Annotated in this window: 54 protein-coding genes and 1 pseudogene (2 of these 55 cut by a window edge); 43 read left to right on the top strand and 12 right to left on the bottom strand. The window is 46.4% G+C overall.

All coding sequences use genetic code 11. The features are described from left to right. On the bottom strand, positions 1-473 hold the 5' portion of the coding sequence (gene hisJ / locus RUW00_RS17970) for a histidinol-phosphatase HisJ (protein ID WP_129091445.1). It extends 340 nt beyond the left edge of the window; only the first 473 of its 813 coding nucleotides appear in the window; the start codon lies at positions 471-473; its stop codon lies beyond the left edge, outside the window. Between the two features lie 195 nt (positions 474-668). Here hisJ and ezrA point away from each other — a divergent pair, with 195 nt between their 5' ends. Then, entirely contained in the window at positions 669-2,360 is a 1,692-nt protein-coding gene (gene ezrA, locus RUW00_RS17965) for a septation ring formation regulator EzrA (protein ID WP_280145383.1), read from the top strand. Between the two features lie 110 nt (positions 2,361-2,470). Here ezrA and brnQ read toward each other — a convergent pair whose 3' ends face one another. Next, positions 2,471-3,811: a branched-chain amino acid transport system II carrier protein gene (gene brnQ / locus RUW00_RS17960; RefSeq protein WP_007613107.1), complete on the bottom strand. Its 1,341-nt coding sequence runs from the start codon at positions 3,809-3,811 to the stop codon at positions 2,471-2,473. A 193-nt stretch (positions 3,812-4,004) separates the two neighbouring features. Between brnQ and RUW00_RS17955 the strand changes: the two genes are divergently transcribed. The 5 genes from RUW00_RS17955 to RUW00_RS17935 all read left to right on the top strand — a co-directional run bounded on the left by RUW00_RS17955 (position 4,005) and on the right by RUW00_RS17935 (position 10,015). Next, entirely contained in the window at positions 4,005-5,150 is a 1,146-nt protein-coding gene (locus RUW00_RS17955; RefSeq protein ID WP_022552830.1) for a cysteine desulfurase family protein, read from the top strand. 3 nt (positions 5,151-5,153) lie between these two features. Then, on the top strand, positions 5,154-6,359 hold the full coding sequence (gene thiI / locus RUW00_RS17950) for a tRNA uracil 4-sulfurtransferase ThiI (protein ID WP_007408042.1): 1,206 nt from the start codon (positions 5,154-5,156) through the stop codon (positions 6,357-6,359). An 80-nt stretch (positions 6,360-6,439) separates the two neighbouring features. Further along, complete coding sequence (locus tag RUW00_RS17945; protein ID WP_007408043.1) at positions 6,440-6,661, top strand: alpha/beta-type small acid-soluble spore protein; 222 nt, start codon at positions 6,440-6,442, stop codon at positions 6,659-6,661. A 148-nt stretch (positions 6,662-6,809) separates the two neighbouring features. After that, the gene (gene mbcS / locus RUW00_RS17940) at positions 6,810-8,396 is read left to right on the top strand and encodes an acyl-CoA synthetase MbcS (protein ID WP_014418632.1); all 1,587 of its coding nucleotides are present in this window, start codon (positions 6,810-6,812) and stop codon (positions 8,394-8,396) included. A gap of 23 nt (positions 8,397-8,419) precedes the next feature. After that, positions 8,420-10,015 (top strand): amidohydrolase, encoded by a 1,596-nt coding sequence (locus RUW00_RS17935; RefSeq protein ID WP_233662353.1) that lies wholly within the window; start codon positions 8,420-8,422, stop codon positions 10,013-10,015. Between the two features lie 16 nt (positions 10,016-10,031). Here the strand turns inward: RUW00_RS17935 and RUW00_RS17930 are convergent, their stop codons facing one another. Beyond that, positions 10,032-10,838, bottom strand: a complete 807-nt coding sequence (locus tag RUW00_RS17930; protein WP_017418362.1) for an NAD kinase — start codon at positions 10,836-10,838, stop codon at positions 10,032-10,034. 181 nt (positions 10,839-11,019) lie between these two features. On the opposite strand from RUW00_RS17930, the gene sppA reads away from it, so the two are divergent. The 14 genes from sppA (at position 11,020) to RUW00_RS17860 (ending at position 23,574) form a co-directional block, all read left to right on the top strand. Then, complete coding sequence (gene sppA, locus RUW00_RS17925) at positions 11,020-12,027, top strand: signal peptide peptidase SppA (protein ID WP_003152419.1); 1,008 nt, start codon at positions 11,020-11,022, stop codon at positions 12,025-12,027. Between the two features lie 13 nt (positions 12,028-12,040). Further along, positions 12,041-12,532 carry an RDD family protein gene (locus RUW00_RS17920; RefSeq protein ID WP_021494443.1) on the top strand — a complete coding sequence of 164 codons (492 nt, stop codon included), beginning with the start codon at positions 12,041-12,043 and terminating at the stop codon, positions 12,530-12,532. Between the two features lie 77 nt (positions 12,533-12,609). Continuing rightward, positions 12,610-13,299 (top strand): DUF2953 domain-containing protein, encoded by a 690-nt coding sequence (locus RUW00_RS17915; RefSeq protein WP_160216548.1) that lies wholly within the window; start codon positions 12,610-12,612, stop codon positions 13,297-13,299. Between the two features lie 12 nt (positions 13,300-13,311). Continuing rightward, the gene (gene ytfJ, locus RUW00_RS17910) at positions 13,312-13,752 is read left to right on the top strand and encodes a GerW family sporulation protein (RefSeq protein ID WP_003152423.1); all 441 of its coding nucleotides are present in this window, start codon (positions 13,312-13,314) and stop codon (positions 13,750-13,752) included. 115 nt (positions 13,753-13,867) lie between these two features. Continuing rightward, positions 13,868-14,371 carry a thiol peroxidase gene (gene tpx / locus RUW00_RS17905; protein WP_007613091.1) on the top strand — a complete coding sequence of 168 codons (504 nt, stop codon included), beginning with the start codon at positions 13,868-13,870 and terminating at the stop codon, positions 14,369-14,371. Positions 14,372-14,432: 61 nt separating this feature from the next. Continuing rightward, on the top strand, positions 14,433-15,419 hold the full coding sequence (locus RUW00_RS17900; RefSeq protein ID WP_014418629.1) for a class I SAM-dependent methyltransferase: 987 nt from the start codon (positions 14,433-14,435) through the stop codon (positions 15,417-15,419). A 310-nt stretch (positions 15,420-15,729) separates the two neighbouring features. After that, positions 15,730-16,917 carry an acetate kinase gene (locus RUW00_RS17895; RefSeq protein ID WP_007408053.1) on the top strand — a complete coding sequence of 396 codons (1,188 nt, stop codon included), beginning with the start codon at positions 15,730-15,732 and terminating at the stop codon, positions 16,915-16,917. A gap of 99 nt (positions 16,918-17,016) precedes the next feature. Next, on the top strand, positions 17,017-17,529 hold the full coding sequence (locus RUW00_RS17890; RefSeq protein ID WP_095272595.1) for a MogA/MoaB family molybdenum cofactor biosynthesis protein: 513 nt from the start codon (positions 17,017-17,019) through the stop codon (positions 17,527-17,529). 151 nt (positions 17,530-17,680) lie between these two features. Further along, positions 17,681-18,892: an argininosuccinate synthase gene (locus RUW00_RS17885; RefSeq protein WP_003152428.1), complete on the top strand. Its 1,212-nt coding sequence runs from the start codon at positions 17,681-17,683 to the stop codon at positions 18,890-18,892. Next, positions 18,889-20,265: an argininosuccinate lyase gene (gene argH, locus RUW00_RS17880; protein WP_280145382.1), complete on the top strand. Its 1,377-nt coding sequence runs from the start codon at positions 18,889-18,891 to the stop codon at positions 20,263-20,265. Before RUW00_RS17885 ends, argH begins: the two co-directional genes overlap by 4 nt. Before the next feature lie 73 nt (positions 20,266-20,338). Beyond that, a complete protein-coding gene (locus RUW00_RS17875; protein WP_007408056.1) occupies positions 20,339-20,467 on the top strand; it encodes a hypothetical protein in 129 nt (42 codons plus the stop codon). A gap of 137 nt (positions 20,468-20,604) precedes the next feature. Next, positions 20,605-21,372 carry an SDR family oxidoreductase gene (locus tag RUW00_RS17870; RefSeq protein WP_017418355.1) on the top strand — a complete coding sequence of 256 codons (768 nt, stop codon included), beginning with the start codon at positions 20,605-20,607 and terminating at the stop codon, positions 21,370-21,372. A 60-nt stretch (positions 21,373-21,432) separates the two neighbouring features. Further along, the gene (locus RUW00_RS17865) at positions 21,433-22,119 is read left to right on the top strand and encodes a metal-dependent hydrolase (RefSeq protein ID WP_007613083.1); all 687 of its coding nucleotides are present in this window, start codon (positions 21,433-21,435) and stop codon (positions 22,117-22,119) included. A gap of 138 nt (positions 22,120-22,257) precedes the next feature. Further along, on the top strand, positions 22,258-23,574 hold the full coding sequence (locus RUW00_RS17860; RefSeq protein WP_007408058.1) for a CBS domain-containing protein: 1,317 nt from the start codon (positions 22,258-22,260) through the stop codon (positions 23,572-23,574). Positions 23,575-23,602: 28 nt separating this feature from the next. Here RUW00_RS17860 and RUW00_RS17855 read toward each other — a convergent pair whose 3' ends face one another. Next, a complete protein-coding gene (locus RUW00_RS17855; RefSeq protein WP_014418625.1) occupies positions 23,603-23,905 on the bottom strand; it encodes a YtpI family protein in 303 nt (100 codons plus the stop codon). A 116-nt stretch (positions 23,906-24,021) separates the two neighbouring features. On the opposite strand from RUW00_RS17855, the gene RUW00_RS17850 reads away from it, so the two are divergent. Next, positions 24,022-24,963: a DHH family phosphoesterase gene (locus RUW00_RS17850; RefSeq protein WP_014418624.1), complete on the top strand. Its 942-nt coding sequence runs from the start codon at positions 24,022-24,024 to the stop codon at positions 24,961-24,963. Between the two features lie 17 nt (positions 24,964-24,980). Here the strand turns inward: RUW00_RS17850 and RUW00_RS17845 are convergent, their stop codons facing one another. The 3 genes from RUW00_RS17845 to ytrH all read right to left on the bottom strand — a co-directional run bounded on the left by RUW00_RS17845 (position 24,981) and on the right by ytrH (position 26,119). Continuing rightward, positions 24,981-25,172, bottom strand: coding sequence for a YtzJ family protein (locus RUW00_RS17845; protein WP_003152436.1), 192 nt, complete (start codon positions 25,170-25,172; stop codon positions 24,981-24,983). 105 nt (positions 25,173-25,277) lie between these two features. Continuing rightward, positions 25,278-25,781 carry a sporulation membrane protein YtrI gene (ytrI, locus tag RUW00_RS17840; RefSeq protein WP_007408062.1) on the bottom strand — a complete coding sequence of 168 codons (504 nt, stop codon included), beginning with the start codon at positions 25,779-25,781 and terminating at the stop codon, positions 25,278-25,280. Further along, positions 25,778-26,119: a sporulation membrane protein YtrH gene (gene ytrH, locus RUW00_RS17835; RefSeq protein ID WP_017418353.1), complete on the bottom strand. Its 342-nt coding sequence runs from the start codon at positions 26,117-26,119 to the stop codon at positions 25,778-25,780. The genes ytrI and ytrH overlap by 4 nt, the downstream gene beginning before the upstream one ends. Before the next feature lie 142 nt (positions 26,120-26,261). On the opposite strand from ytrH, the gene dnaE reads away from it, so the two are divergent. From dnaE to RUW00_RS17800, 7 genes are all read left to right on the top strand, one after another. Continuing rightward, positions 26,262-29,600: a DNA polymerase III subunit alpha gene (dnaE, locus tag RUW00_RS17830; RefSeq protein WP_280145381.1), complete on the top strand. Its 3,339-nt coding sequence runs from the start codon at positions 26,262-26,264 to the stop codon at positions 29,598-29,600. Between the two features lie 139 nt (positions 29,601-29,739). Further along, the gene (ystJ, locus tag RUW00_RS17825; RefSeq protein ID WP_007613079.1) at positions 29,740-30,972 is read left to right on the top strand and encodes an NADP-dependent malic enzyme; all 1,233 of its coding nucleotides are present in this window, start codon (positions 29,740-29,742) and stop codon (positions 30,970-30,972) included. A 329-nt stretch (positions 30,973-31,301) separates the two neighbouring features. Further along, positions 31,302-32,174 (top strand): acetyl-CoA carboxylase, carboxyltransferase subunit beta, encoded by an 873-nt coding sequence (accD, locus tag RUW00_RS17820; RefSeq protein WP_017418350.1) that lies wholly within the window; start codon positions 31,302-31,304, stop codon positions 32,172-32,174. Further along, positions 32,159-33,136: an acetyl-CoA carboxylase carboxyl transferase subunit alpha gene (gene accA / locus RUW00_RS17815; RefSeq protein ID WP_014418621.1), complete on the top strand. Its 978-nt coding sequence runs from the start codon at positions 32,159-32,161 to the stop codon at positions 33,134-33,136. The genes accD and accA overlap by 16 nt, the downstream gene beginning before the upstream one ends. Before the next feature lie 191 nt (positions 33,137-33,327). Beyond that, positions 33,328-34,287, top strand: a complete 960-nt coding sequence (pfkA, locus tag RUW00_RS17810) for a 6-phosphofructokinase (protein WP_007408068.1) — start codon at positions 33,328-33,330, stop codon at positions 34,285-34,287. 39 nt (positions 34,288-34,326) lie between these two features. Further along, positions 34,327-36,084: a pyruvate kinase gene (gene pyk, locus RUW00_RS17805; RefSeq protein ID WP_007408069.1), complete on the top strand. Its 1,758-nt coding sequence runs from the start codon at positions 34,327-34,329 to the stop codon at positions 36,082-36,084. A 110-nt stretch (positions 36,085-36,194) separates the two neighbouring features. Beyond that, positions 36,195-36,578: an FxsA family protein gene (locus RUW00_RS17800; RefSeq protein WP_012118168.1), complete on the top strand. Its 384-nt coding sequence runs from the start codon at positions 36,195-36,197 to the stop codon at positions 36,576-36,578. 31 nt (positions 36,579-36,609) lie between these two features. Here the strand turns inward: RUW00_RS17800 and ytvI are convergent, their stop codons facing one another. After that, a complete protein-coding gene (ytvI, locus tag RUW00_RS17795) occupies positions 36,610-37,725 on the bottom strand; it encodes a sporulation integral membrane protein YtvI (RefSeq protein WP_280145380.1) in 1,116 nt (371 codons plus the stop codon). Between the two features lie 97 nt (positions 37,726-37,822). Here ytvI and RUW00_RS17790 point away from each other — a divergent pair, with 97 nt between their 5' ends. The 3 genes from RUW00_RS17790 (at position 37,823) to RUW00_RS17780 (ending at position 39,427) form a co-directional block, all read left to right on the top strand. Then, positions 37,823-38,287, top strand: a complete 465-nt coding sequence (locus RUW00_RS17790; RefSeq protein WP_025649717.1) for a DUF441 domain-containing protein — start codon at positions 37,823-37,825, stop codon at positions 38,285-38,287. A 421-nt stretch (positions 38,288-38,708) separates the two neighbouring features. Further along, complete coding sequence (locus RUW00_RS17785; protein ID WP_280145379.1) at positions 38,709-39,119, top strand: YjdF family protein; 411 nt, start codon at positions 38,709-38,711, stop codon at positions 39,117-39,119. An 83-nt stretch (positions 39,120-39,202) separates the two neighbouring features. After that, a complete protein-coding gene (locus RUW00_RS17780; RefSeq protein WP_315956720.1) occupies positions 39,203-39,427 on the top strand; it encodes a peptidoglycan-binding domain-containing protein in 225 nt (74 codons plus the stop codon). 53 nt (positions 39,428-39,480) lie between these two features. Here RUW00_RS17780 and RUW00_RS17775 read toward each other — a convergent pair whose 3' ends face one another. Continuing rightward, entirely contained in the window at positions 39,481-39,870 is a 390-nt protein-coding gene (locus RUW00_RS17775; RefSeq protein ID WP_280145378.1) for an Imm50 family immunity protein, read from the bottom strand. A 14-nt stretch (positions 39,871-39,884) separates the two neighbouring features. Next, positions 39,885-41,460 (bottom strand): annotated as a pseudogene (locus RUW00_RS17770) (T7SS effector LXG polymorphic toxin). 300 nt (positions 41,461-41,760) lie between these two features. Here RUW00_RS17770 and RUW00_RS17765 point away from each other — a divergent pair. From RUW00_RS17765 to coaE, 11 genes are all read left to right on the top strand, one after another. After that, complete coding sequence (locus RUW00_RS17765) at positions 41,761-42,873, top strand: Rap family tetratricopeptide repeat protein (protein WP_280145377.1); 1,113 nt, start codon at positions 41,761-41,763, stop codon at positions 42,871-42,873. Further along, complete coding sequence (locus tag RUW00_RS17760; RefSeq protein WP_164906834.1) at positions 42,873-43,019, top strand: hypothetical protein; 147 nt, start codon at positions 42,873-42,875, stop codon at positions 43,017-43,019. The genes RUW00_RS17765 and RUW00_RS17760 overlap by 1 nt, the downstream gene beginning before the upstream one ends. 674 nt (positions 43,020-43,693) lie before the next feature. Beyond that, on the top strand, positions 43,694-44,812 hold the full coding sequence (gene citZ, locus RUW00_RS17755; protein WP_003152453.1) for a citrate synthase: 1,119 nt from the start codon (positions 43,694-43,696) through the stop codon (positions 44,810-44,812). A 160-nt stretch (positions 44,813-44,972) separates the two neighbouring features. Then, the gene (icd, locus tag RUW00_RS17750; RefSeq protein WP_007408075.1) at positions 44,973-46,244 is read left to right on the top strand and encodes an NADP-dependent isocitrate dehydrogenase; all 1,272 of its coding nucleotides are present in this window, start codon (positions 44,973-44,975) and stop codon (positions 46,242-46,244) included. Between the two features lie 45 nt (positions 46,245-46,289). After that, positions 46,290-47,228, top strand: coding sequence for a malate dehydrogenase (gene mdh / locus RUW00_RS17745; RefSeq protein WP_003152455.1), 939 nt, complete (start codon positions 46,290-46,292; stop codon positions 47,226-47,228). Between the two features lie 215 nt (positions 47,229-47,443). After that, the gene (locus RUW00_RS17740; protein WP_061581277.1) at positions 47,444-48,163 is read left to right on the top strand and encodes a response regulator transcription factor; all 720 of its coding nucleotides are present in this window, start codon (positions 47,444-47,446) and stop codon (positions 48,161-48,163) included. Then, positions 48,156-49,895, top strand: a complete 1,740-nt coding sequence (pnpS, locus tag RUW00_RS17735) for a two-component system histidine kinase PnpS (RefSeq protein ID WP_021494433.1) — start codon at positions 48,156-48,158, stop codon at positions 49,893-49,895. Before RUW00_RS17740 ends, pnpS begins: the two co-directional genes overlap by 8 nt. 246 nt (positions 49,896-50,141) lie before the next feature. Next, a complete protein-coding gene (gene polA / locus RUW00_RS17730) occupies positions 50,142-52,781 on the top strand; it encodes a DNA polymerase I (protein ID WP_128496763.1) in 2,640 nt (879 codons plus the stop codon). Between the two features lie 24 nt (positions 52,782-52,805). Beyond that, positions 52,806-53,636 carry a DNA-formamidopyrimidine glycosylase gene (gene mutM / locus RUW00_RS17725; RefSeq protein ID WP_025285093.1) on the top strand — a complete coding sequence of 277 codons (831 nt, stop codon included), beginning with the start codon at positions 52,806-52,808 and terminating at the stop codon, positions 53,634-53,636. Positions 53,637-53,772: 136 nt separating this feature from the next. Continuing rightward, positions 53,773-54,405 (top strand): sporulation membrane protein YtaF, encoded by a 633-nt coding sequence (gene ytaF, locus RUW00_RS17720; RefSeq protein ID WP_003152461.1) that lies wholly within the window; start codon positions 53,773-53,775, stop codon positions 54,403-54,405. A gap of 15 nt (positions 54,406-54,420) precedes the next feature. Further along, positions 54,421-55,014, top strand: coding sequence for a dephospho-CoA kinase (coaE, locus tag RUW00_RS17715; protein ID WP_280145376.1), 594 nt, complete (start codon positions 54,421-54,423; stop codon positions 55,012-55,014). 38 nt (positions 55,015-55,052) lie between these two features. On the opposite strand, the gene RUW00_RS17710 is transcribed toward coaE, so the two are convergent. Next, a complete protein-coding gene (locus tag RUW00_RS17710; RefSeq protein WP_003152464.1) occupies positions 55,053-55,895 on the bottom strand; it encodes an aldo/keto reductase in 843 nt (280 codons plus the stop codon). Between the two features lie 58 nt (positions 55,896-55,953). Further along, on the bottom strand, positions 55,954-57,153 hold the full coding sequence (locus tag RUW00_RS17705; protein WP_014305559.1) for an MFS transporter: 1,200 nt from the start codon (positions 57,151-57,153) through the stop codon (positions 55,954-55,956). Positions 57,154-57,336: 183 nt separating this feature from the next. Here RUW00_RS17705 and RUW00_RS17700 point away from each other — a divergent pair, with 183 nt between their 5' ends. After that, positions 57,337-57,671 carry the 5' portion of a winged helix-turn-helix transcriptional regulator gene (locus tag RUW00_RS17700; RefSeq protein WP_003152469.1) on the top strand. 52 nt of this gene lie beyond the right edge of the window, so only the first 335 of its 387 coding nucleotides appear in the window; its start codon is at positions 57,337-57,339; its stop codon lies beyond the right edge, outside the window.

The raw sequence follows: 57,671 nt of genomic DNA, 5'->3' as shown, positions 1-57,671 counted from the left end.
ACAGTTTCATAGTATTGTTCATATACGGCTTCAACGCTTCCGAAGCGGTCGGCAAGCTGCTGAAAGGCGTGCTCGTCAAAATCGAGGCATATATAAGACGGGCCGGTTTTCAAAAAATGAACGGATAAAATGCCGTCATCCAGTGAGGGGCCGTACGTGTTCAGAAACGCCGCGGTTTCCTCTTCATACCCTGTGATAAAATCGGTTTCTAGCCCAGTCAGAATGCTGATTTGTCCATCGTATTCCTTTTTCAGCTGTGACAGCCGCTCCAAATAAACCTCCATCTGTCTGAGATCCATCGCGCTGTCCTGAAGCGGTACGGGATCTTGAAATGACGGAGGAAGGGGGGCGTGCTCTGTAAATGTGATCGAGTCAAAGCCTCTTTCCAGGGCCTTTTCGACATATTGTTTCAGCGCATCCTTCGAGCCGTGAGGGCAAAAAGGCGTGTGGATATGAGCGTCTCGTTTTTCCATTTGTGTCACTCCATTAAAAAATTGCAGAATCCTGCCGAAATTATGCAAAAAGTTTTTGATTTCTGGTCAAAAAATGTTGGTTACATGGTATCATAATAACAATGAAAACGACAGATTTTCTCAATACATATATTGAAATCTTTCTGAATACATAAAACACCCTGACAGATTAAGAGAACAACAAGGGGGCTCATTATGGAGTTAGTCATCGGATTATTGGTTATACTGCTCGCGCTCTTTGCGGCGGGCTACTTTTTCAGAAAAAAAATTTATACGGAAATTGACCGGCTGGAGTCATGGAAGATTGAAATTTTAAACCGTTCGATAGTGGAAGAAATGTCCAAGATCAAACATCTGAAAATGACCGGAGAGACGGAAGAGTTCTTTGAAAGATGGCGCGAGGAGTGGGATGAAATTGTCACAGCCCATCTGCCGAAAGTAGAAGAGCTCCTTTATGATGCCGAAGAGAACGCCGACAAATACCGGTTTAAAAAAGCGAATCAGGTGCTTGTCCACATCGACGACCTCCTCACTGCAGCTGAATCAAATATAGAAGGCATACTGCGTGAGATCAGCGACCTTGTGACGAGCGAGGAAAAAAGCCGCGGAGAGATTGAACAGGTGCGTGAGCGGTATTCAAAAGCGCGAAAAAACCTTCTGGCGTACAGCCATCTCTACGGAGAGCTTTATAACAGCCTGGAGACGGATCTCGACGAAATCTGGAGCGGCATAAAAGAGTTCGAAGAAGAGACGGAAAGCGGCAATTACATCAAAGCGAGAAAAGTGCTGCTTGAACAGGACCGCAGACTGGATCAGCTTCAGACATACATAGATGACGTTCCGAAACTGCTTGCGGACTGTAAACAGACCGTGCCGAACCAAATTGCCAAGCTGAAAGACGGCTACCGGGAAATGACGGAAAAAGGCTACAAATTGGAGCATATTCAAATCGAAAAAGAGCTGGATACACTCACAAATCAATTGAAACGGGCCGAAAACGCGCTTTTGGAAGAATTGGATGTTGACGAAGCGTCCGCCATTCTTCAGCTGATTGATGAAACCATTCAATCGATGTATGACCAGCTGGAAGGCGAAGTGGAAGCCGGACAGTCCGTATTAAGCAAAATGCCTGAGCTGATCATCGCGTATGAAAAGCTTGAGGAAGAAAAAGACCGCACAAAAACCGAAACGGAGCTCGTCAAGGAAAGCTATCAGCTGACGGCGGGAGAAATCGGCAGACAGCATGCCTTCGAAAAACAGCTGGAAACGATCGGCCGGCTCCTTGAGCAGGCGAGAGAAAAGCTTGATGGTGAGCATGTCGCTTACTCTCTATTGATTGAAGAAGTCGAGGCCATCGAAAAGCAGATGGAAGAGGCTCAGAAAGAACATGCCGAATACCGTGAAAATCTGCAGGCGCTCAGAAAAGAAGAACTGCAGGCGCGGGAAACGCTGATGCTTCTTCGGAAAACTATTTCTGACACGGCACGAATGCTGCAAAAAAGCAACGTGCCGGGAATTCCTGAACAAGTCAAGGACAAGCTCGAGACGGCAAATCATCATATAGAAGAAACCGTCAGCCAATTGGAAGAGCTGCCGCTGAACATGGAGGAAGCCGCCAAACATCTGACCGAAGCCGAAAAGGTGGTTGAGGAAGTCAGCGAAGAGGCGGAAGATCTTGTGATTCAGGTGAAGCTGATTGAGCGGATCATCCAGTACGGCAACCGCTTCCGAAGCCAGAATCATATTTTATCCGAACAGCTGAAAGAAGCGGAACGGCTGTTTTACGCTTACAGCTATAATGAAGCTTATGAGATGGCGGCAGATGCTGTTGAAAAAGCAGCTCCCGGCGCCGTGAAAAAAATTAAAGCTGATCAATCTGCTTCATAGACGCACAAGCAAAAACTGCACCCTGATGGAAATCAGAGGTGCAGTTTTTTAGTTTCTCACGGAATATAAAAAGCGCCTGCGGCTGATATACAAGCCGCAAGCGCTGAATGTTACGATTTTGCTTTATTTAATTCGATGGGCGGGCTGGTAAAAAACGTGATAATGCAGCCGATGATCGCTCCGGCAATGCCCGGAAGCACCCAGCCGATTCCCATGCTGTAAAGCGGAAGATTTGCGTTTAAGAATGAATCTAATGATCCGAGCGGAATGCCGGCTGCCTTCAAGCCGTCCAGGATACTGAACAGCCCCGTTCCGATCAGGCAGGCGATATAGACTTCCCGTCTTTCCTTAAAGATTTTATCAATAAAGGAAAGGACGATAATGACAATCGCCAGCGGGTAAATGGCTGATAAAATAGGAACTGAAAATGCAATAATCTCAGCAAGTCCGAAATTTGAAATCGCCAGACTGAACAGCGTGACAATCGTAACCACCATTTTGTATGATAAAGCGGGAATCAATTTTGAAAAATATTCGCCGCAAGATGTGACAAGCCCGATGCTTGTCGTTAAACACGCAACGGTGATGGCAGAGCCGAGAACGATGTTTCCCAGTGAACCGAACAGGTAATCTGATGAAGCTGATAAAATCTTTGCGCCTTCGCCGATCGGCCCTACAGCGTCCGTGCTTGTCGCTCCCAAATAGGCCAAAGATAAATAAATGAATGTCAAACCTGCCGCTGCAATCAGACCCGCTTTAATACAAGCGGCGGCGAGCGCTTTACGCTGGGTGACGCCCCTGCTTTTAACAGCGTTGACGACAACGACGCCGAAGACGATTGAGGCGAGCGCGTCCATTGTTTTATAGCCTTCCAAAAATCCTTTGAACACCGGCGTTCCGGAATATGCCTGATGTACGGCGCCCAGCCCGCCCATCGGAGTGACAATGGCTTTTACGACGATGATTAAAATAATACCGAATTTAATAGGAGTCAAAATCTTTCCGACTCTGTCAACGATTTTGGAAGGATTAAGAGCTAAATAATACGTAATAGAAAAAAAGATCAACGTGAAAACAAATAAAGATAATCTTTCCGGAATGCCGCTTAAAAACGGAACTGCACCGATTTCATATGAAACGGTTCCGGTTCTCGGAATCGCGAAAAGCGGCCCGATTGATAAATAAAGAACAACGGTGAAAATAGTCCCGAATACCGGATGAGCTTTATCGGCAAGCCCTTTCGCGTCTTTGCCCGTTAATGCGATGGCGATAATACCCAAAAGCGGCAGACCTACGCCGGTCAGTAAGAAACCGCCCATCGCTTTCCAGACATTATGCCCCGCCGCTTGCCCGAGCTCCGGCGGATATATCATATTTCCTGCCCCGAAAAAAAGTGCGAAAAGCATGAAACCGATAATAACGGTATCTTTGACAGGTAGTGAGTGTTTCATAAAAATCCTCCTAAATACTATGTTGAAATATTCTGTCAATTAATTGTCAGATAATATAACAAAACGAACATTACTTATTATATGGCAATGTACAGAGAAGTCAATACTCGATTTATTGCGAATTTATATTTACTTTTGTTATGGTAGCATAAATATCATACGATGTACCGTTTTCATTAAAGGAGTAAAAAAAATGATATATTTAGACAACAGCTCAACGACCGAGCCGTATGAAGAGGTATTGGATGTGTACAAACAGACGAGCAGCCGGTATTTCGGCAATCCTTCGTCTCTGCACCAGTTAGGAACTGAGACGGAACAGCTCCTTGAAGCGGCCGCTCAGCAAATAAAAAAAACCTTGCGTTTAAAAAATTATGATATTGTATTTACATCAGGCGCGACTGAAGCGAATAACGCTGCGTTAAAGGGAGCAGCCTGGGCAAACATGAGTAAAGGAAGACATATCATTGCTTCGGCGATTGAGCATCCTTCTGTGACGGAGACGCTTGATCAGCTGACAGAGCTGTTCGGCTTTGAAGTCACATATCTTCCGGCCGATCAAAACGGCTTCGTTTCTTTGAAAGACGTCAAATCGGCTATCAGGCCGGATACAATAATCGTCAGCGTCATGCATGTCAATAACGAAGTCGGCTCCATTCAGCCCGTAAAGGAAATCGGCGGGTTTTTGAAGCAGCACCGGAATATTCTGTTTCATGTTGATCATGTGCAGGGCATTCATAAAGTTCCTCTGTCTATAGAAGAAGCGGGCATTGACCTTTGCACCGTTTCAGGGCATAAGTTTCACGGCCTAAAAGGGACCGGAGCGCTTATCGTCAAAAAAGGAACGCGGCTCATTCCGCTTATAACGGGCGGCTCGCAGCAAAAAGGCGTCCGCGCCGGAACGGAACACACGGCAGGCGCCGTTTCCCTTGCGAAAGCGATCAATCTTTCCGCGCGTGACATGAACGAGCGGCTTTCTTCCGTGGAGGCTGCCAAGAATGCGCTCATGGAAAGGCTGAGCGGGACGGACGGGGTCGTCATCAACACCCCCGCCGAAAACAGCGCGCCGCATATCATTAATTTTTCCGTTCCGGGCGTGAAGGCGGAAGTGCTGCTGCATATGCTTGAGGAAAAAGGAATATATGTCTCCACAACCGCGGCATGTTCGGCAAGAGAGCACAAACCGAGCCGTGTTCTTCTGCAAATGAATAAAGGCGAACAGATTGCATCAAGCAGCATAAGAGTCAGCCTGAACTTCAGCCATACGGCTGACATCACGGAGCCGTTTATGGCCGCGCTGGTGCCGGCTGTTCAAAAACTAAAAAAAATGATGAGGTAGCATATGAATTACGATCATATTTTAATCCGTTTTGGTGAAATATCCACAAAAGGAAAAAACAGACGCAGTTTTATTGAAAGATTAAAACAGAATATCCGCCTGGTATTAAAGGATTATAAAAAAGTAAAATACTTTTCAAACCGGGACCGGATGTCAATTACACTTAATGGAGAAAACCCGGAGGAAATTTGTTCCTTATTAAAGAATATATTCGGCATTCAAAGCTTTAGTCTCGCAATTAAATGCGAGAGCAAGCTGGAAGACATTAAAAAAACGGCTTTAGCCGCGATAGAAGGCGAATATAAACCGGGGAATACGTTTAAGGTCGAGACCAAACGGGCTTACAAACAGTTTGAATTAGATACGAATGCGATGAACGCTGAAATCGGCGGCCATATTTTGAAAAACACGGATGGATTAACCGTCGATGTGAAACATCCCGATATTCCGCTTCGGATTGAAATCAGGGAGGAAGCGACATTCCTGACCATTCGTAACGAAAAAGGCGCCGGAGGCCTTCCTGTCGGTTCCGCGGGTAAAGCGATGCTGATGCTTTCCGGCGGTTTTGACAGTCCGGTCGCCGGTTTTTACGCGATGAAACGGGGATTATCAGTTGAAGCCGTACATTTCTTCAGTCCGCCGTATACGAGTGAACGGGCAAAGCAGAAAGTCATGGATCTCGCGGGATGCCTCGCGAAGTTCGGCGGCAGTATGACACTTCATATCGTGCCGTTTACAAAGACGCAGGAACTCATCCAAAAACAAATCCCGGAAAACTATACGATGACGGCGACGCGGCGTCTTATGCTGCAAATCGCGGACAGAATCAGAGAAGAACGGAAAGCGCTCGCGATCATTACGGGAGAAAGCCTCGGGCAGGTAGCGAGCCAGACGCTTGAAAGCATGTATGCGATCAATGCCGTGACGGCAACGCCGATTTTACGCCCTTTAATCGGAATGGACAAAACAGAAATCATCGAGAAATCAAAAGAAATCGGCACGTATGAAACAAGCATTCAGCCGTTTGAGGACTGCTGCACCATCTTTACGCCGCCAAGTCCGAAAACACGCCCGAAAAAAGAAAAAATCGAGCACTTCGAAAGCTTCGTTGATTTTGAACCGCTGATTGCAGAGGCCGCTGCCGGCATCGAAACTATCACTGTTTACTCAGAGCAGGAAGCTCACGATAAGTTTGCCGGCCTGTTTTAAAACTGTATACAATTACCAAAGTTTTTTTGAATGAAGACATGTGTTTTATCACATTCTATACTCACAAGGAGGTGATACACATGTCACAACAATCAAACAGCGGAAACAGCAACCAGCTTTTAGTGCCAGGCGCTGCTCAAGCTATCGACCAAATGAAGTATGAAATCGCTTCTGAATTCGGTGTAAACCTTGGACCGGAAACAACTTCTCGCGCCAACGGTTCTGTCGGTGGAGAAATCACAAAACGTCTTGTCTCTTTTGCTCAGCAAAGCATGGGCGGAAGCAGCCAGCAGCAGTTTTAATCACAACTTCACATAATGGCTAAGAGAGCGGGGAATTCCCCGCTCTTTTTTCATGAGTATAGATAGAAGGCGGGAAGCAATTTATGCATATTTTTATTGTAATGGCCTATGTTTATGTATAATGGGGAAAGAAAGTGAGGAGTTGTTCGTGTTAAAACGAGAAGATTTAATCGCCCCAAAGAACTATAACCTTGTAAATGAAATCGAAAAGTTCAGCCGTTCCAAAGAGAAGAACGCGCTTATTTGGGAAGATCAAACAGGCGGCAAGAAAGTCTGGACGTATGAAAAATTGATGGAAGAAACGAATAAAATCGGAGCCCGCCTGAAAGGTCTCGGATTTGAAAAAGGCGATAAGCTGATTGTCATGGTTCCGAGAGTGCTTGAAGCGTATGCCGTTTATTTAGCGATCTTAAAAGCGGGGATGGTCGTCATTCCTTGCTCGGAAATGCTGCGCGCCAAAGACCTTGAATACCGGATCAAACACGCCGAAGTGAAAGGCGCTATCGTTTATCCTTCATTTATAAACGCGTTTGACGAGGTGAATACCGGGCAGCTGGTGACATTGTCAATCGGTGAAAATGATGCCGGCTGGAAAAACCTCCTAACGATTGAAGCGGACGGAGACAGTTTTCAAACAGCTGATACAACAAGAGAAGATATGGCGTTTTTGTCCTATACTTCAGGCACGACCGGCCAGCCTAAAGGCGTTGTACATACACACGGCTGGGCCTTTGCCCATTTAAAAACATCAGCCGGTGCATGGCTGGATATTTCTGAAGACGATACAGTGTGGGCCACCGCGGCGCCCGGCTGGCAGAAATGGGTGTGGAGCCCGCTGCTCGCAATTCTGGGAAGCGGCGCGACAGGAGTCATTTATCACGGCAGATTCAACGCCAAGACGTATTTAGAGCTGCTGGAGCGCCATCAAGTAAATGTCTTCTGCTGTACCCCGACGGAATACCGCCTGATGGCAAAAGTGGAGGAGTTGGACAAATATGATCTTTCTGCCCTTCACAGCGCAGTTTCTGCTGGTGAGCCATTAAACCGGGAAGTCATTGACGTATTCCGGAAGCATTTCGGCATTAAAGTGAGAGACGGATACGGCCAAACGGAGAGCACCCTGTTAGTCGGCGTCCTGAAGGACATGGATATTAAGCCGGGAAGCATGGGCAAACCGACCCCTGGAAATCAAGTGGAGATTATAAACGATAAAGGCGAAATATGCGAAACTGGCGAAACGGGCGATATCGCCGTGCATTTGAGCACACCGGCCTTATTCAAGGAATATTATAAAGATCCCGAAAGAACGAAAAAGCAGATTCGCGGAGATTACTTTCTTACAGGAGACCGCGCGAAAAAAGACGAGGACGGCTACTTTTGGTTTGAAAGCCGCAATGATGACATCATCGTCAGCTCCGGATATACAATCGGGCCTTTTGAAGTAGAGGATGCGCTCGTGAAGCATCCGGAAGTGAAAGAATGTGCCGTCGTGGCGAGCCCGGATGAAATCAGAGGTTCAATCGTAAAAGCTTATGTCGTTTTACAAGACGATGAAAAGCGCAGTGACGAACTTGTCAAAGAACTGCAAAACCACGTAAAAACGATTACGGCGCCTTACAAATATCCGAGAGAAATTGAGTTTGTCGAAAGCCTGCCGAAAACGGCGTCCGCAAAAATCAGACGTGTGGAGCTGAGACAGCGTGAAGAACGGCTGAAGGCTGATAAAAAAGCATAATACAGGATAAAGGGTGAGCGGGGATGAAAGCGATTTGGCACGGCGGCACCATCTATACAATGCTGGACAAGAATCATGTCACTGAAGCTGTTTATACCGAAGAAGGTGTCGTCAGGCAGACGGGCAGCTTCCGGGAGCTCCAAGGAACATACGGTTCGCCTGATACGGAGGAAATCGATTTATATGGGGCTGTCATGTTCCCGGGTTTTACGGACAGTCATATGCATTTAATCGGACACGGGGAAAAACAGCTTCGCCTCGATTTGTCGCAGCTGACGTCAAAAGAAGCGATACTGCGGGCTGCAAAAGAAGCAGAGCGTGAATTGGAAGATGGCGAATGGCTGATCGGCGAAGGCTGGGATGAAAATCTGTTTGAACGGCCGGTTTACGTCACGAAGCATGACCTTGACCCGCTCTTTCCCGACCGCCCCGTCCTGCTGAAGCGGGTATGCCGGCACGCCGCGGCGGTTAATTCGGCCGCATTGCGCGCGGCGGGAATTACAAACGAAACACCTGATCCATACGGCGGGATTATCGTCCGGGACGGAACCGGTCCGACAGGCCTCCTGCTGGATAAAGCCCAAGAGCTTGTGACACAGGCCCTGCCGCCCGTCTCACTTCACTATGTCAAACGCGCGCTTCAAACGGCGATTACGGACTGCTGGTCAAAAGGCCTGACCGGCGGGCATTCAGAAGATCTGGCATACTACGGAGACGCGTCCATTCCCGTTGCCGCGTACGAGTCGTTAACCGGCAGCGGCCTTTATCCTTTTCGCGCCCATCTGCTCGTACATCACGAAGCCGTCGACAGCTGGAGCGCTCTGGATAAATCGATCGGACCTTATCTGGAATACGGAGCGATGAAAATTTTTGCTGACGGCGCGCTCGGCGGCAGAACCGCTCTATTGAAAAAGCCTTATCACGATGATCCGTCAGTCTCCGGCGTTCAGGTGCATGATGACGAAACCCTTGCCGCTCTTGTTTATAAAGCGAGAGAGAAAGGGATGGAGATTGCCGTGCACGCGATTGGCGACCTTGCATTTGAAAAGGTGCTGGATGTTATCGAAAGATACCCGGCAAAGCCCGGACAGCTAGACAGGCTCATTCATGCGCAAGTATTAGATGACGGATTGATTGAAAGAGCCGCCCGGCTGCCGATCGGACTTGATCTTCAGCCGCATTTTGTGGCCAGTGATTTTCCGTGGGTGATTGACCGGCTCGGAGAAGAGCGGATGAAAACGGCTTTCGCCTGGAAAACACTGCTGTCAAAAGGGCTGCTGTGCGCCGGAGGTTCAGATGCCCCGATTGAGCCGGCCGATCCGCTTCTGGGCATTCAATCGGCTGTGCTCCGTACAAGCAAGCAGCACCCGGAAGGTCCGGCCTATTATGAAAAAGAGTGCCTGACCGTGTACGAAGCCATTCAGCTTTACACGGAGGGAAGCGCGGCCATCATCCATAAAGAACATAGCCGCGGACGGATCGCCCCCGGCTATGATGCCGACTTTACCGTACTCAGCGGTGATCCGTTCATGACGGACCCGAAAAAGCTTCATGAATTGGAAGCGGTCAAAACCGTCGTCGGCGGCCGTATCGTATATGAAAAAGAGGACAGGCGCTGATGCCCGTCCTCTTTTTTTATGATAAAAATGATCGTTTTACTTTTTCCCAGAAAGAGTTGTCTTTCAGTTTCACCGTTTTGATTTTTTTATCGGATAGTCTAATCTCAACCTTTTTGACATTCCGCGTGCTGAGCGCTTCATTATCAAGCCCGATAATCGGATGCTCATTGCCGTCTTGCACCACCTGCAGTGTCAGCTTCCGGTCTGAGCTTAAAATAAACGGAGATCCGAGTGTACGGTATGTGTTGTTGTTCAACGACGCCAGTTCGGATACCTGCATGCAGGAAATCAAAGGATCAACAACGGCGCCTGAAACAGATTTATTGTAGGCGGTGCTGCCCGTCGGGGTGGAAATGATCATCCCGTCTCCTCTGAACGTCTCAAAATGAAGATCATCAATTAACACATCCATCACAAACGTTTTAATAATGCTTGAACGGATGGAAACCTCGTTTAAACAGTGAAAATGATTGCTGCCGTCCACCGTTACGTGAATGAGCGGGTATTTTCTGACCTCAAGCTGTTCCGCGGTCATGCTGGCCGCCATTTTTTCAGGCTCATCGCTGTGAAAATCACAGTACAAATGGGCTTTCCCTTTTTTAGCGATGCCGACATACAGACAGTCATCACGGAATCCGGTTTTTCTGACGGCTTGCAGAAATGAGCCGTCGCTGCCGATGCTGGCAATAATTCCGGCATCCTCCGGTTGAGCCGCAACTGTAAAACCGTGCGATTCAGCAAGCTGCTTCAAAGAGCTGACTTGTTCTTTTGTTTCGTTGTTTTGTTTGTGAAAAAAATAAACATTGCGGCGAAGATCGGTCATATCCCCATTCCCCTTTGCTGTCATATTTACGTTTTTCTCCCAGCAGGTATTGTGTTAAAATACCTGTGGCAATAGTGTAACATGTTTCCTGTTTATCCGTTAAGGGAAAGCGCTTCATGAAAAAAATGAATCTTTTTTTACGGGGGAACGTACGAATATTGACAGAAAAGGAGGAGAACAAATGAATGCAAAAAGATGGATTGCGCTCGTCATCGCGCTCGGCATTTTCGGCGTATCAGTCATTGCAAGTGTGACCGTCGGGGTGCTGAAGAATATCGGAGATACAGGGTCTGACTTTGCATCACTGACAGATGACACAGAGGAAGTGACGCTGGATAAGGGCAGCCCCGGCAGTAAAATCGCCGTGCTTGAAGTGGACGGCACGATTGAGGATAACGGCGGGTCCGCTGGCCTGCTCAGCTCAGGCGGGTATGATCACAGATCATTTTTAAAACAGGTTGAGCGTGCGAAAGAAGACAAAAGCGTCAAAGGAATTGTGCTGAAAATCAATTCCCCTGGCGGAGGCGTGTACGAAAGCGCGGAAATACATAAAAAACTGGAAGAACTAAAGAAAGAAACGAAGAAACCGATTTATGTATCCATGGGCTCCATGGCGGCATCGGGAGGCTACTATATTTCAACGGCCGCCGATAAAATCTATGCTTCACCGGAAACGCTCACGGGTTCACTGGGCGTCATCATGGAAAGTGTCAATTATTCCAAGCTCGCCGATGAACTCGGCATCAAGTTTGAAACCATTAAAAGCGGCGCGCATAAAGACATCATGTCCCCGACCCGCGACATGACGAAGGAAGAAAGAAAGATCATGCAGACAATGGTAAACGATTCTTATGAAGGATTTGTCAATGTCATTTCAAAAGGCCGGCACATGTCAAAAGCGGATGTGAAAAAAATTGCCGACGGCCGTGTTTACGACGGCAGACAAGCGAAAAAAATCGGCCTCGTTGATGAGCTCGGTTTTTACGATGATACGATCAGCGCGATGAAAAAGGATCATAAAAATATGAAAAACGCTTCAGTCATCACATACGAGGAAGGATTCGGATTAGGCTCGCTCTTTTCCATGAGCGCAGCGAAAATGTTTAAAAGCGAAATTGATTTTCTGAATATGAAAGAACTCATTTCGCAATCCGGTTCGCCGCGGATGATGTATCTCTATGCAAAGTAGGGGGGAAGAAAGAATGGACGCGACTTACGAAGGCTTTCACGGCAAAGAAGGGGAAGCTGAACAACAGAGGGCGCCCGAGCAGGCATATGCGGGCTTTTGGATCAGGTTTTGGGCGTTTCTTCTCGATTGGCTGGTGGTCTGGGGACTAAACCATCTCATCGTTTCACCGATTTTCACGCTGATGAAGCTCCCGGCAACAAGCGGAATGTTTACAATCTCAGCTTATTCCGTCACAACCCTGATCGTCTACCTCGCCTATTTTGTGTTCATGACGAAATGGTTTCATCAGACACTCGGCAAGATGGTCTTCGGGTTAAAGGTCACTTCTTTGACGCCCGGAAAGCCGCTGACTTGGAGCACCGTCATTTTCAGAGAAGCGGTGGGGCGTTATATCGATAAAATCTGGATTCTCTATATCGTCATTGCGTTTACGCCCAAAAAGCAGGGCATTCATGATCTGATCGCCGACACAACGGTGATTCACGAAGCGCTGTACCGCAAATAAAAGCAGTAAACCCGGAATAAACGTCCGGGTTTATTTTTTTTGGTTTTGGCGATAATGCTGCTAAGGAAGTGAAGCTTATGGGATATGCCGCAGCAGCTGTTATTCTCATTCTCATTTTGTTCTGGCTGCTCATGAGGATGAAAATCCACCTGACTTTCGAATATCTTCACGATAAAGATAACGACAAACTGACGTTTAAACTCTCGGCCTTATACGGGCTGGTCCGTTTTAAAAAAACGCTGCCCGTCATTAAAGTAAACAGCGAAGACGCGTCAATTGATGTCAAACAGGACACGAAATCAGAAATGAAAGGTCAGAAAAAAGAGAAGAAAAAAATCACATATGAAGATGTCAAACAGAGCATTCACAGAATAGAAATGATTCTGCACCAAGTCTTTCAGATGCGCCAAATCGGCGCCTCATTTCTTGCGGGAGTCCGTGTTACGAAGTTTGAATGGGTGACGGTTATCGGAATAAAGGACGCCGCCGTTACGGGAATCGCCGCCGGCGGATTGTGGGCCGTAAAGGGAGCCCTTACGGCGATGCTGTATGATCATCTGCGTTTCATACATAAACCGGTGTGCGAAGTCATTCCGTCTTTTCAAGTGCCTGCATCCAAGACGCATTTGCAGTGTATATTCTTTTTTCGTTTTGGACATCTTATAGGTGCAGCTTTCAAATTGCTCAAATACGGGCGGAACGGACTTTCTATCATACGAAAGAAACAGCCGGTTCCGGTTGCTTCAAAGAATGATTCATCAGTTTAAGGAGGAGCGCATATGGCAGACCATCCCATTCAAGGTTTAATGAAAACCGCTATGGAAAATTTAAAAGAAATGATTGACGTGAATACAATCATCGGCGATCCTGTTGAAACGCCTGACGGCAGCGTAATCTTAACGGTTTCAAAGGTCGGCTTCGGATTTGCGGCGGGCGGAAGCGAGTTTGGAGGAAAACCGGCTGAAAAAAGAACCGATGATGATGAAAGAAAAGAGCAGAAGCTCCCGTTCGGCGGCGGAAGCGGCGGCGGAGTATCCATTACGCCGATTGCGTTTCTGATTGTCGGAACAAACGGCGTGCGTATGCTTCATTTGGACGAAAACACCCATCTGATTGATAAACTGTTAGACTCCGCGCCTCAAACGATTGAACGGATCCAGCATATGTTTAAAAAGAATGAAAAAGGCCGGAACCAAAAAAGAACGGATATCGATTTATAACAGAAAAGTTAACTGCCGCCCGCAGTTAGCTTTTTTTACGATGCGGCATAACCTTTGCAGTTTGCATAAAACTCGACTATGATAGAGCTATACATAGATAAAGGGAGGAATCAGAATGGCTGAAATTACATTTAAAGGCGGAGCCGTGACGCTGATCGGACAAGAAGTGAAACCGGGTGACCAAGCTCCTGACTTCACGGTTTTGACAAACGGATTAGAAGAGAAGACATTAGCAGATATGAAAGGGAAAGTAACGATCATATCCGTTATTCCTTCCATCGACACAGGCGTATGTGACGCGCAGACACGCCGCTTCAACGAAGAAGCCGCAAAACTCGGTGATGTGAACGTTTATACAATCAGCGCCGACCTTCCGTTTGCACAAGCGCGCTGGTGCGGAGCGAACGGAATTGATAAAGTTGAAACGTTATCGGATCATAAAGAGATGTCATTTGGTGAAGCATTCGGTGTTCACATCAAAGAACTTCGTCTTTTGGCGCGTTCCGTATTCGTCCTTGATCAGGACGGAAAAGTCGTTTACGCGGAATACGTAAGCGAAGCGACAAACCACCCGAATTATGAAAAGCCTATCGAAGCTGCAAAAGCGTTAATCAAGTAAAGAGAGAAAAAGAGCTCCGGGTGCTGCCGCGGAGCTCTTTTCATGGCAAGGAGGAAACAGCATGCAACACGACCATGTCGGTCAGATTTATGAACTTTTAGATGAAGCCGCCCAAGTGATAGCAGAAGGCCTTCAGATTTCTTATATTGAGGGGCTTGCGGAAGCGGGAGAAATGTATTTTCTTGAAAAGGCCGACCAGCTTCCGCTTCAGGAAAAGCAAACCGGCGAGCTTAACAGCCTGCTCGCGAAAGCAGACTTCAGAAAATGGGAGCATGAATGGATCCGCAAGGCGTTCCAGCTCGCCATTTTAAAAGGGCTCAAAGATAAGTCCCATCCGAACAGACAGATGACGCCTGATACGATCGGCCTTTTCATCAGTTACCTCGTGAATAAATTTACGGGCGGCCGAAAAGGCCTGACATTGCTGGACCCCGCCTGCGGCACCGGAAATCTTCTGCTGACCGCGGCAAACCAGCTTTCTGACAAAGCGGGAAAAAGTTTCGGCATTGAAATCGACGATGTCCTTCTGAAGATCGCATATGCGCAGGCGAATCTGCAGGAAAAAGAAATGGAGCTGTTCTGCCAGGACAGTCTTCAGCCGTTATTTATCGAACCGGCCGATGCAGTCATCTGCGATTTGCCGGTCGGCTACTATCCGAATGACGAAGGCGCTGAAGCGTATGAGCTGAAAGCGGATGAAGGCCACTCATTTGCCCACCACTTATTTATTGAGCAGAGCGTCAAACATACAAAACCGGGCGGATACTTATTTTTTATGATTCCGAACCATCTGTTTGACAGCGCGCAAAGCGATAAACTGAAGCGGTTTTTTGCGGAAAAAGTGTATATCAACGCCCTTCTTCAGCTGCCGGCTACTATGTTTAAAGACGAAGCGCAGGCAAAGAGCATTTTAATCTTGCAGAAAAAAGGAGAAGACGCAAAGCCGCCGAAACAAGCGCTTTTGGCGAATCTTCCTTCCTTTGCGAACCAGCAGGCGATGCGGGAGATGATGGCAAAATTGGATCAATGGATTCAAAAAGAAAAATAATGGCGAAAAAGCAGTGTGAGATGCAAAATCCCGCGCTGCTTTTGCTTTTTAAAATGAATGGAAATCAGGACGATAACACAAATTAAGGAAAGAAAATAACATTCCGTAAGGCGGTACCGTCCATTTGGCACAAATAAAATTTATCAGAAAATATCGACTTCATATTGTAAGCGGTACCAATGTGGATGTTGACTTGAAATGCTGAGTTGACAATGTTTAAATGGAAAAGTCAGATATTTTTTGGACTGCAATTATGGTCTGGGAAAAAAGAACGAACAAACGAAGAAGAATTTTGATAGGAGCGTCATTTATGTCTAAAATTATTGCAATTAACGCAGGAAGCTCATCTTTAAAATTTCAGTTATTCGAAATGCCTTCAGAAAAGGTGCTAACAAAAGGTTTAGTAGAACGGATCGGTATCGCCGACAGCGTTTTCACAATCTCTGTTAACGGCGAAAAAAATACAGAAGTGACAGATATTCCGGATCATGCGGTTGCGGTGAAGATGCTGCTTCACAAGCTGACTGAATTCGGTATTATAAAGGATTTAAATGAAATTGACGGAATCGGCCACCGTGTGGTTCACGGCGGAGAAAAATTCAGCGATTCTGTTTTGCTTACGGATGAAACAATCCGTGAGATTGAAGAGATTTCAGAACTTGCGCCGCTTCACAACCCGGCTAACATCGTCGGCATTAAAGCCTTTAAAGAAGTGCTTCCGAATGTGCCTGCGGTTGCAGTGTTTGATACGGCGTTCCACCAAACGATGCCTGAACAATCTTACCTGTACAGCCTACCGTACGAATACTACGAGAAATACGGCATCCGCAAATACGGTTTCCACGGCACTTCTCATAAATACGTGACACAGCGCGCAGCTGAGCTTCTCGGCCGCCCGCTTGAAGATTTGCGTCTGATTTCCTGCCACCTCGGTAACGGCGCAAGTATCGCGGCCGTAGAAGGCGGAAAATCCATTGATACGTCAATGGGCTTCACACCGCTTGCGGGTGTTGCGATGGGAACACGTTCAGGAAACATCGACCCTGCATTGATTCCGTACATTATGGAAAAAACGGATCAGACGGCAGATGAAGTATTAAATACGTTAAATAAAAAGAGCGGACTGCTTGGCGTATCCGGTTTCTCCAGCGACCTCCGCGATATCGTGGAAGCTTCAAAAGAAGGAAACGAAAGAGCGGAAACGGCTCTTGAAGTGTTTGCAAGCAGAATCCATAAATACATCGGTTCTTACGCTGCGAGAATGAGCGGCGTTGACGCGATTATTTTCACTGCGGGTATCGGTGAAAACAGCGTTGAAGTCAGAGAACGCGTGCTTCGCGGCTTAGAATTCATGGGTGTATATTGGGATCCTGCGCTGAACAACGTGCGCGGCGAGGAAGCGTTTATCAGCTACCCTCACTCTCCTGTCAAAGTCATGATCATTCCGACTGACGAAGAGGTCATGATCGCACGCGACGTTGTCCGCCTTGCACAGTAATGATCGAAAAAAGCACATCCTTTAGGGTGTGCTTTTTTATTGAATGCCCCAGAATCAAACGTTACGATATGTTTATTACATAAACGATGAGGTGAAGCAATGAGTGTGCATGAACATAAACAAGAAGCCCCGTCAGCGGTGCGCTGCAAGGTGATTACAGTCAGCGACACGAGAACGAAAGAAACCGACAAAAGCGGGCGCGTCATGATGGACTTCCTCAGGGAAGCGGGATTTGAAACGGTCGCTTATGACATTGTTAAAGATGAAAAAGATGAATTGCAGAAAGCCGTTTTATCCGGCTGTATGGATGAATATACAGATGCGGTGCTGTTAAACGGAGGGACGGGCATTGCCGAAAGGGATGTCACAATTGAAGCGGTCACGCCGTTGTTTTCAAAAGAACTCCCGGGATTCGGCGAGCTGTTCCGCATGCTGAGCTATACCGAGGACATCGGTTCCGCCGCCATTTTGTCCAGAGCGGAAGCGGGTGTGATCCAAAATACCGCAGTCTTCTGCACGCCCGGCTCCTCAGGCGCCGTAAAGCTTGCGATGAGTAAACTGATTATTCCTGAACTGCCCCATGTGCTCCGGGAAATCCGAAAAGATTTATAAATGTATAAAAAGGCTCTGCTCCGCTCAAAAAATTGGGTGGGGTTTTTTTTATAAAAGGCTTGAAAAAACAGAATTTACTTGTTACAGTGTATACATACAAAATGCATTTTTATTAATTAAAACTAATTTTTATACAAAGGGAGCTTTTAACATGGCAGAACAAAAAAAGGTTGTATTGGCATACTCAGGAGGTCTTGATACTTCTGTAGCGATAAAATGGCTGCAAGAACAGGGATACGATGTTGTTGCCTGCTGCTTAGATGTAGGGGAAGGAAAGGATTTGGCATTCGTTCAGCAAAAAGCGCTGGAAGTAGGCGCCGTAAATTCCTATGTGATTGATGCGAAAGAAGAATTCGCCCGGGAGTACGCGCTTATTTCTATGCAGGCCCATACAATGTATGAAGGCAAGTATCCGCTCGTATCTGCATTATCCCGTCCGTTAATCGCGAAAAAACTCGTTGAAGTCGCGGAAAAGGAAAACGCGGTGGCCGTAGCGCACGGCTGCACGGGAAAAGGCAACGATCAGGTTCGTTTCGAAGTATCCATTAAATCATTAAATCCTGATCTGGAGGTCATTGCTCCGGTCCGTGAGTGGCAATGGTCGCGTGAAGAAGAAATTGAATATGCCGCAAGCCGGGGCATTCCGATTCCGATCAATCTTGACAGCCCTTATTCCATCGATCAGAACCTATGGGGACGCGCCAATGAATGCGGTATATTAGAAGACCCGTGGGCGGCGCCGCCTGAAGGGGCATATGACCTGACAGCATCTCTTGAAAACACGCCGGACGTTCCGGAAATCATCGAAATCGCATTTGAAGCTGGTGTCCCGGTTTCAATCGACGGCGTAACCTACCCGCTCGCTGATTTAATTCTCAAGCTGAACGAGACTGCCGGAAAACACGGCATCGGCCGGATTGACCATGTGGAAAACCGCCTGGTCGGCATTAAGTCCCGTGAAGTTTATGAGTGCCCGGGCGCGATGACTTTGATTACGGCTCACAAAGAGCTTGAGGATCTGACTTTAGTGAAAGAAGTGGCCCATTTCAAACCGGCAATTGAACAAAAACTGTCTGAAATCATCTATAACGGTTTATGGTTCTCGCCGTTAAAAGACGCGCTGCTTGCATTCTTGAAAGAAACTCAAAAACACGTCACCGGCGTCGTGCGCGTCAAGCTGTTTAAAGGCCATGCCATTGTAGAAGGACGTAAGTCGGAATATTCACTCTACGATGAAAAACTTGCGACATATACAAAAGACGATGCTTTTGACCATCACGCGGCAATCGGTTTCATTGAGCTTTGGGGGCTGCCGACAAAAGTAAACAGCATTGTGAAAAAGAAGGAGCAGATTGAAGCATGAAGAAGCTTTGGGGAGGCCGTTTTCAAAAAACACCGGAAAAGTGGGTCGATGAGTTCGGCGCATCCATCACATTCGACCAAAACTTAGTCAAAGAGGATATTACAGGGTCTCTCGCTCATGCGGCAATGCTGAAAAAATGCGGCATTCTGACGGAAGAAGAAGAAGGCGCCATCCGACAGGGGCTGCAGATCCTCCTGCAAAAAGCAGAGGAAGGGACGCTTGAATTCTCTGTTGATTATGAAGATATCCATTTGAATATTGAAAAAATGCTGATCGAAGAAATCGGACCGCTAGGCGGCAAGCTCCATACCGGCAGAAGCCGGAATGACCAGGTGGCGACCGACATGCATTTGTATTTGAAAGATCATGTCTCACATATCATCGTACTGATTGAACAGTTCCAAAAAGCGCTGATCGAAAAAGCGGAGGCCAATGTCGAGACCATTCTGCCGGGGTACACCCATTTACAGCGGGCTCAGCCGATTTCTTTCGCCCACCATCTGCTTGCTTATTTTTGGATGCTTGAACGGGATAAAGAGCGTTTTCGCGATGCTATGAAGCGGATTAACATATCGCCGCTCGGATGCGGGGCGCTTGCCGGAACTACGTTTCCGATAGACCGTAACTATTCGGCGGAGCTGCTCGGTTTTGACGCCATTTATGAGAACAGTCTTGACGGAGTCAGTGACAGAGATTTTATTCTCGAGTTTTTAAGCGGCAGCAGCATGCTGATGATGCACCTTTCACGTTTATCAGAAGAAATCATTCTATGGTGCTCGCAGGAATTCAGATTCATTGAACTGGATGATACGTATGCGACGGGAAGCAGCATGATGCCGCAGAAGAAAAACCCCGACATGGCGGAGCTGATCCGCGGTAAAACCGGACGCGTATACGGTGATATGATGGGGCTTTTCACGATTATGAAAGGGCTCCCGCTCGCTTACAACAAAGACCTGCAGGAAGATAAAGAAGGCATGTTTGACACGGTGAAAACCGTTGAAGGAAGCCTTCAGATTTTCACGGGCATGATTGAAACGATGAAAGTAAACAAAGACATCATGAAACAAGCGACAAAACAAGATTTTTCAAACGCGACGGAACTTGCCGATTATTTAGCTAAAAAAGGCATGCCGTTCAGAGAAGCGCATGAAGTGGTCGGCAAGCTTGTGTACAGCTGCATTGAAAAAGGAATCTATTTAAGTGATATGGCATTTGAAGAATTCCTTCAAGCCAGCAGTCTTTTTGAAGAAGACATCTATACCGTGCTCGATCCGCATCATGCGGTTGAAAAAAGAATGAGCGCCGGCGGAACGGGTTTTCAGCAGGTAGAACAGGCGCTCGTAAAAGCAAAAGCCTGCGCAGGCATTTAATTTGCTGAAACTTCCTTCATATTTTCCCGTTATATCAGACACCCTACATCTATAAAGATGGGAGGTAGAAGGAATGCGCAAAGAACAAGACCGTTACATCTATGATGAAAAAGAAAGTGAAGAAACGGCCAGGCTCATCTCAGAGGCATACGAAAGCGGTTATGTCGGCATGGAGGAAGCCTCTGCTCCTTCAGAAAATTAAGCTGTCTGTAAAGACGGCTTTTTTTTCGTGCGGACGAAGTGCAAAAAAGTGATATTGCCGTTTGTTTATAGTAAAGTAGAGGGAGAAACGTCTTGATTTTATTGAAGCGGCAACGTTGCCTGGGGAGGGTATTCAATGTGCGACATGCTCTAATCACTGCCGGTACAAAGGGATTGGGCCGAAAAGTGACTGAAATGCTTCTGGAAAAAGGCTTTTCTGTCACAGTGAATTACAGACAAGACGAAGAAGCGGTCGCCTGTCTGAAGGCGGATTATCCCGGGTGCCATGACAGATTGCAATTCGTTAAGGGCGATGTAACCCGGAAAGAAGATCTCATGCGGATCGCCGATGCAGCCCTTCAGCGGTTTGGAAGGATTGACATACTGATTAACAATGCCGGGCCGTACATATTTGAGCGCAAAAAGCTTGCCGATTACTCCGATGACGAATGGTATGACATGCTTGAAGGGAATTTAAGCGCCGTTTTCCATCTGTTTAAAGCGGTTATCCCGGTCATGAGACAGCAGCGGTTTGGCCGGATTATTACATACGGTTTTCAAGGAGCGGACCATGCCCCCGGCTGGCTTCACCGTTCCGCTTTCGGAGCGGCTAAAGTCGGATTGGCTTCGTTAACGAAAACCATTGCGATTGAAGAAGCTGAATCAGGCATTACGGCCAATATGGTCTGCCCGGGTGATATTGTAGGAGATATGAAAGAAGCGTCTATAGAGGAAGCAAGACGGAAAATCGGCAAAGAAAAGACGCCGATCGGCAGGTCCGGAACCGGAGAGGACATTGCGAGAATCATCGCCTTTTTATGTGAGGAAGATTCCGATCTTGTAACCGGAACGGTCATTGAAGCAACAGGCGGGCTGAATGTGATTAACAGGCATCAATCCCTGTAAGTTTTTTCGTTTGTCAAAAAGGGAACTTGATAAATATTAATTTTTTATGAGGTGAAAACGATGAAAGTGACTTATCACGGACATTCTGTCATTCAAGTGGAAACGAAAACCCATAACATTATTTTTGATCCGTTTCTGACCGGAAACAGTCTGACAAATTTGAAACCGGAAGAAGTGAAAGCGGATGTCATCCTGCTTACTCACGGACACAATGACCATGTCGGAGATACAGAGCAGATCGCTAAACAAAACGATGCGCTCGTCATTGCGCCGAACGAGCTTGCCGTTTATCTCGGCTTTAAAGGTTTAAAGGTCCACCCGATGCATATCGGCGGGGCGCGCCAATTTGATTTCGGCAAAGTGAAACTGACACAGGCATTCCACGGATCGGCGGTCACTGATGAAGAAAACAAAACCATTACGTACACGGGGATGCCTGCCGGGATTTTATTGACGATTGACGGCAAAACGATTTTCCACGCCGGAGACACGGCGCTGTTCTCAGATATGAAACTGATCGGGGAACTGAATCACATTGACCTGGCGTTTCTGCCGATCGGTGATAACTTCACCATGGGCCCTGAAGATGCAAAACTCGCGGCTGAATGGCTGAGAGCGAAACAGGTCGTTCCCGTTCATTACAATACATTTCCTGTCATTGAACAGGACCCTGACGCTTTCGCCGAAAGTCTGCCCGGAGGCGTCGGCAAAGTCATGGCGGCCGGCGAGACCATTGAGCTTGCCTGACATATGTGTCAAAGACCTTCTGAATCAAGCATTCAGAAGGTCTTTTTGTGATGCCGCCTTTTTTCGGGCGTCTCATTGCGAATGAATCCCCCGTACCCTTATAATAAAAGCAGAAGACTGTCCTTAGAGGTGAAACGCTTGGCAACAAAGCATGAACAAATCCTATCATACATAGATTCGCTTCCTGTCGGTGAAAAAATTTCGGTCAGAAGAATTGCGAAAGAAATGAAAGTCAGTGAAGGAACGGCTTACAGAGCCATTAAGGAAGCCGAAAACAAAGGATTCGTTTCCACTATTGAACGTGTGGGGACCATCCGGATTGAACAGAAGAAAAAAGAAAATATTGAAAAGCTGACATACGCCGAGGTCGTCAATGTGATAGACGGCCAGGTGCTCGGCGGAAAAGCCGGTCTGCATAAAACGTTGAATAAGTTTGTGATCGGCGCGATGGAGCTTGACGCGATGATGCGTTACACAGCGGCGGGGAACCTGTTAATCGTCGGGAACCGAATCAACGCCCACCGCCAGGCGCTTGAAGCGGGCGCGGCTGTTTTGGTAACGGGAGGGTTTAATACCGACGACAGCATTATCGAGCTGGCCGATATGCTTGAGCTTCCGATTCTCTCCACGAGCTACGATACCTTTACGGTAGCCGCGATGATCAACCGGGCGATCTATGATCAGCTCATAAAAAAAGAGATTGTGCTCGTGGAAGACATTTTGACGCCCGCAGATCGGACAGTGACGCTGTCCCCTAAGGATAAGCTGGAGAAATGGTACGAAAAGAACTATGAAACCGGACACGGCCGCTTCCCGGTTATCGATCAGCAGATGAAAATCCACGGAATCCTCACATCGAAAGATATCGCGGGGCATGACCGGTCAGTTCCGATTGAAAAAGTAATGACCAAAAACCCTGTCACGGTGATCGGGAAAACATCTGTCGCCTCAGCGGCTCAAATGATGGTTTGGGAAGGAATTGAAGTGCTTCCGGTGACAGACGGGCATCACAAACTGATCGGAATGATCAGCCGCCAGGATGTCCTAAAAGCGCTTCAAATGGTTCAAAAGCAGCCTCAGGTCGGTGAAAAGCTGGATGATATTGTTTCAAGGGGATTTAAAGAAGAGGAAGATGACAAAACGCCGGCCGTTTATCAATATGAAGTCACGCCGCAAATGACCAATCAGCTCGGCACGATTTCTTACGGGGTGTTTACGACGATTTTAACCCAGGCCGCCAGCCGATTTTTACGCTCCCGCAAACGCGGCGAGCTGGTCATTGAAAGCATTACGATTTTCTTCCTGAAGCCCGTACAGATGGAGTCGGTCATTGAAGTGAAACCGCGCATTTTAGAGGCGGGCCGGAAATTCGGGAAAATGGAAGTGGAAGTGTCAAGCCAAAGCGGCATCGTTTCAAAAGCGATGCTCATGGTGCAGCTGATGGAGAGAAGTTAAGGGACGCACCCGGGTCCCTTTGCATTCATTATGCGTGGTCCCTCTCCGCTTCCTTTGCATGGATGGGCTCATAATGCTTATAGGCTCTATACCCGGCCCATGCGCTGCCTGCTCCGATTAAAATGAAGACGCCGCCGATGACCAGGGTCAGGACGGAGTGAAACAGAATCATTTGGTTTACTCCGTACAAAAGCACCAGCGCACCTAATGCCATACTTGATTTAGCCGAAAAACATTCCTTCTCCAGCGCCCGTTTCGTCTGGATTCCTTTTACTTTGTAATACACGTAAAAGCAGGCAGAAAGCCCGATGAGAAAAACAAAAACCAGCATAAATGAAATCCTCCATTATATGAGTTTGCAAAACCGTTTATACCGTTACTGAAAGATTTTCCTTTTCCATGGATAAAGAGTATGATTAAATGAATAAAAACGAAAAGGAGAAAACGATGAAATCCGAACTGATCAGAACCATATCATTATATGACACCATTATCTTACATAGACATGTGAGGCCTGACCCGGACGCCTACGGTTCACAGTGCGGCCTTACGGAAATCCTGCGGGAAACGTATCCCGAAAAAAATATTTTTGCCGTCGGACAGCCTGAGCCGTCCTTGTCTTTTTTATATTCCCTCGATGAGGTGGATGACGAAACCTATAAAGATGCTCTTGTCATCGTGTGCGACACCGCAAACCAAGGCAGGGTCGACGATCAGCGCTACCATTCCGGCGCAAAGCTCATGAAAATAGACCACCATCCAAATGAAGATCCGTATGGCGATCTGTTATGGGTCGATACGAATGCAAGCTCCGTAAGCGAAATGATCTATGAGCTGTACCTGGAAGGAAAGCAGCACGGCTGGAAACTGAATACGAAAGCAGCTGAGCTGATCTACGCGGGTATCGTCGGTGATACGGGGCGCTTCTTATTCCCGAACACCACAAAAAAGACATTAAAATACGCGGGAGAGCTCATTGAGTTCCCATTTTCATCGTCAGAGCTGTTCAATCAATTGTATGAAACAAAATTAAATGTGGTGAAGCTTAACGGCTTTATTTATCAAAATGTGTCACTGTCTGAAAACGGCGTCGCTTCCGTTTTCATTAAAAAAGACATTTTGGAGACATATGGAACCACCGCTTCTGAAGCGTCGCAGCTTGTCGGAACACTCGGAAATATTTCGGGTATCCGCGCTTGGGTGTTTTTCGTAGAAGAAGACGATCAAATCAGAGTCCGGTTCCGTTCAAAAGGTCCGGTCATCAACGGAATTGCCCGGAAATACAATGGCGGCGGACATCCGCTTGCGGCCGGCGCATCCATCTTCAGCTGGGATGAAACCGATCAGATTCTTGCTGATCTGGAAGAGATATGTAACGAACACAAGTAGAGGGGAGACCCTCTTTCTTAGTGTTCATCTGTCACGGGGATGAACCAGCAGCCGAATTCAGTCAGGTCTTCGTAGACGCGGAGATTACAGATTTGGAGTTCTTTTTTTATGAGGGAAGCGAGTGTGTCTGTTTCTGCATATGCGGAATAGCCTTGTCTGATTCGGGCTGCATGATCTTTTGCCAAGCGTCGTTCACTAAAAACCTCCATTTTCCCTTCCTCCCTTCAGAATCATTGAAAATGTCTCATCTACAGTTTATAAAAAAGCGGAGAAAAAAGCGACAGATCTATGGAAAATTTTTAAAAATGACATAATTACGTCGCAAAAGAAATATGAATTTCGACAGACAATCTCGTATAAATCGTCAGTTCCTTTACTTCAGCTTTAAATTCCTTCTCATTTATGGTGTATATTTTGTTTTCGATCGTCCGTTTTAAAAGCTCCTTTGTTTTATACACGCTTTCAATATCCTTTGTGATGACTTCAGAAATATTATCTTTCACTTGTTCCTCAAATTTCATCTTGTCAGGCTGGGCGATTCTGTATTTTTCCCCATTGATCAGCTTCACATCAACACTTTGGATGAGCAGCCTTTGCTTATTATCCTCATTTAATTTATGAAGATCTTTCTGATAGATGGAGATTTGGTTTTTTAAATCCCGCGCGTGCTCCCGCTGCTTTTCAATTAACGTCACCTGTTCTTCCTGAAACGTTCCGTATGTAAACAAAAAGAACAGCCAGCTGACGATGGCTCCGCACATCATTCCCGCAAAAAAACGCTGCCATCCCGGTTTTTTATAATACTCGGGAATTCTCATGATGACATATTCTCCTGGGTCAGCCATGAAATAATCAGCCAGCCGGTCTGCGCGCCGCCCATTGCTGAAATAATTAAAAGAAGCTGTTTGAAGATGTCGCGCGTGTTGCCTTCCCACAGCCCCCGCTCGAAACTGTATACCGCGTCAAATGTTCCCCCGATGGCCGCGACAAGCGCCCAAATCTTCAGCCTGTTCGCCAATTTTGTGATCGCCGTCAGCGGAGGCTCGCCTGATAAATAAGCTCCGAGGCCGCCGATCAGCGCGCCGCCGAGCAACACACCGAGGGCGATAAAATAACTGCTGATGAAATTCGCCATAAATCCGGCTTCCTGATCCATATATACACCACCTCACTTTTCTATCATATTGAGCGAAACGGACAAGTATGATGATGAGTCAAAAAAGAACATTTGTTTCTTAAGAAAACCCGTCTTATAATGTAGAAAGGCAAAATGAACGTATGGGAAAGGAGTGGCGGCATTGTCTTTTGTTCACCTGCAAGTACATAGCGGCTACAGCCTGTTAAACAGCGCCGCTTCTGTAAAAGAGCTTGTTGCACAAGCGAAGGAACTCGGATATTCATCATTGGCGCTGACGGACGAAAATGTGATGTACGGCGCCATTGAGTTTTATAAAGCATGCAAATCAAACGGAATTAAGCCGATTATCGGTCTGACGGCTTCTATATACACGGACGATACGGAGCTTGAAGCACACCCGCTCATTCTTTTAGCAGAGACAAACACGGGATATCAGAACCTGGTGAAAATCTCAAGTGCGCTGCAATCCATGGCAAAGGGCGGTATGAAGCGAAAATGGATGAAGAGCTATCATGAGGGGCTGATCGCCATTACGCCCGGTGAAAACGGGTACATTGAAAGCCTGCTTCAAGCCGGGAAATTTGAAGAAGCGGTCCGGGCTGCCAAAGGTTTCCGGGAGCTGTTCGGAGACGGCCGTTTTTATTTAGGGTACCAGCCGTTTAAAGGACATGAGACGTTATCAGAAGAGATTCTCCGCCTGTCAGCCGAAACGGAAATCGCTGTCTGCGCTGCGGGGGATGTCCGTTATATCAAGAAAGAAGATCAAGATGCGTACCGCTGTCTGTGCGCTATTAAAGCTGGAGAGAAATGGGAGGATCAGAGCGGGAATCTGCCGGACTTATACTTGAGGACGCCTGAAGAAATGGCAGAGTTTTACACGCGGCATCCGGAAGCGATTGAAGCAGCCGCGCGTATCGCCCGGCAATGCCGGGTCGATGTCAGCCTCGGACAGACACAGCTTCCGTCTTTTCCGGCGCCGGACGGCAAATCAGCCGATGACTATTTGGCGGAGATCTGTCATGAGGGGCTGCGCCTCCGTTTCGGCACTCCTGATGAGCGCGCTGTCCGCCGGCTTGAATATGAGCTGGACGTCATCAGGCGCATGAAATTCAGTGATTATTTTCTCATCGTATGGGACTTTATGAAGTATGCGCATGAAAAGGGCATTGTGACAGGTCCGGGAAGAGGGTCCGCGGCAGGCTCGCTTGTCGCTTACTCCCTTTTCATTACCGACGTGGATCCGCTTAAACATTCTCTGCTGTTTGAGAGGTTTCTTAATCCCGAGCGGATCAGCATGCCGGATATTGATATCGATTTCCCTGATACGAGAAGGGATGAGGTCATTCAGTATGTACAAAATAAGTACGGGGCCATGCACGTCGCCCAGATTATCACCTTCGGGACATTGGCCGCAAAGGCGGCGTTAAGGGATACCGGGAGAGTGTTCGGAATCAGCCCGAAAGAAGCCGACCAGCTTGCCCGCCTGATTCCGTCAAAACCGGGAATGACGCTTGAGGAGGCGAGGCGGCAGTCCGCTCAGCTGAACAGGCGGCTGTCCGAATCCGCCGTTCTTCATAAAGTGTTTCAGATCGCAAGGAAAATTGAAGGTCTTCCGCGGCACACGTCAACACACGCGGCGGGGGTCGTTCTCAGTAAAGAGCCGCTTTCTGAAGTTGTCCCTCTTCAAGAAGGGCATGACGGCGTGTATTTAACGCAGTATGCGATGGATCACTTGGAAGATCTCGGTCTTTTAAAAATGGACTTTTTAGGTTTGCGCAACCTGACGCTTATTGAATCCATTAAAACGATGATTGAAAAAGAGACGAATACGAAAATTGATTTTTCCGAGATTTCTTATCAGGATGAAAAAACGTTCTCGCTATTGTCAAACGGTGATACGACGGGTATTTTCCAGCTGGAATCATCAGGAATGAGAAACGTGCTGAAACGCCTGAAGCCGTCAAGACTGGAAGACATTGTCGCGGTTAACGCGCTTTACAGGCCGGGACCGATGGAAAATATTCCGTTATTTATCGACCGGAAGCACGGGCGGGCGCGTGTGGAAGTGCCGCACGAGGACGTAAGAAATATTCTCAGTGACACTTACGGCGTCATCGTCTATCAAGAACAGATAATGATGATCGCCTCGCGCATGGCAGGGTTTTCATTAGGTGAAGCGGATCTGCTCAGACGGGCTGTCAGCAAAAAGCAAAAGGACATTCTGGACAGAGAGCGAAGCCATTTTGTTGAAGGGTGCTTAAAAAAGGAGTATTCTGTAGTCACTGCAAACGAGGTCTACGATCTGATTGTAAAATTCGCTAACTACGGATTCAACAGAAGCCATGCTGTCGCATACAGCATGATCGGCTATCAGCTCGCCTATTTAAAAGCCCATTATCCGTTATATTTTATGTGCGGGCTGTTGACGAGCGTCATCGGCAATGAGGACAAAATATCGCAATATCTGCATGAAGCGAAGGGGAGCGGGATTCAAGTCCTTCCGCCGTCAATAAACAAAAGCGGTTTTCCGTTTGCGCCGGAAAACGGAGCCGTCAGATACAGTTTGCGGGCCGTTAAAAACGTAGGCGTCTCGGCAGTGAAAGATATTTATAAAGCAAGAACACATAAACCGTTCGAGGATCTTTTCGATTTCTGCTTTCGCGTACCTGCAAAAAGCGTGAATCGGAAAACCATCGAAGCCCTTATATTTTCTGGCGCCATGGACGAATTCAATCAAAATCGCGCAGCCTTGCTGGCCTCCGTTGATGTGGCTTTAGAGCACGCTGAACTTTTTCGTGCAGACGATGACCAAATGGGATTGTTTTTGGAAGAATCGTTCTCCATTAAGCCAAAATATGTAGAGGCTGAGGAATTTCCGCTCGTGGACAAGCTTCGGTTCGAAAAAGAAGCTCTCGGTGTTTATTTCTCAAGCCATCCTTTGTCTGCTTTCAGGGATCTCCTGAAAAAACGGGGGGCGCAAGCGATCACAGCAGCGCGGCAGATGCCGAAGGGGCAGCTGTCAATCGGCGCTTTGCTCGCGGGCATCAAAACGATTCGGACAAAGACAGGTCAGCATATGGCGTTTCTCACATTAAGCGATGAAACGGGAGAAATGGAAGCCGTCGTGTTTCCTGACCAATATAGAAGGCTGTCTCCGCTGTTAGAAGAAGGCGCGCTTTTGTTCGCCGCCGGAAAAATGGAAGAGCGTCAGGAGAAGACACAATTCATCATGTCATCCGCCTCTCTTCTTGAGCAGACGGAGGCAGACAGAGCGCCGTCTGTTTACATCAAAATCGAAGGCAGCCGGCACAATCAGGAGTTTTTGGAAAAGATGAAGCGTATTTTACTGGAGCATAAAGGGGAAACCGGCGTTTATCTTTATTATGAAAAAGACAAGCAGACGATCAGGCTGCCGGATACTTTTCATATTCAGGCGGACCATCAGGTGTTATACCGTTTAAAAGAGCTGCTGGGCCGCGAAAACGTCGTGTTAAAATAGTGGTAACAATAATCGTTTTGTTATACAATTGAAACAATTGTGCTATCTTATTTAAAGATTCTGAAATTTTTCACCTCCAGCGATTGTACCAGTCTATGCGGCAGAATATGTAACAAAGTACTTAAAAGGAGTGTTTAGAATGTCATTAAGAGAAGAAGCGTTACATTTACACAAAGTAAATCAAGGAAAGCTGGAATCAAAAGCAAAGGTAGAAGTCAGAAACGCGGACGACTTAAGCCTTGCCTACTCTCCCGGAGTAGCTGAGCCTTGTAAAGAGATTTATGACGATAAAAATAAAGTATATGATTATACAATGAAGGGGAACATGGTAGCAGTCGTAACAGACGGATCAGCCGTTCTCGGTCTCGGTAATATCGGGCCTGAAGCTTCTCTTCCGGTCATGGAAGGGAAAGCGGTACTGTTCAAAAGTTTCGCGGGCGTGGATGCATTCCCGATCGCGCTTGACACAAACGATGTGGACAAAATCATTGACACTGTAAAGCTGCTTGCACCGACATTCGGCGGTGTCAACCTTGAAGATATTGCGGCGCCGAACTGCTTCATTATCGAAGAGCGCCTGAAAAAAGAAACAAACATTCCGGTTTTCCACGATGATCAGCACGGCACTGCCATCGTAACCGTTGCCGGACTTGTAAACGCGCTGAAATTATCAGGAAAATCCATGTCATCCATTAAAGTTGTGGCAAACGGAGCGGGAGCGGCAGGCATCGCGATCATCAAGCTTCTTTACCATTTCGGCGTACGCGACATCGTAATGTGCGACTCTAAAGGGGCGATTTACGAAGGGCGTCCGGCCGGCATGAACGCAGTGAAAAACGAAGTGGCGAAGTTTACAAACCAAGACCGCAACGACGGTTCGCTGCAGGATGTCATTAAAGATGCAGACGTCTTTATCGGCGTATCAGTCGAAGGCGCGCTGACGAAAGAAATGGTGGAAAGCATGGCGAAAGATCCGATTATCTTCGCAATGGCCAACCCGAATCCGGAAATCATGCCTGAAGACGCGCGCGCAGCCGGCGCAAGCGTAATCGGAACAGGCCGTTCTGATTTCCCGAACCAGGTCAACAACGTTCTGGCATTCCCTGGAATTTTCCGCGGGGCGCTTGACGTTCGCGCGACTCACATCAACGAAGAAATGAAAATTGCTGCGGTTGAAGCGATTGCTTCCCTCGTTTCAGAGGAAGAATTAAGCGCTGATTATGTCATCCCGGCTCCATTTGACAAACGTGTGGCTCCTGCCGTTGCGAAAGCTGTTGCGAAAGCAGCGATGGAAACGGGGGTCGCCAGAATTACGGTCGATCCTGAGGAAGTGGCTGAAAAAACAAGACAGCTCACGGTCATCGGCGAATAATAACACAAAAATGAAATGGCAGCGCGTTGGAAAAAAAACAACGCGCTGCTGTTCAATATACGGACTGCTGGCATTTTTTTAAGGGCAGGTCTTAAAAAAATTTCAGCAGAATCCTTATTTCTTTTGAAAACGCTGACAGATAAGGCTGAACAACGCTTTTTACGGTATGAAATCCGTCCGTTTCCGTCTGTTTTGCAGCAAAAAATGTCGAATGGAGGATGACACCGTTTGACAAAAAAAGTACAATAGTTTCGGTAAAGTTATTATTAAGTCTATCTAATCGGAAGACATGCAGTGAAGAGAACCCTTCACAAAAGGGAGGTAATCATTTGTTAAAGGATATATTCACAAAAAAGAAAAAATATGCTTCCGTGCCGTCTGAGCAGGCAAAACATGATGTTCCGGAAGGCATTATGACAAAGTGCCCCAAATGTAAAAAAATCATGCTCACAAAAGAGTTAGATAAAAACCTGCGCGTCTGCATGAACTGCGGGCACCATTTCCCGATGAATGCAAAGCAGCGCATTGAAAGCCTCCTGGATGAAGATTCATTCGAAGAATTCAACCAGGGAATGATATCTGAAAACCCGCTCGGTTTCCCGGGATACTTAGAAAAAATCGAAAAAGACCGTGAGAAAACATCGCTAAATGAAGCGGTGGTTACCGGAAAAGGAACCATCGGCGGATTCCCGGCCGTGATCGCGATCATGGATTCAACATTCCGAATGGGCAGCATGGGTTCGGTTGTCGGCGAAAAAATCACGCTTGCAATTGAAAAAGCAAAAGAGGAAAAAGTCCCGTTTATCATCTTTACCGCTTCCGGCGGCGCACGTATGCAGGAGGGGGTCTTAAGCCTTATGCAAATGGCCAAGACAAGCTCTGCATTAAAACTGTTCAGTGAGGAGCAGGGACTGATTATTTCTGTCATGACCCATCCGACGACAGGCGGCGTATCGGCCAGTTTCGCGTCTCTCGGTGATTATAATTTCGCTGAACCGGGCGCCTTGATCGGATTTGCCGGAAGACGTATTATTGAACAGACGATCGGGGAAAAACTGCCGGAAGATTTCCAGACGGCGGAATTTTTATTAAAGCACGGCCAGCTTGATGCGGTGATTCACCGAAACGACATGAAAGACAAACTCGCATTTCTGCTGGACATGCACCAAACAGGAGGTGAGCATGAGTGGCTGCAAGATTAGAATTTGAAAAACCAGTGATTGAACTGCAGACGAAAATCGCCGAACTGAAAAAATTCACCCAAGATTCGGAGATGGATTTAAGCGCTGAAATCGCAAGGCTTGAAGACCGGCTAAGCAAGCTCCAGGATGAGATTTATAAAAACCTGAAGCCGTGGGACAGAGTGCAGATCGCACGCCTTCCCGACCGGCCGACGACGCTTGATTACATTCAATATCTGTTTACCGACTTTTTTGAGTGCCACGGAGACAGAACATACGGAGATGATGCTGCGATTGTCGGCGGAGTCGCCAAATATCACGGCATGCCGGTCACCGTCATCGGACATCAGCGCGGAAAAGACACGAAAGAAAACCTCGTCCGCAATTTCGGGATGCCTCACCCTGAGGGCTACCGCAAAGCGCTTCGTCTCATGAAGCAGGCGGATAAGTTCAACCGCCCGATTATCTGCTTCATCGACACGAAGGGAGCGTACCCGGGTAAAGCGGCGGAGGAACGGGGACAAAGTGAAGCCATCGCCAAGAACCTGTTCGAGATGGCCGGCCTGACAGTGCCTGTCGTTTGTATCGTCATCGGGGAAGGCGGCAGCGGAGGCGCGCTTGCATTAGGTGTGGGCAACCGCATGCTGATGCTTGAGAACTCGACGTATTCCGTTATTTCTCCTGAAGGAGCCGCGTCCATTTTGTGGAAAGACTCCAGCCTTGCGAAAAAAGCGGCCGAAACCATGAAGATTACTGCGCCCGATTTATTAGAATTAGGAATTATTGATGATATGATTAAAGAAGTGAAGGGCGGAGCTCACCATGATATCAAGCAGCAGGCGGGCTACATTGACGGTATTCTTAAAGAAACGTTAAAATCTCTTCTTCAAATGAACGCCGAAGAATTGATCTCACAGCGCTATGAAAAATATAAAGCAATCGGGAAAGTTTCGGTTGAAGATCAATATATCGGGGTAAACTGAATAGACGTGAAGCCTATGGCTCACGTTTATTTTTTGTGATTTTTGTGATATTCCTTAAATTTTATTTAAAAACAATTTATTTAATTGTATAATAGGTAAGGTTTCATGGGAGCTCAGGCGTCCCTTTTCATTGTTTTAGGGCAATGATCATGATATGTTTAACATATATATGTTGCTGAGGTGAATAGGAAATGAAGCGTATAGGAGTTTTAACGAGCGGCGGGGATTCCCCGGGTATGAACGCTGCGGTGCGCGCGGTTGTGCGGAAAGCTATCTACCACGACGTCGAAGTGTACGGAATTTATAACGGTTATTCAGGATTAATCAGCGGAAAAATAGAGAAACTGGAGCTTGGTTCGGTCGGTGACATCATCCACCGCGGTGGAACAAAGCTGTACACGGCCAGATGTCCTGAATTCAAAACAGTTGAAGGCCGTGAAAAAGGAATCGAAAATTTAAAGAAACTCGGCATTGAAGGTCTTGTCGTCATCGGCGGAGACGGTTCATACATGGGTGCGAAAAAATTAACGGAACACGGGTTTCCGTGTGTAGGTGTACCGGGTACGATAGATAATGACATCCCGGGAACTGATTTTACGATCGGATTTGATACGGCGCTAAATACCGTAATTGATGCGATTGATAAAATCCGTGACACCGCTACGTCTCATGAGCGTACATACGTTATTGAAGTGATGGGGCGCCATGCGGGCGACATTGCTTTATGGGCAGGTCTTGCAGGCGGAGCGGAATCAATTTTAATTCCTGAAGCGGACTACGATATGCAGGAAATTATCGGCCGTTTGAAGAGAGGGCACGACCGCGGCAAAAAACACAGTATCATCATCGTTGCAGAAGGGGTAGGCAGCGGGGTTGAATTCGGAAAACGCATCGAAGAAGAAACGAACCTTGAAACACGGGTATCCGTTTTAGGGCACATCCAGCGCGGCGGATCTCCAAGCGCTTCTGACCGGGTTCTTGCAAGCCGCCTCGGCGCTTACGCGGTTGAGCTTCTGCTTAAAGGAAAAGGCGGACGCTGCGTAGGTATACAAAACAACAAGCTTGTAGACCATGATATTATAGAAATTTTAGAATCAAAACATACTGTTGAACCAAACATGTATCAGCTTTCAAAAGAACTGTCTATTTAAGGCGGAAGAAGCTGAAGATTTCAGAAGGAAGTGAACGAGTTGAAAAAAACAAAAATCGTTTGTACAATCGGTCCGGCCAGTGAAAGTGTAGAAATGCTGACAAAATTGATGGAAGCGGGTATGAACGTTGCTCGTCTGAATTTTTCACACGGTGATTTCGAAGAGCACGGCGCAAGAATCAAAAACATCAGAGAAGCAAGCAAAAAGCTCGGCAAAAACGTGGGGATTCTCCTCGATACGAAAGGTCCGGAAATCCGCACGCACGATATGGAAAACGGCGCGCTTGAGCTTCAGGCGGGAAATGAAATTATCGTTTCGACGAAACAGGTGCTGGGAACGCTTGAAAAATTCTCAGTTTCTTATGAAGGCCTGGCAGACGACGTGTCAGCAGGGTCTATCATCCTGTTGGATGACGGTTTAATCGGATTGGAAGTGCTGGAATCAAATCCGGAAAAACACGAAATCAAAACAAAAATCTTAAACAGCGGCACGCTGAAAAATAAAAAAGGCGTAAACGTTCCCGGCGTCAGCGTCAACCTTCCCGGAATTACTGAAAAAGACGCCAAAGACATCGTATTCGGTATCGAGCAAGGCGTTGATTTCATCGCTGCGTCATTTGTACGCCGTTCTACGGATGTCCTGGAAATCCGCGAACTGCTTGAAGAGCATAACGCGTCTGACATTCAAATCATTCCTAAGATCGAGAACCAGGAAGGCGTGGACAACCTGGATGCGATCCTGGAAGTATCTGACGGCTTAATGGTAGCGCGCGGAGACCTCGGCGTAGAGATTCCGGCCGAAGAAGTGCCGCTCGTGCAAAAAGAAATGATCAAAAAATGCAACGCGCTTGGCAAACCGGTTATTACTGCGACACAAATGCTTGACAGCATGCAGCGCAACCCTCGTCCGACACGCGCTGAAGCAAGTGACGTTGCCAACGCCATTTTCGACGGCACAGACGCTATCATGCTTTCCGGTGAGACGGCTGCGGGACAATATCCTGTCGAGGCGGTTCAAACAATGTTTAACATCGCCACACGCACGGAAGAATCTCTGAACTACAAAGAAATTCTGTCTAAACGCAGAGATCAGGTCGGCATGACGATTACCGATGCGATCGGCCAATCAGTTGCGCACACGGCGATCAATCTGAGTGCGGCAGCTATCGTTACCCCTACAGAAAGCGGCCATACGGCGCGTATGATCGCGAAATACCGTCCGCAGGCTCCGATTGTAGCCGTTACGGTTAATGAGTCTGTATCACGCAAACTCGGCCTTGTATTCGGTGTATTCCCGGCAAGCGGCCAAAACGCGAATTCAACCGATGAAATGCTTGAAGACGCGGTTCAAAAATCACTTGACAGCGGCATCGTGAAACGCGGTGATCTGATTGTCATTACAGCAGGTTCTGTCGGTGAATCAGGCACGACGAATCTGATGAAAGTCCACACTGTCGGCAGCGTTATCGCGAAAGGGCAAGGCATCGGACGCAAATCTGCATTCGGTCCGGTCGTTGTTGCAAAAAATGCGAAAGAAGCTGAACAAAAAATGACAGACGGCGCAGTATTGGTTGCTTCAAGCACTGACCGCGACATGATCGCTTCACTTGAAAAAGCATCAGCGCTCATCACTGAGGAAGGCGGTCTGACAAGCCATGCAGCCGTTGTCGGTTTAAGCTTGGGCATTCCGGTTATCGTCGGTCTGGAGAACGCAACTTCAGTTTTAACAGAAGGACAGGTTATCACAGTTGACGCTGCCCGCGGCGCTGTGTATGAAGGCCGCGCAAGCGTTCTTTAAACAGCTTTAAAAAAGAGAGGGGGGTTCTCCCTTCTCTTTTGTCTTTAGGCTGATTTTTCTATTCCCATGCGGGCGGTGACACGCTTTTAGAAGGGCGGGAGGGCAGAAAAATGAGAGTTTTATTCTTACTGTTTATCGTGTGTCCGGCAATTGAAATCGGCTTGTTTCTGCTGGCGGGAAAATGGCTCGGTATTTTTCCGACCTTCCTTCTCATCATTTTGACAGGCGTGTTAGGCGCCTTGGTGGCAAAAAGACAGGGAACCGATGTGTATCATCGGGTGATGCGCGACCTGCAGCACGGCAAAATGCCGGGGGAAGCGCTTCTTGACGGAATATGCGTCTTTTTCGGAGGCCTGCTTTTGATGCTTCCGGGTTTTCTGTCCGATATTGCAGGGGCCTGTCTTCTGATTCCGTTCACTCGGAACCGCATGAAGCCGCTTTTGTTCAAATGGCTGAGAGGAATGTCAAAAAACAAGCGGATCATTATCAAATAAAAACGGCAGCCTTCTTACAGGGCTGCTGTTTTTATTTGGACTGAACAGTAATATAGGCCCATATTTCTTTTAAAGCGCCCGTTGTGATAAAGGCCTGAATGAAAACGAGCAGCGCGGGCCCCGCAGCCAGTCCTAAAATTCCGAACAGTTTAAAGCCGGCAAACAGGGCGATTAAGGTCGCAAGCGGATCAAGTCCGATTGACTTGCTTAAAATTTTCGGCTCCGTCAGCTGGCGCTGAATGAGAACCACAATATATAAAATACCGAGACCGATCGCTTGAGGAAGCTGACCGGCAATGGCCAAATACATAATCCAGGGAACAAAGACCGACCCGGCGCCGAGATACGGGAGCAGATCAACCAGGCCGATAAAAAAGGCGATGGTTGCCGCATGCTCAATCCCTAAAAGAAAAAGTCCGATAAAGACAATGATCATCGTGAAAAGGATGAGCACGGCCTGCGCCTTAATGAAACCTGCCATCGCTTTTTTCAGCTCTCCCGATACGGCCTTGGCGTTTGCCGAAACCCGTTCCGGAAGAATGGAATAAAGCAGCGCCTTCAGCTTATGCCAGTCCTTTGTCATAAAAAAAGTCGCCAGCATTGCGAAAATGAAGACGGCAGCTGTATTGGGAAGGAAGGCAATCCATTTCGGCACCAGCTCCAAAAGATGTGAAAGCATCAGCCCCGCATTTTTAGCGGCTGTATCACCGAGGGTCTGAATATGCGTCACGATGGATGCCTGCTGATTGGTTTCCAGTCCGTTAAATAGGACGGTCAGCTCGTGGTACAATGGCTGAATGCGGGAAGTGAACAGCTCTTCGCAATACGTCATAAAGGCGCTGATATGGGGAGGGAGCGTTTTGGCCAGATAGGCGGTTCCCGAAATGATTTCCGCAACGAGAAATGTCGCCGCGCCAAGAAGAATAAGCAAAAAGAAGACCAGGACAATGACTGTATTGACTGACCGGGGCATCCCCGTCAGTTTGTCCAGCCAGTCAACTACGGGAATGATCGCTGATGACAGAATAAGGGCGATCAGAAACGGATAAGTTAACGGAAATGAGGCGTAACCGGCCGCTAAAGCGCCGCCGGCCGCAGCGAGTACAAACAGCGCGCGGAAAAAAACAATTGCATAGTGCGGATTCACATCGATCCTCCTCTCGGTCGGCACGTCCTATTACATTAGTTTATTCGTCAAAAAAAAGGATATGAATACAGATATGATGAAAGAAGGTGCTTTCAGGATGTTTACACAGGCGAATTTATTTTTACTATTATTGCTGGCCATCGCATTGGTAGCCAAAAATCAGTCATTGCTTTTTGCCGTCGGCTTTCTCATTGTGATAAAAGCTGTCGGTCTTGATCAGAAACTATTTCCGGTTATTCAGTCAAAAGGCATCAACTGGGGGGTCACCGTCATTACAATCGCCGTTTTAGTGCCGATTGCCACAGGTGATATCGGTTTTAAACAGCTCGCAGAAGCGATGAAATCATATTATGCGTGGATCGCTCTCGGTGCCGGGATCGCGGTTGCCTTAATCGCCAAAAACGGTCTCACCTTATTGGAAAACGACCCTCATATTACAACGGCGCTGGTCATCGGCACCATACTTGCCGTCGCGCTTTTCGGAGGCGTCGCCGTCGGCCCGTTAATCGGCGCCGGAATCGCCTACTTGGCCATGCAAATCGTTAAAATATTCACTTCGTAAAGTAAAAAAGCGGCGTAAAGCTGCTTTTTTTTGTGGAGAAAATTAGAGTTTGCACTTGCGCATTTTGTAGTTCAGACAAATGCCATTTGCATTATTCCGATGAATGGAGTGGCTTACCATGTAACAAAGAACTTCGGGATTGACGGCGCACATGGAGCGAAAACAGCGATTGCAGTAATTCCAATTGATGAATGGATTAAAAGCTGATGGAATTTATGCGCTGATACCAAAGCAAAGCTTGAAGTGTTGTTCAAAATAAGCGGAGACCCTTTCCTTCAATTTGAAAGTTTGTTAAATTTATAATGAGAATGAAAAAACACAATTCGGTTGGTAGTCCGGATGCATGATTTAAAATGTCAGTAACCTTCCCCTCCTCGGGATGTCCATCATTCTTCAGTAAATTTAGGAGGAGGGAATCGTTATGAAATTAACGGTTTACTACGATGGTCAGTTTTGGGTAGGAGTCATTGAAGTTGTGAATGATGGGAAATTAAGAGCAATTCGTCATTTGTTTGGACAAGAGCCAAAGGATTCAGAAATAATGCATTTTGTTAATAATCAACTTTTACCGACTCTCTCCCACACTGAACAAGAAAGGGTTTGTGTTAAAGCAAAATCTAAGAAATTAAACCCAAAAAGATTGCAACGACAAGCTTCTAAAGAGATGAAAAATATCGGGATATCAACTAAGGCACAAAAAGCGATAAAACAGGAGCTTGAAGCAAGAAAAGAAAAGAAAAAACAACTGAATAGAAAACAAAGAGAAAAAATAAAGGAACAAAAATATTTAATCAGAAAACAAAAAGCAAAAGAAAAGCATAGGGGCAAATAGTCGGAGAACCCGATAAAGCCCTCCGATTAAAAAGTTGAGCGGCATCAGTTAGTTTCTTCGGACTGATTTAGAGAAAAAGAAGTATAAGTCAGAGCCCTTCTCGAGATGAGGAGGGTTTTTCTGCAATTTATTTAAATTCACTTACATCAGTAAATGAGTCAGTTTCAATTGATGAACGGTTTGATGAAGATATTTACGGCCCGAAATCAGCAAATGCAGTCAAACGATTCCAGTCCATGTACGGCGTGACTGCTGACGGCATTCATGGGCCAAAGACAAAGATGAAACTAAGAACTCTTTTGGAATAATAAAAAGCCCCATCTCTCATTGAGAGGGGGCTTTTTTTGTATATATAGCATAATTATATAGCTCCGTTAATATAACCATTTATTGATTGAATAAATCCTGCGTCAGCTTTAATTTTTGCCGTAATCTCCCCAGTCACATTAACCTCTAATAATCCCTCTTCATCATTATTTATCTCGATGTTTCCTCTGTATGTATCTGATGTTGTTTTCATTTCTAAAGAATGAATATCAAAAAAGTCGACTTGAAGAGCAATTGAGTTGTATCCTAAATTAGCCCATTTCTTAGGAGGGTTTTCTGCATAAAATGGCATGTCAAAATGTAATGTTACTTTTCTGCCTTCCTCCTTTATGTAAATTCCTTCGATGCGTACATTTTCTAAATTTGGCACCTCATTATATAAACTATTTAAAAAACGACTCTCTTCAATCTTTGTGTACCACATAAAATCACCTCAAATTATTTGTTAAAAGGATAATGTTCTTTTGTGCCAGGAACCTTTCCTGTTCGAGTGTTATCAATCGGTCGAACATTAAAGTGTGGGCCCTGACCACCTTTTTCATGCCCAGCACTATGATCTTGTATGATAATCTTTTCCCCTTTATTATTAGTGAAAGTGTACTCCCTCGTCCATATGATCTTACCATTTTTATCTTTAATTACACGACTACCTTCGTGGGGAGCAGTGCGCATTTCTACTCGATTAATTGACTCTGGATGTTGAGCACGTGGTATACCGGCGTCTCTTTTAGCTTCTTTCAAAGCCCCTTTTCTGCTAACAATAATAGTTGTGTTTTTAACTGAAGTTGAAGTTTTAAGGCCTGTTTTACCGGAAAAACCCTTTGCCCCGAAAGGCATAAAAACAGCAAGCGCTGCATTAATACTGTTATGCTGCTGTTCTTTGGAAATCTTATTCCCAAACATATCACGGCCTGTTATCCCTTCACTTAAACCATTTGCTGAGACTAAGCTATAAAGCCCTTTTTGAGAACTTTCCAATGCATGAAAGGTTTTGGGAGTTTTATATATTTCGAGCGCTTTATCAGCCTTGTATATCGCTTTTCCAGTTGAATAGACTGCTTTTCCGCCTTTAAAGATGCGGCCGGCCCACCCGACAATTGGAATGTAACCAGCAGCAGCCATTCCTCCGGCTGCGACTCGCTGACCGGCAGTGAGTTTTTCACCTGTGACGGGGTCAACTCCATCAGCGGCCCTTTTATAATCATAATATCCGGTAACCTCACCTGTAAAATCACATACAGCATTCCACGTTTTTTCGTACCAGGGTCTATTTGCAACCTCTTCTTGTTCCTTGGCGATTCTTCGCTCTTCAGCCTGCTGCTTTTTGAACGAAAGATATTCGGATGACTGCTTATGTAATCCTGCTTGCATCTGGTGGATTTCACTTTCCCGATACGCCTTAGCATTATAGTTGAGCGGGGTGGCGTTTTTGCCTTTACCTGTCGCATCTTGTAATGCCTGAAATTCCGCCATAATAAACGCCTCATTAGCTTCTGTCAGCGCATACTCATTTGAAAGGTTGTTATCCAGCTCACCAATTTTTTGTATTGTATCTCTTTTTGTTGTATCAGAATCATCTAATTTTTGATCCGCGTTATCGGTTGAAAAGAGATCGAGCGGCAGTATATCTGCGATTTCATCAAGGATACCTTTCATTTCGTTCCGCTGCTCTTGCATAATCGCTTTTGATTTATCAAGTGCGTTTGTCAATTCATGTTCAAGGAAAGATTCTTCCACATAAGAGTCTGAAAGGCCGGCATCTTCAATCATAGCTTCTATGCTTGTGAGAAACGCAATTTTCATATCAATCAATTCCAGCCATTCATCTGTGACGCCAGCGTGATCTTGAAATAAAACTTTGATGTTGTCGGCGCCTTTGCCCGAAAAATCGCTGTCGCCCAGGTCTGCCATGCCTTGGAACTCATTTTTCAGATTCGTCATTTGGCTGCGCAATTCTTTGTATTCGTTTGCGCGTTGTTTGGCGAAGCAGGGTGGTTGCTTCAAAGATTTTCATGATCATATCCTTTCGCGATAAAATGTTATTCAAAATTTTACCACGATGAAAGCCGGAGTAAATACATAACAAAACTTCCAAATACAAAACGGTTCTTTTGGGTTGGTTTATTTTTACTATTAGACTTCGATTAGAACTTTAAAAAATAGGTTGAATTACCCTTTCCTCTGATTGCGTAAAAACGAAATAAGAATTGCGGTATGTCGAAAATGATTCCTATATATTACATATTATGCTAAACGTATGCTAGAATATTGTTTGAGAAAATTTAGAATATTTGTAGAAGGAGGGGTTTATCGTATGAGTAAACTGGCTTCTGAAAGAGTTGCAAATATATTAAATGATTGGTATATCGCGATAAAACAACAAGACGCTGAGTCTGCTGAGAAATATTTTGAAGAGATCAAACCGCTTTTAGATGAAATGGAAGAAGATCAAGAGGTTTTAATGTACTATTCTTTGTTGGAAGAGCGTCATAGAATGCTTTTGTATCAGGTGAGAGGTAAAGAGCTGCCTTCCCATTCGTATTTTAATGAAAACCACGCTGATAAAATCCAAAAAACAGACCATATGATTGAATATTATTTTTATTTATTTGAAGCGCTGTACGAGTCATATAATAGAAATTTTGAGAGCGCCATAAGTTTATTTAATATCGCTGAAAAAAAGCTTTCATTAATACCGGATGAAATTGAAGCTGCAGAATTTTATTCAAAGGTTGCCTCTATGTACATGATGTTGGGCCAGAACATCGTATCGTTAAATTATATAACCAATGCAGTGAATATCTATAAGAATAACGAAAATTATTTGAAGAAATTTGCGACGTCGCTAATGGTGGTTGCTCATAATTACACTGAATTGGGACAATACGAAAAATCAGAGGAACATTATTTGCAAGCAATTAAAGTGGCAAAAAAATTGGACGATCCTTTTTTCGCAGCAATGATTCATCACAACTTAAGCATTACATACTCAGAGGCGAAGCGGTCGCAGGATTGTCTTAATGCCATCAAGCATGCATTAAGAAATAAAGACTGGTGTGAATCATCGTATTATATAAATTCATTATATATGATTGCAAAAGAGCTGGTGATGATGGAGGAAAACAATAAAGCATCATATTATTTGAAAAAGGGACAGGAAAATCTTAGACAAAAACAGAATAAAATATACGAAGCTAAAATAAATATTATTCATGAGCTTTCACAATGTCCTTTGAATGAGCGCGTTGATCGGATTCACAGTCATATGAACAGATTAGCAGAACAAAATGACTTTGACAGCATTCGCGATCTGGCTTTAGTCACTTCAAAAAAATTTGAAGAAAGGGGACTGTATAAAGAGGCTCTAAAGTTTTCTAATAAAGCTATTTTAGCTGAAAAGAAAATGAAGCAGTTGGAGGGAATTTGATGAAAAAGAGAATTCTTTTTGCGGCATTATCTGTTGCTTGTTTGAGCGGGTTAGCTGTTGCGGGCTTTATGGGGTTTTCTAATAAACATGTAGCTGAAAAGCCAGTCGGTACTTATATATTAGCTGAAAAGCCAGTCGGCACATAATAAAAAACAATCTCAATAAAAAGATGGGGGTCATAACATGACAAAAAGCGTTAAAATAACATTATGGACCATCTTAGGGATAGTCATCGTGTTAATGGTAATTGGAGTTGTCTCTTTTTATCAGACCCCATCTTCATAAAGTAAAAGCAGAAAAAGCCCTTAGATAGGGCTTTTTTTAATAGTCATGTTTTATCCTTAAATCTCATGGCGCCCCTCCTTGAATTGAGTTAATTGTACAGAACGAATGTTCTTTTTGTAAAGAGGGTAAAGTTAGAGCAAGAAAGGAGAGCGATTTGCGTCTGTCCTATTTAAAAGCCCCCTAAAACTCCCCCAATTGAAAACATGAGAATACATGGTTTTACAAGGCGCCTGAAAGCAAACAATTAAATTTATCAACGAAAAGCCTTGATATATAAGGCTTTTAAAACATTTTTAGTTAAAAGTCTACAAATTAATCAGATTATTGTTTATAATAAGAATAGGCTTAAACTTAAATAAGCTTATAAGAATTTGTTATGTTCCTCTATAAGCATACTGGTTATGTAATCGCAATCATTGAAATGTAAGCATTTTCTTAAAGGGGAAAGGGATTGTTTGCATGACTCATTTTAAGTAAGCCGTATGTTTTATATACTCTTTAAAGGGGAATTTTGATTGAAAAGGAGAGGTTGAATATGACAGCAACACGCGGTCTTGAAGGGGTTGTAGCAACAACATCATCTGTAAGCTCTATTATCGACGATACCCTTACATATGTAGGGTACGATATTGACGACTTGACAGAGAATGCAAGTTTTGAAGAAATCATTTATTTGCTGTGGCATCTGCGCCTGCCGAATAAAACGGAACTTGCTGAACTGAAAAAACAGCTTGCGAAAGAAGCTGCCGTTCCACAAGAAATCATTGAGCACTTCAAATCCTATCCCCTCAATAACGTACATCCAATGGCTGCGCTCCGGACGGCGATTTCATTACTCGGTCTGACTGACAGTGAAGCCGATGTCATGAATCCGGAAGCGAACTACAGAAAAGCCATCCGTCTGCAGGCGAAAGTGCCGGGCATTGTCGCTGCTTTCTCAAGAATCCGCAAAGGACTTGATCCTGTTGAACCGAAGGAAGAGTATGGAATCGCGGAGAACTTCCTTTACACCTTAAACGGTGAAGAGCCTTCTCCGATTGAAGTGGAAGCGTTTAACAAAGCGCTCATTCTTCATGCGGATCATGAGCTGAATGCATCAACATTTACGGCGAGAGTATGTGTCGCCACCTTATCTGATATTTACTCAGGCATCACTGCCGCCATCGGCGCTTTAAAAGGACCGCTTCACGGCGGAGCCAATGAAGCCGTCATGAAAATGCTGACAGAAATCGGCGAAGTGGAAAACGCCGAGCCTTATATCCGCAGCAAAATGGAGAAAAAGGAAAAAGTAATGGGTTTCGGACACCGTGTGTATAAGCATGGAGACCCGCGCGCCAAACACTTAAAAGAAATGAGCAAACGCCTGACGAATCTGACGGGTGAAAGCAAATGGTATGAGATGTCAATCCGTGTCGAAGAAATCGTGACGTCGGAGAAAAAACTTCCGCCTAACGTTGATTTCTATTCCGCATCTGTATACCACAGTCTCGGCATTGATCACGATCTGTTCACGCCGATCTTTGCGGTCAGCAGAATGTCAGGATGGATCGCCCATATTCTTGAACAGTACGATAACAACCGCCTCATCCGCCCGCGCGCTGATTACACGGGTCCGGATAAGCAGACTTTTGTTCCAATTGATGAAAGAGCCTGATCAAACGGGAGGCTGGTGATTTTCATGTCGTTAGCCTCTTGTTAATCAAGCCCGGATTGGTTTACAATTTTGATAGAATCTTGAGAAAAGTCATTTTATTTTCTATACAAGAAAAATAAAATGTTTTCTAAATATGAATTACATACTGGGAGGTAATATTGTGTCACAAGGTGAAAAAATTACAGTCTCTAATGGAGTATTAAACGTACCAAATAATCCGATTATCCCGTTTATTGAAGGCGACGGCACAGGCCCTGATATTTGGAACGCCGCTTCTAAAGTATTGGAAGCCGCTGTTGAAAAAGCATATAAAGGCGAGAAAAAAATCACGTGGAAAGAAGTTTATGCCGGTGAAAAGGCTTATAATAAAACAGGTGAGTGGCTTCCTGCCGAAACGCTGGAAGACATCAGAGAGTACTTCATCGCCATCAAAGGTCCTCTGACGACACCGGTCGGCGGCGGTATCCGTTCTCTGAACGTGGCGCTGAGACAGGAGCTTGATTTGTTTACATGCCTGCGCCCTGTCAGATATTTCACGGGAGTGCCTTCTCCGGTCAAACGACCTGAAGATACGGATATGGTCATTTTCCGCGAGAATACGGAAGATATTTACGCCGGAATTGAGTATGCGAAAGGTTCTGAAGAGGTTGAAAAGCTGATCAGCTTCCTGCAAAATGAAATGGGCGTTAACAAAATCCGTTTCCCTGAAACGTCAGGAATCGGCATCAAACCTGTTTCTGAAGAAGGCACAAGCCGCTTAGTCAGAGCTGCCATTGAGTATGCGATCGAAAACGGCCGTAAGTCTGTCACGCTTGTCCACAAAGGAAACATCATGAAGTTCACTGAAGGGGCATTTAAAAACTGGGGCTACGAGCTTGCCGAAAGAGAATACGGAGATAAAGTATTCACTTGGGCTGAATATGACCGCATTGTCGAAAAAGACGGAAAAGAAGCGGCTGATAAAGCGCAGAGCGACGCGGAAGCGGCAGGGAAAATCATCGTCAAAGACAGCATCGCTGATATTTTCCTTCAGCAGATCTTAACCCGTCCGAGCGAATTCGACGTCGTGGCGACAATGAACTTAAACGGAGACTATATCTCTGATGCGCTTGCCGCTCAGGTAGGCGGAATCGGAATCGCGCCGGGAGCGAACATCAACTATGAAACAGGGCATGCGATTTTCGAAGCGACTCACGGAACGGCTCCTAAATATGCCGGCCTTGACAAAGTCAACCCGTCATCCGTCATCCTTTCAGGAGTGCTTCTTCTTGAACACCTGAACTGGAATGAGGCTGCTGACTTGATCATTAAATCTATGGAAAAAACGATTGCTTCAAAAGTAGTAACGTACGATTTTGCTAGATTAATGGACGGTGCAACTGAAGTGAAATGTTCAGAGTTTGGTGAAGAGCTAATCAAAAACATGGACTGAACCTAAAGCAGACTTCTAATGAAGCCAAAAAAGGAGAAGAGAATCATGGGAAAAACACGCAGTAAAGTTTCTGTTATCGGAGCAGGATTTACGGGAGCGACAACAGCCTTTCTTACAGCTCAAAAAGAGCTTGCAGACGTTGTGCTCGTTGATATTCCGCAATTAGAAAACCCGACAAAAGGAAAAGCGCTAGACATGCTCGAAGCAAGTCCGGTTCAAGGATTTGACGCGAAAATCACAGGCACGTCCAACTACGAGGACACAGCCGGTTCTGATATCGTCGTCATCACAGCCGGAATTGCGAGAAAACCAGGCATGAGCCGTGATGATCTCGTATCTACAAACGAAAAAATCATGAGAAGCGTCACACGTGAGATCGTGAAATATTCTCCTGACTGCATTATCGTTGTATTGACAAACCCTGTTGATGCGATGACATATGCGGTGTACAAAGAATCAGGCTTCCCGAAAGAACGCGTCATCGGACAATCCGGAGTGCTTGACACTGCGCGATTCAGAACATTCGTCGCTGAAGAATTAAACCTGTCTGTAAAAGATGTGACCGGTTTTGTTCTTGGCGGACACGGTGACGACATGGTTCCTCTCGTCCGTTATTCCTATGCGGGCGGCATTCCGCTTGAAACGCTTATCCCGAAAGACCGTCTTGATGCGATTGTAGAACGCACAAGAAAAGGCGGCGGGGAAATCGTCAACCTTCTCGGCAACGGAAGCGCCTACTATGCGCCTGCTGCATCACTGACTGAAATGGTAGAAGCCATTTTGAAAGATCAGCGCCGCGTGCTTCCGACTATCGCTTACTTAGAAGGCGAATACGGTCATGAAGGCATTTACTTAGGCGTACCGACGATTATCGGAGGAAACGGCCTAGAGCAAATCATCGAGCTTGAACTGACAGACTATGAAAAAGCGCAGCTGAGTAAATCAGTTGAATCTGTCAAAAACGTGATGAAAGTATTGTCATAAGAAAAAAGGGAAGGCTTCCGAATCAGAAGCCTTCCTCTTTTTACAATTAATGAAAGCGTTTTCTTTTTCCCTGAGCGATCCTTTCTCTGAAAATGATCAAAAAGGCGAATTGTCTGAACGGGCAGTATTGGATAAAATGAAATCATAAAGTGATATGCAACACATAAAATAGAGAAAATTGGATGTCGGGGAAAATAGACAGCGGAGGGCGCAGCATGAACAAAAAAATTTTAGTTGTAGATGATGAACAATCTATCGTTACTCTTTTACAGTATAATCTGGAACGGTCCGGCTATGATGTCATTACCGCATCAGACGGCGAAGAGGCTCTGGAGCAGGCAGAGAATGAAAATCCGGATTTAATCGTACTGGATGTCATGCTGCCGAAAGTGGACGGAATCGACGTCTGTAAACAGCTCAGACAGCAGAAAATGATGGTTCCGATCTTGATGCTGACAGCAAAAGATGAGGAGTTTGATAAAGTGCTGGGACTGGAGCTCGGAGCGGATGATTACATGACAAAGCCGTTCAGTCCGCGGGAAGTCACTGCGCGGGTGAAAGCCATTTTAAGAAGGGCTGACATTTCTTCGCTGTCACAAGGCAGAGAAGAGGAAAAGGACGGGCAGATCCTCATCGGCGAGCTGAAAATTCTTCCGGAGCATTACGAAGCGTACTTCAAGTCAGAACAGCTGGAATTGACGCCTAAAGAATTTGAACTGCTTATGTATTTGGGAAAACATAAAGGAAGAGTGCTGACGAGAGACCTTCTGCTGAGCGCGGTCTGGAACTATGATTTTGCCGGGGATACCCGGATTGTTGACGTTCATATCAGCCATCTGCGCGACAAAATCGAATCAAATACCAAAAAACCCATCTATATTAAAACAATCAGAGGTTTGGGGTATAAACTGGAGGAGCCAAAAATGAATGAATAAAGTCCGTGTGCGTCTGTTCGCTTTACTCGTTGTATGTATCATATTGGTTTTTAGTGTTCTCGGCCTTTTTTTACAGCAGCTTATTTCTTCATCCGCTGAAGAAAGAACGGCGGATCAGCTGAAAAAGGAATCGGTATACATAGCGGGCCTTCTTGACACCGGCCGAATCGGCAATAAAAGCAATGAAACGGTAATCCGTGATGCCGGCCGCACCCTCGGTATAAACGTCGCCGTGCTCAACGAGAAGGGTGACGCCGTATATCATTCCGGCAGTCATGCTGATGATTCAGCCGTAAAGGAGTTCATTTCTCACAATAAAAGCGAGGAAGCCGTACAGTCGAAAAGCAAAGTCATCCGCGGCACTGCCGTAAAAAATGACGCCGGGAAAATTGCGGGATATGTACTTGTTTCCTCTGAGATCAACGGCGGTTCAAGCGTTACCGGAGAAATGTGGGGCATGCTGGCAGCAAGTCTTTGTACCGCTTTTATCATTATCGTTTTCTTTTATACAAACATGACGTCCCGTTACAAAAAATCCATCGACGCCGCGACAAAGGTGGCAACGGAGCTGTCCAAGGGGAATTATGACGCCCGCTCCTACAGCGGTTACGCAAGGCGGTCGGACCGTCTCGGGCGTGCGATGAACAGCCTGGCGGTCGATTTAATGGAAATGACGAGAACGCAGGATATGCAGCGCGATCGTCTGTTAACCGTCATTGAAAATATCGGCTCCGGTTTGATTTTAATAGACGGGAGAGGTTTTATCAATCTCGTGAACCGGTCATACACGAAGCAGTTTCATACAAAGCCTGAACGTCTGCTTCGGCGCCTTTACCATGATGCGTTTGAACATGAGGAGATCATTCGGCTAGTCGAAGACATTTTTATGACGGAGACGAAAAAATGCCAGCTGCTCAGACTTCCCATCAATATTGAGCGGCGCTACTTTGAAGTTGACGGCGTTCCGATCATGGGCCCTGACGATGAATGGAAGGGCATCGTCCTCGTCTTTCACGATATGACGGAAATTAAAAAATTGGAGCAGATGAGAAAGGACTTCGTCGCCAATGTCTCCCATGAACTGAAAACACCGATCACCTCGATTAAAGGATTTACGGAAACACTGTTAGACGGAGCGATGAAAGACGAAAAGGCGCTTTCAGACTTTCTGTCTATCATTCTGAAAGAAAGTGAGCGGCTCCAATCTCTCGTGCAGGATTTATTGGATTTATCCAAGATGGAGCAGCAAAACTTTACGATGCGTGTAGAGTCCTTTGACGCCGCAAAAATTCTGCATGAAATTGAGGCGCTTTTGCAGCATAAGGCTGCAGAAAAAGGCATCAGCTTTCAGCTCGATCTCCCGGAAGAGCCGATTTTTGTGACGGGTGATGCGCACAGGCTGAAGCAGGTATTTTTGAATCTGGCGAACAATGCCCTGACCTACACGCCTGAAAAAGGGACGGTGGGGATTTCGGTACATGTGAAAGAAACCGTTGTCGATATCAAAGTGTCCGATACGGGGATCGGCATTCAGAAGGAAGAGATCCCGCGGATATTTGAGAGATTCTACCGCGTGGATAAAGACAGAAGCCGCAACTCGGGAGGAACCGGGCTCGGCCTCGCCATCGTGAAGCACTTAATAGAAGCCCATGAAGGTAAAATCGAGGTCACAAGCGAGCCGGGACAGGGGACTGTATTTACCGTGACGCTGAAGCGGCAGCCGGAAGCGTGATCAGCTTTACAAAGGATTAACAATTTCTTCATGGCCTGTTAAACCTATCTTGTTAGGATGTAACAGAACCCCTTCATCCAAGGAGCCAATTTTGACGGCGGGAACGTATTTTCTTGTTCCCGTCCTTTTTTGCGTTTTCACGGGGTTCGCTCATTTTCCTTTCAAATTGAACTTTGTTAAAATAAGAGAAGCTGTGAGATTAAAAAATAGAGGAATGACGAGCTTTTGCTCTTAGGAGGATATTGAATGACGGAACGAAAAAAACTAGTGCTTGTCGACGGAAACAGTCTGGCATACCGGGCGTTTTTTGCATTGCCGCTTTTAAGCAATGAAAAAGGCATCCATACAAATGCCGTATACGGGTTTGCGATGATTTTAATGAAGATGCTGGAAGATGAAAAGCCGACCCACATGCTGGTGGCTTTTGATGCGGGAAAAACCACTTTCCGCCACAGCACGTTTAAAGAATATAAAGGCGGAAGACAAAAAACGCCGCCGGAGCTTTCAGAACAGATGCCGTTCATCCGCGAGCTCCTTGATGCCTATAACATCAGCCGCTACGAGCTTCCTGAATATGAAGCGGACGATATTATCGGCACCCTTGCCGTATCTGCTGAAAAAGAAGGCTTCGAAGTAAAGGTAGTTTCGGGGGACAAGGACTTAACCCAGCTTGCAACCGGGAAAACGACCGTTGCCATTACGAGAAAAGGCATTACCGACGTGGAGGATTACACGCCGGAGCACGTGCAAGAAAAGTACGGTCTGACCCCTTTGCAAATCATTGATATGAAGGGATTAATGGGGGATTCATCCGATAATATACCGGGCGTCCCCGGCGTCGGAGAAAAAACCGCGATTAAGCTCTTAAAGCAGTTCCATTCGGTTGAGAAACTGCTTGATTCCATTGATGAAGTCAGCGGAAAAAAATTAAAAGAAAAGCTTGAAGAATATAAGGAACAAGCCTTGATGAGCAAAGAGCTGGCGACGATTATGACAAATGCGCCGATTGAAGTCAAGCCCGAAGATTTAGATTACCAAGGGTTTGACCGTGAACAAGTTGTTGCCATTTTTAAAGACCTGGGTTTTAATACGCTTCTTGAGCGGCTTGGTGAAGAAAGCGGCGAAACGGCGGAAGAAAATTTTGAAGACATCAATGTTGAAACGGCAGAAGAAATCACCGAAGATATGCTCGTTTCGCCGTCCGCTTTGGTGGTCGAACAAATCGGTGATAACTATCACGAAGAACCGATCCTCGGCTTTTCCATCGTGAATGAAACAGGTCTTTATTATATTCCGAAAGAAATCGCCATTCAGTCTGAAGCGTTTAAATCTTGGGCTGAAGATGAATCGATGAAAAAGTGGGTGTTCGACAGCAAACGTTCCGTCGTCGCTTTGCGCTGGCAGGGAATTGAGCTGAAGGGAACGGAATTTGACGCGCTTCTTGCTGCCTACATTATAAACCCGGGCAACTCGTACGACGATGTCGCGAGCGTAGCGAAAGAATACGGGCTGAATATCGTTTCAAAAGATGAAGCGGTATACGGAAAAGGCGCAAAGCGCGCCGTTCCGGCTGAAAAAGAGCTTGCCGATCATCTCGCGCGGAAAGCGTCTGCCGTTAACAGCCTCCGTGACAAACTGCTTGACGCTTTGGAAGAAAATAATCAGCTTGAATTATATGAAGATCTCGAACTTCCGCTTGCGCTTATTCTCGGAGAAATGGAATCAATGGGCGTCAAAGTGGATGTTGAAAGACTGAAGCGAATGGGCGAAGAGCTTAAGGCGAAGCTGAAGGAATATGAAGAAAAAATCCATGACATCGCCGGTGAGCCGTTTAACATCAATTCACCAAAACAGCTCGGCGTCATTCTGTTTGAAAAGCTCGGCCTGCCGCCAGTAAAGAAAACAAAAACAGGCTATTCCACTTCAGCCGATGTCCTGGAAAAGCTCGCAGACAAACATGATATCGTCGCTTATATCCTACAATACAGACAAATCGGCAAGCTCCAATCGACTTATATAGAAGGGCTGCTGAAGGTCACGCGCAAAGATTCTCATAAGGTGCATACACGATTCAATCAGGCGTTGACTCAAACCGGACGCCTCAGCTCAACGGATCCAAACCTGCAAAATATTCCGATCCGGCTGGAGGAAGGGCGGAAAATCCGTCAGGCTTTCGTACCGTCCGAACCGGATTGGCTTATTTTCGCCGCCGATTATTCACAAATTGAATTAAGGGTGCTTGCGCATATTTCAAAAGATGAAAATCTGATCGAAGCGTTTACGAATGACATGGACATTCACACAAAAACCGCCATGGACGTGTTTCATGTCAGTGAAGATGAAGTGACACAAGCGATGCGCCGCCAGGCAAAGGCCGTCAATTTCGGCATTGTTTACGGCATCAGTGATTACGGGCTGTCACAAAACCTCGGCATCACCCGGAAAGAAGCGGGCGCTTTTATTGACCGCTATTTGGAGAGCTTCCCGGGCGTCAAGGCATATATGGAAGAGTCGGTGCAGGAAGCGAAGCAAAAAGGATATGTCACGACACTTATGCAGCGCCGCCGCTATATTCCTGAGCTGACCAGCCGCAACTTCAACCTGCGGAGCTTTGCGGAACGGACGGCCATGAATACGCCGATTCAGGGAAGCGCCGCCGATATTATTAAAAAAGCCATGATTGACATGGCAGCTGAGCTGAAAGAAAAAAACCTGAAGGCGCGATTGCTGCTTCAGGTGCACGATGAATTGATTTTTGAAGCGCCTAAGGAAGAAATTGAAATATTAGAGAAGCTGGTTCCTGAAGTAATGGAGCATGCTTTGGCATTAGACGTGCCGCTGAAGGCGGATTATGCTTCAGGGCCGTCTTGGTACGATGCAAAATAAACAGAGAAAAAGGAAGTGATGATTGTGCCGGAATTACCAGAAGTTGAAACGGTCCGGCGCACTCTGACCGGTCTTGTGAAGGGGAAAACGATTGAATCGGCGGATATCAGATGGCCGAATATCATCAAAAAACCCGCCGAGCCGGAGGAATTCGCGCGGCAGATTGCAGGAGAAACAATCCGATCCATCGGAAGAAGAGGAAAGTTTTTGCTTTTCCATCTGGATCATTATGTCATGGTGTCCCACCTTCGGATGGAGGGGAAATACGGTCTTCATCAGGCCGATGAGCCTGACGATAAACATGTGCACGTCGTGTTTCACATGACGGACGGAACACAGCTCCGCTACCGGGATGTCCGGAAATTCGGCACGATGCATTTGTTTGCGCCGGGAGAGGAACAGAATGCATTACCGCTTTCACAGCTCGGGCCCGAACCCGATGATGAAGCATTTACCGCTGCTTATTTAAAAGAGCGGCTTGCAAAAACGAACCGCGCGGTGAAAACAGCCCTGCTCGACCAAAAAGCGGTCGTCGGCCTCGGCAATATTTATGTCGATGAAGCTTTATTCCGGGCGCGTATTCATCCTGAGACAAAAGCGAACAGTCTGTCAGACGGGCAGATAAAAACGCTTCATACAGAAATTAAAGACACCCTTCAGGAAGCGATTGACGCGGGCGGGAGCACCGTCCGGTCTTATATCAATTCTCAAGGGGAGATCGGAATGTTTCAGCTCAAACATTACGTATACGGCAAAAAGGATGAACCGTGCAAAACGTGCGGCACGATGATTTCTAAAATCGTGGTCGGCGGAAGAGGGACGCATTTTTGCGCCCGCTGCCAAAAAAAATCATAAACTGAAGCGATTCAAGCAAGCGGCAGCAGAATGACTTTTTTCTAACACAGTTGATGACCTTTCTCCATATATATATTGTGATTCACCCAATAGGCATATGTCACAATTGCCGATCAAGAGAAAGGGAGAAACGGATATGGAGATTGTTTCTTTGCTGCTTTTGGCTTTTGCTGTCAGCTTGGACAGTTTTTCAGTCGGGTTTACGTATGGTTTGAGAAAAATGAAAATCCCGTTCAAAGCGATTGCCGTGATCGCTTGCTGTTCAGCCTCTGTGATGTTTATATCCATGCTGATCGGCCATTTTCTGACAAAGATTTTTCCCGTATCCGTCACGGAAAAACTGGGCGGACTGATCTTAATCGGAATCGGGGCATGGGTCATCTGGCAATTTTTCAAACCGGCTAAAGAGCCGGATTACTTATTGCATGAAAAAACGTTACTTAATCTTGAAGTGAAATCGCTCGGCATCGTCATTCATATTTTGAAAAAACCGACCAGCGCCGATATTGATCAATCCGGAACCATTAACGGAGTCGAGGCGCTTCTGCTCGGTATCGCCTTATCCATTGACGCGTTTGGCGCCGGGCTGGGAGCGGCCATTCTCGGCTTTTCTCCGGTTATGATGAGCGTGACTGTCGGGCTGATGAGCTCGCTGTTTGTTTCACTCGGCATAAACGCGGGGCATTTGCTCTCAAGATGGAATTGGATAGATAAAATGACATTTTTGCCGGGAGTCCTGCTGATTATCATCGGGATTTGGAAAATGTAAGAAGGAGTGGGCTTTTTGAGCTTGGTCATCGGTTTAACGGGAGGCATCGCAAGCGGCAAAAGCACAGTAGCGCGTATGCTGATCGACAAAAAAATAACAGTCATTGATGCGGATGTCATCGCAAAACAGGCGGTGGAAAAAGGAATGCCGGCTTACGGACAAATTGTGGAGGCATTCGGAAAAGACATCCTGCTGGAAAATGGCGGTATTGACAGAAAAAAACTCGGTTCTATCGTTTTTACTGACGAACAGAAGCGTCTGAAGCTGAATCAGATCGTTCATCCGGCGGTGCGTGCGGAAATGCTGAAACAGCGGGATGAAGCCGTTGCACGAAAAGAGCAGTTCGTCGTTTTGGATATACCGCTTTTGTATGAAAGCGGGCTTGATTATCTTGTCGGCAAGGTGCTCGTCGTCACCGTACCGGCAGACATTCAGCTCAAACGGCTGATGGAGCGGAATTCCCTTACAGAAGAAGAAGCGATGAGCCGGATAACGTCGCAAATGCCTTTAGCGAACAAAACAAAAAAAGCTGACGCCGTCATTGATAACAGCGGCAGTCTTGAACATACAAAGCACCAGCTTGAGGAAGTATTGAGCGGCTGGGCATAAACAAACACCGTTCGGAAAGCCGAACGGTGTTTTTCTGGTTAAAAATCAAAATTGTCAGGGTCAGGACCGACACGGAGATTTTCGTTCAGATCATCAATCCGCTTCATATCGTCAGCTGACAGTTCGAAATCAAAGACATTTGCATTTTCTTCAATACGGTGTTTTTTAGTTGATTTCGGAATGGTGATGACACCGTTTTGCAAATCCCAGCGCAAAATCACTTGAGCGGCTGATTTGCCGTACTTCTCAGCGATCTCTTGTAAGACGGGGTGATCAAGCAGCTGCCCTTGCATCAATGGCGACCACGCTTCAAGCTGAATGCCTTGTTCAGTGCAGAAAGCAAGCAGTTCTTTCTGTGTCAGACGCGGATGGTACTCCACCTGGTTGATCATCGGCTTGATTTCCGTTTCTTTCATGAGATGTTTCAGATGGTGAATTTGGAAATTGCTGACCCCGATCGCCTTAATGCGTCCATCTCGGTAGAGGGTTTCGAGCGCCCGCCATGCATCGATGTACTTTCCCTCGACAGGCCAATGGATCAAATATAAATCCAAATAATCTAAACCGAGTTTTTCTAAGCTTGTGTCAAACGCTTTTAACGTTTCTTCATATCCTAAATCGGCATTCCATACTTTTGACGTGACAAAAATGTCTTCACGTTTTAATCCCGCTTCTTGCAGCCCTTGGCGGATGCCTTCGCCGACACCTTCTTCGTTTCCGTAAATCGCGGCGGTATCGACGCTGCGATAGCCGTGCACCAATGCTGTTTTCACCGCGTTGACGAGTTCCGCGCCTTCCTCTACTTTGAAAACTCCGATGCCGAACCAAGGCATCTCTACTCCGTTATGCAATGTTGCTTTTGCTTGTAAATGTGTTGTCATGTATATATTCCTCCTATTAGTTGTCTGTTGAAACAATCAAAATGCGCTGAAGAAAAACTCACCTCCTTTCAAGGGCAGTGCGGTCCCGCTTTTCAAGCTTCCTGCTCCATCCGGTTAATACGACCGCGCTGAGCACCATCAGCGCCCCGATCCAAGCGGTATGAATGATTCCGATTGAGTCTGTAATGATTCCGCCGGCAAACGAGCCGATCGCGATTCCGGCATTGAATGCCGCGATATTTAAGGCTGATGCTGTATCAACGGCGCTTGGCGCAAAACGTTCACTCAGCATCACGACATATACCTGAAGCCCCGGCACATTCATAAACGCCAACAGCCCCATGAAAATAATGGTGATCAGCCCGGCTGTTTTAAACGGCGCGGTAAAAGTCAGAACAAACAGCACAGCAGCCTGGACAATGAACATATAAAACAAGGCTTTCAGCGGATTCCGGTTTGATAAACGGCCGCCAATCATGTTTCCGATGGCAATCGCAATTCCGTAAATGAGCAGGATGGCCGCGACGGTTTCTTTCTGAAAACCGGTTACCTCCTGAAGAAGCGGAGATAAATACGTAAACACGACAAACGTTCCGCCGTAGCCTAACGCGGTAATAATAAATAAAAGCAATAATCGGCCGTTTGTGACGAGTTTGACCTGCTCGGAAAATGCGGTTTTCGTCCCTTTGCGCAAATGTGACGGAACGAGAAGCGCGTTTGTGAGGAATGCAATGATTCCTACCGCCACAATGACGGCAAATGCGATTCTCCATCCGAATTGCTGGCCGAGATAGGTGCCGAACGGAACGCCGGTCACCGTAGCCACCGTCAGCCCCGTAAACATAATGGAAATCGCGCTTGCTCTTTTATGCTCCGGCACGATATTGGCGGCGATTGTTGCCCCGATTGACATGAAAATGCCGTGGGAAAACGCCGAAATGACCCGTGCCGCCAGTAAGACGCCGATTGAGGAAGCACTCGCTGCGAGTGTATTTCCGGCGATAAAAATTAACATCACCCAGAGCAGCAGCGTTTTCCGCGACATGCCGGATGTGAGAGACGTTAAAACCGGCGCGCCGAATGTCACGCCCAGAGCATACATGGAAACGGTAAGTCCCGCCGTTGTCACAGGTATATGCAGATCTTGAGATATAAGCGGCAGCAGCCCGACGCTGATAAATTCGGTTGTGCCGATCGCAAAAGCGCTGACGGCTAATGCCAGCAGCGCTGGTAAATAGCTTTGGCGATGTGAAGACATCTGTTTTCCTCCTTGAACGATAATGTATGGTTGAAATGATGCCGGGTAAACGATATAAGTATAAGAGTACATTCCTTTTCAGCCGGCAAATGTCATTATGATCGATAGAAGTGTCATTGAAAAGAACGTACTTTTAAGTGCCATAGGCACTTTTTAGTTCCTATAGATGAGGAGGAATTACCGTTGCTGAAGAAAAAATACAATATATCCGTAGAAGCGGCGCTTGAAGTGATCGGCGGAAAATGGAAGTGTGTGATCCTCTGCCACCTCATGCGCGGGAAAAAACGGACAAGCGAATTGAAGCGGCTTATGCCGGACATCACCCAGAAGATGCTGACACAGCAATTGCGGGAGCTGGAAGCTGACGGCGTCATCAACCGGATCGTGTACAATCAGGTGCCGCCGAAAGTGGAATACGAGCTGAGTGAATACGGGCACAGTCTGGAAAGAATTTTAAACGCGCTGTGCGACTGGGGCGCGATGCATATTGCTAAACGGTACGGCGAGGTGTCTTCCGT

The sequence above is a fragment of the Bacillus sp. IS1 genome (assembly GCF_032461585.1).
Classification (GTDB): domain Bacteria; phylum Bacillota; class Bacilli; order Bacillales; family Bacillaceae; genus Bacillus; species Bacillus velezensis.
The sequence above is the reverse complement of the archived record's forward strand: the minus strand, read 5'-3'. Positions and strand labels throughout refer to the sequence as shown.

Bases quoted from the DNA above. Each gene is read 5' to 3' on its own strand.
- pnpS (WP_021494433.1), top strand. From the start codon at position 48,156: ATGAATAAAGTCCGTGTGCGTCTGTTCGCTTTACTCGTTGTATGTATC.
- ezrA (WP_280145383.1), top strand. From the start codon at position 669: ATGGAGTTAGTCATCGGATTATTGGTTATACTGCTCGCGCTCTTTGCG.
- RUW00_RS17775 (WP_280145378.1), bottom strand. From the start codon at position 39,870: ATGTGGTACACAAAGATTGAAGAGAGTCGTTTTTTAAATAGTTTATAT.
- RUW00_RS17865 (WP_007613083.1), top strand. From the start codon at position 21,433: ATGAAAGTGACTTATCACGGACATTCTGTCATTCAAGTGGAAACGAAA.
- RUW00_RS17845 (WP_003152436.1), bottom strand. From the start codon at position 25,172: ATGGAGGTTTTTAGTGAACGACGCTTGGCAAAAGATCATGCAGCCCGA.
- RUW00_RS17900 (WP_014418629.1), top strand. From the start codon at position 14,433: ATGCAACACGACCATGTCGGTCAGATTTATGAACTTTTAGATGAAGCC.
- RUW00_RS17920 (WP_021494443.1), top strand. From the start codon at position 12,041: ATGGACGCGACTTACGAAGGCTTTCACGGCAAAGAAGGGGAAGCTGAA.
- RUW00_RS17850 (WP_014418624.1), top strand. From the start codon at position 24,022: ATGAAATCCGAACTGATCAGAACCATATCATTATATGACACCATTATC.
- RUW00_RS17875 (WP_007408056.1), top strand. From the start codon at position 20,339: ATGCGCAAAGAACAAGACCGTTACATCTATGATGAAAAAGAAAGTGAA.
- ytfJ (WP_003152423.1), top strand. From the start codon at position 13,312: ATGGCAGACCATCCCATTCAAGGTTTAATGAAAACCGCTATGGAAAAT.
- RUW00_RS17710 (WP_003152464.1), bottom strand. From the start codon at position 55,895: ATGACAACACATTTACAAGCAAAAGCAACATTGCATAACGGAGTAGAG.
- RUW00_RS17705 (WP_014305559.1), bottom strand. From the start codon at position 57,153: ATGTCTTCACATCGCCAAAGCTATTTACCAGCGCTGCTGGCATTAGCC.
- RUW00_RS17760 (WP_164906834.1), top strand. From the start codon at position 42,873: ATGAAAAAGAGAATTCTTTTTGCGGCATTATCTGTTGCTTGTTTGAGC.
- RUW00_RS17955 (WP_022552830.1), top strand. From the start codon at position 4,005: ATGATATATTTAGACAACAGCTCAACGACCGAGCCGTATGAAGAGGTA.
- sppA (WP_003152419.1), top strand. From the start codon at position 11,020: ATGAATGCAAAAAGATGGATTGCGCTCGTCATCGCGCTCGGCATTTTC.
- RUW00_RS17945 (WP_007408043.1), top strand. From the start codon at position 6,440: ATGTCACAACAATCAAACAGCGGAAACAGCAACCAGCTTTTAGTGCCA.
- ytrH (WP_017418353.1), bottom strand. From the start codon at position 26,119: ATGGATCAGGAAGCCGGATTTATGGCGAATTTCATCAGCAGTTATTTT.
- RUW00_RS17930 (WP_017418362.1), bottom strand. From the start codon at position 10,838: ATGACCGATCTTCGCCGCAATGTTTATTTTTTTCACAAACAAAACAAC.
- ystJ (WP_007613079.1), top strand. From the start codon at position 29,740: ATGTCATTAAGAGAAGAAGCGTTACATTTACACAAAGTAAATCAAGGA.
- RUW00_RS17855 (WP_014418625.1), bottom strand. From the start codon at position 23,905: ATGCTGGTTTTTGTTTTTCTCATCGGGCTTTCTGCCTGCTTTTACGTG.
- RUW00_RS17935 (WP_233662353.1), top strand. From the start codon at position 8,420: ATGAAAGCGATTTGGCACGGCGGCACCATCTATACAATGCTGGACAAG.
- RUW00_RS17800 (WP_012118168.1), top strand. From the start codon at position 36,195: ATGAGAGTTTTATTCTTACTGTTTATCGTGTGTCCGGCAATTGAAATC.
- argH (WP_280145382.1), top strand. From the start codon at position 18,889: ATGAAGAAGCTTTGGGGAGGCCGTTTTCAAAAAACACCGGAAAAGTGG.
- RUW00_RS17765 (WP_280145377.1), top strand. From the start codon at position 41,761: ATGAGTAAACTGGCTTCTGAAAGAGTTGCAAATATATTAAATGATTGG.
- pfkA (WP_007408068.1), top strand. From the start codon at position 33,328: ATGAAGCGTATAGGAGTTTTAACGAGCGGCGGGGATTCCCCGGGTATG.
- RUW00_RS17885 (WP_003152428.1), top strand. From the start codon at position 17,681: ATGGCAGAACAAAAAAAGGTTGTATTGGCATACTCAGGAGGTCTTGAT.
- RUW00_RS17915 (WP_160216548.1), top strand. From the start codon at position 12,610: ATGGGATATGCCGCAGCAGCTGTTATTCTCATTCTCATTTTGTTCTGG.
- thiI (WP_007408042.1), top strand. From the start codon at position 5,154: ATGAATTACGATCATATTTTAATCCGTTTTGGTGAAATATCCACAAAA.
- ytaF (WP_003152461.1), top strand. From the start codon at position 53,773: ATGGAGATTGTTTCTTTGCTGCTTTTGGCTTTTGCTGTCAGCTTGGAC.
- brnQ (WP_007613107.1), bottom strand. From the start codon at position 3,811: ATGAAACACTCACTACCTGTCAAAGATACCGTTATTATCGGTTTCATG.
- polA (WP_128496763.1), top strand. From the start codon at position 50,142: ATGACGGAACGAAAAAAACTAGTGCTTGTCGACGGAAACAGTCTGGCA.
- RUW00_RS17740 (WP_061581277.1), top strand. From the start codon at position 47,444: ATGAACAAAAAAATTTTAGTTGTAGATGATGAACAATCTATCGTTACT.
- RUW00_RS17890 (WP_095272595.1), top strand. From the start codon at position 17,017: ATGAGTGTGCATGAACATAAACAAGAAGCCCCGTCAGCGGTGCGCTGC.
- RUW00_RS17785 (WP_280145379.1), top strand. From the start codon at position 38,709: ATGAAATTAACGGTTTACTACGATGGTCAGTTTTGGGTAGGAGTCATT.
- tpx (WP_007613091.1), top strand. From the start codon at position 13,868: ATGGCTGAAATTACATTTAAAGGCGGAGCCGTGACGCTGATCGGACAA.
- RUW00_RS17790 (WP_025649717.1), top strand. From the start codon at position 37,823: ATGTTTACACAGGCGAATTTATTTTTACTATTATTGCTGGCCATCGCA.
- citZ (WP_003152453.1), top strand. From the start codon at position 43,694: ATGACAGCAACACGCGGTCTTGAAGGGGTTGTAGCAACAACATCATCT.
- ytrI (WP_007408062.1), bottom strand. From the start codon at position 25,781: ATGAGAATTCCCGAGTATTATAAAAAACCGGGATGGCAGCGTTTTTTT.
- RUW00_RS17895 (WP_007408053.1), top strand. From the start codon at position 15,730: ATGTCTAAAATTATTGCAATTAACGCAGGAAGCTCATCTTTAAAATTT.
- mdh (WP_003152455.1), top strand. From the start codon at position 46,290: ATGGGAAAAACACGCAGTAAAGTTTCTGTTATCGGAGCAGGATTTACG.